This window comes from Cupriavidus sp. GW822-FHT06G04, from assembly GCF_058799075.1.
Genome location: NZ_JBXALD010000016.1, coordinates 56,459 through 101,530 on the forward strand (window position 1 = coordinate 56,459; position 45,072 = coordinate 101,530).

Sequence of the window (45,072 nt, forward strand, 5' to 3'; positions counted from 1 at the left end):
CGGTTGCGGTGTGACGACTGGCGTTGGTGCGGTCTTGTTTACCGCGAAGGTCGAGGCAGGGGCAAACGTTGTCGTCTTTGGCCTGGGGGGCATTGGACTGAACGTGATTCAGGCGGCCAAGATGGTTGGTGCCAACAAGATCATTGGCGTCGACCTGAACCCCGGCCGGGAGGCCATGGCGCGGAAGTTTGGTATGACCCACTTCGTTAATCCCCAAGATGTGGATAACGTGGTGGACCATATCATCCAGCTGACTGACGGTGGTGCCGATTACTCGTTCGAGTGCATCGGCAACACGAAGGTCATGCGCCAGGCTCTGGAGTGCTGCCACAAGGGTTGGGGCCAGTCCATCGTCATCGGTGTGGCGGAGGCAGGCGCGGAAATCTCGACGCGACCGTTCCAACTGGTGACGGGGCGCGAGTGGAAGGGCTCGGCCTTCGGTGGCGCCCGCGGCCGTACCGACGTACCGAAGATTGTCGACTGGTACATGGAAGGCAAGCTGAACATTGATGACTTGATCACGCACACGTTGCCGCTCGAGCGTATCAATGAGGGCTTCGATTTGATGAAGCGTGGCGAGTCGATTCGCTCGGTTGTCCTCTATTAATGTGGTACTTCGAAATGAATACCTTGGAAATCATTTCGGAGCACGGCTGCCTCGGAGGCGTGCAACGGTTCTACCAGCATGAGTCAGAGGTGGTTAGAACGCCGATGCGCTTCTCGGTCTTCTTGCCCACCAAAGCACTGAAAGGTGAGAAGTGCCCGGCAGTCTTTTACCTGGCTGGTCTGACGTGTACTGAGGAAACATTTGCTGCCAAGGCCGGTGCGCAACGTGTTGCCGCCGAGCTCGACGTAATCCTGGTTGCCCCCGACACAAGCCCGCGTGGGATTGAAATCGCGGGTGACCGGGAAAGTTGGGACTTCGGGGTCGGAGCCGGATTCTACGTCGATGCAACCGACGCGCCGTGGGCGGACAACTATCGGATGTACAGCTACGTTTCCGATGAACTCTACCGCCTAGTACTGGAGCAACTGCCAGTCGATAGTAGCAGGGTGGGAATCATGGGGCATTCGATGGGTGGACACGGCGCGCTGGTCCTGGCGCTGAGAAATCCAGATCGGTTCCGGTCGGTGTCCGCTTTCGCACCGATCGCGAATCCGATGCAATGTCCTTGGGGAATCAAGGCCTTCACGCGTTACCTCGGCACAGATCAAGCTGCCTGGGAAGCGTATGACGCGTCAGCGCTCATCCGTAAGGCTGGTCACGAAGTGTTTCCGGGTGGCATCTTGGTGGACCAAGGGTTGGACGACAAATTCCTGGAAGAGCAACTGCTCCCCGAGAATCTGGAAGCCGCGTGCTTGGCAGCCGGTCAGCGGTTGACGCTTCGTCGTCACGCTGGATTTGACCACGGCTACTACTTCATCGCGTCGTTTATCGAGAGTCATCTCAGGCACCACGCGGCGGAATTGTCCGCGTAGCGCCAATACCAAGTGTCTCAACCGCAGGTTTGGCGTTCCGTTTAGGAACGCCTTTTTTTGTCTGGAGTGTCCATGATCCGTTTGTATGACTTTGAGTTGTCGGGCAGTTGCTACAAGGTCCGTCTGCTGCTGAGTATGCTGAGCGTGCCTTACGAGAAGGTTCCGGTTGACTTCATCAACAAGGAACACAAGACCGACAAGTTCCTCAAGATCAATCCATTTGGCGAGATCCCGGTTCTGGAGGATGGCAGCATGACGTTGCGCGATGCGCAAGCAATCCTGTCCTACATCGCTCGCAAGTACGACAAGCTTGGCATCTGGTATCCAACTGACGCACAAGGAACGGGTCGGGTCAATCAGTGGCTATCTACCGGCGGCAATGAAATCATGAATGCCGCCGGCGCGCGGCTTGTGAAGATCCTCAACTATCCACTGAGTCTTGGCAAGCTGCATGAGGGTGCGCACCGGGCCTTTGCGATTATGGACAAGCATCTGTCGAATCGTGACTGGCTTGAGTTGGGGCATCCGACTATCGCTGACATCGCTTGCTTCCCCTACACCGCATTGGCGGGGGAGGGCGGCATCGATCTATCGAGATACCCAAATATCCTTGCGTGGATTGAGCGGTTCAAGGAGATTCCTGGCTTCATCCCAATGCCTGGGGTCGAAAAGACGGCCTAACGCCGCCTATTGCTGAAGGGGTCAGCCATCAGTGCTGTTTGTGGGTAGGGTGGACCGCTCACCAACGTAGGGGCTATAGGAATCGATGTCTTCGATACATTCTGACATCAGTCCAATGAACTCCTTCAGCTTCTTGCCTGCAAATCGCTGTTTCTGATAGGCGCAGAAGATCCTGCGCCGTTCTGGCTTCCACTGAGGAAGCACTGGCACGAGAATCCTACGTGAGACCTCGGGTTGCACGAAGAAATCCGGCAGCAACGCGATGCCGAACCCGTCGATACAAAACGTCTTCATGACCCAGTAGTCGTTTGTGGTGATGTCGGATCGGTGCAAGTAGGGTTGGCTACCGCTGGATGAATGGAGCATTGGGGCGGATTTGCCATGCCCGAGTGATTCCTTCAGAACGATAGACTCATGCTTGGACACATCCAACGGGGTGACCGGGTTGCCTCTTCGCTTCAGATAGATGGGGCTTGCATACAGGCCGTAGCTGATGCGCCCCAGGCCCTTACCGATGAGATTAGGAATGTCAGGAGGCGTTGCGCAAACATAGCAGTCGGGAGCTGCGCTATCGGCGGCATCGGGCCTGCCGGCGATATCAAGATTGAATTTGACGTTCGGAAATCGGCTGAGGAATAGCTTCGCCACATGACACACAAACGTTGTGCTGAACTCACTGTCGGACAGCACGGACAACGCCCCAGAAACTCCAGTGTCCAGTTCCTGAATCTGGACTTTGGCCATGTCGAGACGACTGGCAACGTCATTTAGTATTGATTCGCAGTGCGCAAAGAAGGCCCGTCCGGCCTCTGTCGGCGCCATGCCGCGCGCCTGGCGATTAAACAGCGTCGCCCCGAGCTGCTGTTCCAACGAGAGAAGCTGGCGACTAAGGGTCGCCTTGGATATACCCGTCATCGCTTCAGCGCGTGTAAGGCTACCGTTTCGCATAACAGCGGCAAACGCTTCTATGACCCTCAAATCGAACTGCACTTGCGCTTCTCCGAAGCTGTAGTAGTGCTACTTTAGCCCGAGATGACGAGCACCGGCGCGTCGCCGGTGCTTTTGGTGCGGGTTCTTTGGGTTAGAGCTTCCACTGAACGACGACCTGAGGGACCGTCTCGTTGACGCCGGCAGAGCCAAACTTGTTTCGCCAGTATTGCAGTTCAACACCGATGAAGAACTTGTCGCGGTATCCGAATAGATCTCCAACATCAAGTTTGAGCTGCGGCTCGGCGAGTATCTGTGACGAGCAAGTTCCGTGGGCCCCGATGAAATCTACGTAGCCGTCAAACATGAAGCGAGCTCTCCCAATGCTGAACGGCAGTTGCCAGTAGGGAGTAATTTGGTACCCAGTCGCGATCCTGCCGCATAAGAACCCACCACCGTATCCACCATAGTTGCCTGCATCGCGATAGGCCAGGACGTCAACATTTAGGAAATTGAAATAGGGGACGTTGAGGTCGACTGTACCGCCGTAAACCAGGACTCGTGAGTTTGAACGGAACGCGCTGTTTCGTGCACCATAGTTATAGCCACCCGTGATGCCGAGATCCTTGACAGGCCCCCATGACAGGTCATGCTTGAACATCTTCGACAAACTTAGCGTAACTTGGCCTTCGCTATATAGGTCCGCCGAGTTCCCATCTGCGTCGTTTGCCTTCGACATCAAGAGAAAGAAGTAGCTACGTCCCCATCCGAACCCAGTGCTGTTCTGGAACTCCACCAGGTTTTTTGCAATTCGCTGGCCGCCGCTGGCGCCGTTGTCATTGAAGTTGGAGCCATATCGATACTGAAAATCGCTATTGCTCCAATCAGCGGCTCTAGTTTCGGAGCCTGTGACAAGAGATGCCACTACCACCATCCAGAAAGAAAATAATCGAGAGAAAGATTTCATTTGAGATAATAAATGGAGAAGGCTTCCTAAGCGAAGCTTCGGATTGATATTGATAATCCTGTGAAATATTTCGTGGCAGCATTGTGACGATCGTTGCATGCGCCATTTTCTGGATGCCTTCTGCTGCCGGTGGAATTTCGCTCGGTGTGTCCGTCCATTCTTGTGTGGCCAGAAGATATTCGAAATGAGAGGCAGTTTTTTCATTCGTTTTCTTGGGGCAAAAGGGATCCCTTCCTGCATTGTTGAAAAATGCGCGGTCCGAATCCGTGTATGGAGAATGAGCCTTTTAGGCTTCGAGTCTTGTTGCTCAGAAATGCAATGGATGACCGCCTAGGTTCATCAGATTACGTTTCTGGCATACCAGAATAGCAGACTGAAGTTCCGGCGGTAGATGTGGAGAGTTAGGTGTTTACCCCACGGATAAATAGCGGAAAAAGTGCACGAGCTCCGTTTCCTTAAGTTGGTGCTGCGGCGCACCACAAAGGGGAGGGTAAATACGTATATTGGTGAAAATGTGGTTGTAATGGGCCTCAATCGACGCTGGGGCCGATGCGAGCCGTGATTAATTCGCCAATCGTTCCAGTTTTGAAACGTTGCTTTTTACGGCATGGCTTTCGCAGAGGTATTTGGCGGGGCTAGATTGGCGAAACGGAAGCGCCAGTGCTTCTGAAATATTGGAGCCATCTATGACACCGTACACCCCCCCTTCCGCCGCGAAGTACATCCCCGTTATTGATCTGACGAAGAGTTTCTCGGCACATATCGAAGAGCGCAAAAGCGTGGCGTGGGAAGTTCACAAGGCGTGCCGCGACATCGGTTTCTTCTATGTCTCTAACCATGGCGTATCACAGGCGCTGATGGATCGTCAGCTTCAGATTGCGAGGGAGTTCTTCGCATTGCCTATCGCAGAGAAGCTGGAGATTGATGCACGTAAGTCGCGATGCATGCGCGGCTACGAGGCGATGTCTAGTCAGACCTTGGATGACGGCTCGCAGCCTGACCTCAAAGAGGGCTTCATGGCCGGACGAGACTGCGACGGAGATCATCCGTACGTCCGGCAAGGGGTTCCCTACTACTACGACATGAATCAATGGCCGCAAGCAATGCCGACGGTTCAGGCCGCAACTGAACGCTACATTGGCGAAATGACTGGCCTCGGACGACATATCTTGAGGATCCTGGCGTTGTCACTCGAGCTTCCAGAGGACTACTTTACTCCCGGTCTCGCAGAACCGATGGTTACCACTCGGCTGCTGCACTATCCGCCTCAGGACCGAGTTGGATCGGGCAACCAGATTGGAGCTGGGGCCCATACCGACTGGGGAATCATTACGATGCTGCTTCAAGATGACGTAGGTGGCCTCGAGGTTCAGAACGCCGACGGAGACTGGATTCGCGCCCCGCACATTCCAGGTACGTTCATCATCAATCTGGGTGACATGGTGCCGCTGCTCACCAACGGGCTGTATCACTCGAATTCTCACCGCGTGCTAAACCTAGCGCCCGACCGACATCGTTACTCCGTACCGACGTTCTTCGACCCTGACTACTTCTACAAGATGCTGCCGGTTCATTACGGCCAAGGGGCAGTGGATGAAAGTACGGCTGTTTCAGTCGGGGAACATATTGCGGAGATGTATCGACGGTCCTACGGAATGGCAGAAGTCGCCGCGTGATTTCGATGTGCGATGTCTCGGCCTCCCCGCAGCGATGGATTGAGACGTCCGGGCGCCCGTCCGAGTAGGGATGCCCGTTACTATTTGGAGAGCGCCATGGGAGATCTGACCTCCGCGTGGGAAAAGATGGAACTGGCGGCCCTCGCCACGAGCGCGCGAAGCCAGCGGGAGCCTTGGTCCTTATGGCTGCGCTCGTGCCAAAGTTGGTAGTAGGTTAATGCGCGCGCCTGGACCGGAAACGGCTCAATTCGCAATGGAAGGATCTTCGAGTAGTGCGTGGCAAACGCTCGAGTCGTCGTAAAAACCAGATCGCTTCGCACAAGCACGTAAGGCGCCATACAAAAGTACGGGATATGCGTCGTCACTCTACGAGAAAAACCTGTGCGTGCCAGTTCGGCGTCGATGGTGTCAGGCCCCGCCACATTCCGAGGTGAGACTCCAAGATGGAGCGCCGACGAATACGCTTGAGCGGTCATCGTGCCCGGACGGATCGGATGACCATCGCGGAGTAGGCAGACTAGTTCGTCTTCGCACAACGGCTGCAGATGCAATTGGTACGGGGGAGTTCGCCAATTCCCGATGACTTGATCCAACTGGCCCATGGCAAGCTTCTGCTCGTAGCTCTCCTCGCTCATGAGGTGGCAAATTTCCAAAGTTGCATTTGGCGCTTCCGCATGAAACCGTTCGATTACCGATGGCACAAAGAAGACGTCTAGGTAGTCCGGCGACCCGATACGAAAGACCCGGTTGGACTGGGCTGGATCGAAGTTTGTGGCGGGCTCGAGAATCTTCCCGATCCCGAGTAACGCCTGCTCAGCAGCTGCAACCAGCGTTAGCCCATGTTCCGTCGGGACCATGCCGTTTCCGCTGCGCACCAGGAGAGGATCGCCGGTGAGCGCACGCAATCTCCGCAAAGCCACGCTTACGGCCGGTTGCGTTTGTCCGAGCTTCAATGCGGCACGGGAAACGCTTCGTTCGGTCAGTAATACGTGCAATACACGTATCAAGTTCGAGTCCACTGTAGCTCCAGCCAAAAATCTCGGGTCGAACCAGACTAAGGTGAAACCCGTTGTATACATTCTTACATATCGGGTTGAAAGTCAGCTATATTCGGACTGACATGACCTTCATGTGCTGACGTGCATACCTCGCTCGAGGTAAGGAAATCGCGCCAAGGCGCCCTCAGTTCGCGCGATGCATAGACTGCCCGAGCTGCCTGGTCGCAATGGAGGTATGCCATGAGCGTCGTCTCTTACATTGCGCATAGTCTGTGCCCACTGGCTATAGCGGAAGACACATAGAAGTTATGGTGGTATTTCGCTGCCTTGGGCTACTCGCTTGCTTGCCGATGCAGTCACCGTGCGCAAAAATGCCTCTGGTACGTATGCAGGGCACACCGCATCGAGTTACAGCTTGAACGGGAGTCCTTGCGCATAACCGGCTTCGTACTTCGTTGGATCGTCCGCATGTTCATTCGTCAGTTGAAGTACCTCGTTGCATTGGACCAGGAAAAGCACTTTGGACGGGCAGCTTCCAAATGCCACGTATCTCAACCAGGGCTCTCTGGTGCAATCCGCAGCATCGAGAACGAACTGGGCCTTGTTATCGTGCAGAGGGGACGAAGATTTCAAGGGTTCACCTCAGATGGGGAACGGGTCCTCGCGTGGGCGCGACGCGTGCTGGCAGACTGTGACTCCCTGAGACAAGAGGCCAGTGCAGCCAGTGGAGGACCGTCGGGAGTGCTTAGGATTGGCGTGATTCCAGCAGTTGTTCCACTGGTAACGCCTTTTCTTCAATATTGCCTGAAGCACTATCCGGGAATCACCCATCGACTACATACCCTGTCCGCCACCGAAATCCTGCGAAAGCTAGTCAACTTTGAGCTTGACGTCGGCATTACATACCTGGATGCCGAGAGCCTCGAGGCGTTCGAGAAGAGAAGTCTCTGTCGAGAGACCTATGTGTTGGTCTGTGGACCGCACGAATCAATGGAAGGTAAGCAGAGCGTCTCGTGGCGGCACGCGGCTGAACTTCCTCTGGTCCTCTTCACCGACAACATGCAATGCCGGACCGGTATCGATCGAGCGTTCGCGGCTGCAGGTGCTTCGCCGAAGCCAGTAGTTGAAGCAGATTCGATTACCGCAATCCTGGCTCTGGTTGCCAGCGCGGGTCTCTACAGTGTGCTGCCGAACAGCGTAGCGTCGATGGAGCACGCAATTGGTCAGTTTCGATTCTTGCCAATGCTGCCAGAGAACCACAGGGATATCGGTCTAGTCCTCGTGAAGCAGCGACATCAGTCGCCCCTGCTACAGGTGGCGTTGAACGCAATGTCCGAATCGATATCAGGATCGACACCACTTGAGCGGCGCCCTTGATATTCGAAGCGGGTGTTTCGGGGCAGTTCGCTACGTAAGAGCATTGCTCTATTTGTAGCGCGAATCATCTGTAGCCTCTGTCCCGTCCACACAGGTTTCGCCGACGCGCAGTACCACTCGCTCACATCCTTCCCGATTAGGGCTCCCCCAGCTATCGGGATGCTCCTCGAAAGTGCAAGATCGCAGGTCACCTTGCGCCAAGGACGTAGCCGCTAATACTTGATGGCGTTGTATCGGGCGGTGCAATGTTCCCTGGAGGCATTCCGGAAGCAACGAGTCCTCGCTCACGTGGGTTACCCGTACTGAAAGCAGGAGGCAGGTCGCGAAGGCGACGAAAAAGATGTGCTCGGTCAGATTAATCTTTCGATGTCTTCGCATGCCTTCTCATTGCGAGAGTTTGGTGACCGGAGGAGTGCTGCGCGGCGTCGGACCAGCGGTTGACCAGGTCTCCATCGTCGAAGTATTCGAACCGGATTGCCTCGTCCGAGATGCCGTGAAGCAGCGCCGCCCTCGCGACTGTAGCTATCATCGCACCAGGCCCGCACACATAGATGTCCGTCTCGTTGGGCGCCGTCGACGATATGATCTCCTTGAGTCTGTCCTTAGATTGCTTGATGTTGAGACCAAGGTGATGGCATAGGTAGGCATCGACTGTCCTCAGCCGCTTGGAGAAAGGGCTATGAGCTTGCGACCGGGCGAAATAATGCATTTCGAAGGCTGAGATAGCCTGTGAACTCAGGGCCTGAGCGATGGCGAGAATCGGCGCTGCGCCTATCCCGCCGGCGATAAGGACCGCTTTCCTCTCGGATCTAAGAGAAGGGAAGTTATTTGCTACGTCCGTGACGGACAATACGGTCCCCTCAACGGCAAGGTCGTGCATTGATGCCGAGCCACCTCGTGAGCGTGGTTCTCTTTTGACAGAGACCCAGAGCGAGTCGGTTTCCTGAGGAGAATTTAAGATCGAGTATGCGCGCTCAATGCCTGCTGGGGTCATCAAGCGGAGATGCGCGCCAGGGGAGAGCGCTGGCACGTCCACACCGATCGGAAGAAGCTGGAACGAAGTCACATCCTGAGTTTCGACGAGGCGAGCCTGTACAAGGCAAGACATTTCCAAGGGTTCCGTCATCTCTAGGTCACCTCTCCAAAGGGAGCATCCAACGGCGTCGTCATCGAGGGCCCGCCGGTTCCAAGGCACGCGAATCGACGGAGAGCCACGCGCTTGCGGCTCCCCCGGATGCTACGTCCTGACGTGTTGCGCGCTCATTGTGCCAAGAAGCGCAGTTTTCTCGGAGATCGCTCCTCCTAGAAGAGAGAAGTGTTTAAGTTGGCCATTGGTAAGGTCGGTGCACAGTGCCTTCAAACCTTTCCCATTTGGGGTGTCGATTGCCTCGATAGACCACCGACCACTCGCGTCAGCCGTTCCCGCGATAATGGTGGGAATGGCTGGCGTTTTAACAACCACCGGCATGACCGGGTACTCGACAGGTGTAGGGCGACCACACAGCGTTGCTGCCAAAGCGCGGGCTGAATGCATGAGTGGTAAAACGTAGGGTTGCACCTTGCCATGAATCTCTGCGCAATCACCCACAGCGAAGATGTCCGGCGCGCTGGTTCTGCAATAGGCGTCCGTGACAATTCCCTCGCGGGTGTCCAGCCCTGCTGCCTTGGCAAGACTAGCGCGCGGAGCTAGGCCAATCGCCGACACAATCAAGTCAGCGTACAGCGTAACTCCATCGTCAAGGGTCAGTGAATATCCTAGCTTCGAGTAATCTACGTGGCGCACCGAGCGACCAAGTTGCAAGTTGATTCCCTCCGCCGAGAGCGCATTCGCGAACTCGCTTCCAGCATCTGGATGCAAGAGACGTGACAACGGCACTGGGGCGGGGTCGACTAACGATACTTCGAACTTTGCCGCTACCAGGTCGTTCGCGAACTCCACGCCGATCAGACCTGCTCCCAGAATTACTACGGAGCGACAGGATTCAAGCTTCTGACGATAGCGCGCATAGTCATCAAGATCGTTGATGCATAGCAGTTCTCCGCCTGCCGGGCCATCGATTTTCGGTCGCTTCGGGTCGGCGCCGACGGCGAGTACAAGTTGGCTGTACGAAATCCTCTTTCCCTGAACCTCAAGTTCCTTCGAAGAAGTATGAATTCGGCCTACTACGCACTGCGACAAAATTGTCAGCTCGAGTTGAGCCGCCATCTCCTTTGCGTCGAAATTTGCGAGGGAGGCAGGACCCTTCCGCTGTGCTAGGGCATTCGAAAGCATAGGCTTCGAGTACGACTCACCTCCATCTTGGGTGATCATAAGGATGGGTCTTTCCTTGTCCTGTCGCCTTACTTCGCGAGCTACCGTGTAGCCAGCAAGCCCGGTGCCTACAATGACCAGGGGCAGTCTGTGATCTGAAGGGTCGCCCTTCACGGCTTCGTCTTTCGTCATGCGGCCACTCGCTGCATTTCAAAGTCCATTTTTCCTGTCCCGCAATCAGGGCAGATCCAGTCTTCGGGTACATCCTCCCAACGCGTTCCAGCTGGTATCCCAGCGTCCGGAATACCGACCGCCTCGTTGTAGCGCATGCCACAGATGACGCATTCCCAAACATGCATGATGGTCTCCCCGCTCAGCTTGAATAGGCCTGGCCGAGCCCGATCTCCGCAAGGGCGCGACGATATGCTCCTGAAGACCGGTCGGCAAGGATCGGAACTTCCGCAGTGCGGTCAATCGGAAGGTCCTCTGGGCATTGCTGTTCCACGATTGCCCGGTCCTCTTCAAAGATTTGCCGATTGAAGTCGTAGACATCCTGAACTGGAATGTGGTGATCAAAATTGCGCGCAATCGGGACGAAGAGACGGGTGAGACGAGAGGATACGGGGCTCGCCGCATTCAAGATCGAGAGACGCCCGCCCTCTGGAAATTGCACGGTTAAGCGGGCGAAGAACGGCACGTCAACTTCGAAGGTTCGCCGCCATAGGAATCCTTGCGGTGCCCTGTGTGAGAAGGCCTTTGGAAAGTTGTTGACGTTGCTCACGTACTCGGCACGAAGGCCAGTCCCTTGGCGCTCGACGGAGTACTGCGGTACCACCGCATTGCCCCGGTCAGCAAAGCTCTCATTGTGAATCCAAGCAAAATGGGCGACGTCGATGAACCCCTCCGTTTGACGCCCGGCCGATGCCTTGATGTCGATGGACGGGCAGACAATCTGCTGGAAGCCGGCAGCATCCCAAGCTTCAAAGCTGGGAAGTGGCTCATGGCCGCCACCCAACGACACCCAAATAAGACCGTAAGCCTCCTGTGCCGGATAAATGTTCAGCTTGAGTCGGTCCGGGATGGGGCCGTTGGGTTGCGAGGGAATATGCTGACACTGACCGCCAGCACTGTAGGACAGGCCGTGATAGGGGCACACTAGATTTCCGTTCTCAACCCAACCGCGACTCAATGGCGCCCCGCGATGGGGGCACACGTCACGCGCGGCCACAATTTGACCCTCGCTTCGAAAAATTACGAGCGATTCGTCCAGAAGCGTTGCGGAGAGAGGTGCGTTGCCCAACTCAGTTGCCGCTGCGACTGGATGCCAGTACTTACTGAGGATCTCCCAATCACGAGGGTCGAAGGTGCAGTTGCGCGGCAACTGGGGATTCTTTTGGAACGTGACGGCGCTAATTGCCGACAGTGAGGGAACGCTCATTGAAGCCTCCTGAATGTGGGGGGGACATGTCGAGAATCTGCATGTAGCCCACAGACTAGGTGGTTCGTTGGCGGCAACCAATGTTGTTATTCGCATTAGACGTATGCGCTTCTAACTATAACCGGCCTCTTGAGTTCCTTGATAAGAATTTGAAATCACGACATCAGATCAAACGATTGGCGTAAGGTGGCGACGCCCCTTGATCATTGGCGTCGGGTAGGCAACGTTACCCGCTCTGCAGGGCAGCCTCCCCGTGCCGCTGCTATCAATTTCGCCAATATCAAGGAGACATTCCAATGGCAAAGATCGTCTGCGTTCTCTACGATGATCCCGTAACCGGTTACCCCAAGAGCTACCCGCGGGACGACCTCCCGAAGCTCGATCGCTACCCCGACGGCCAGACGTTGCCGACACCGCGCGCAATCGACTTTCAACCTGGTTCGCTGCTGGGGAGCGTTTCGGGTGAGCTTGGTTTGCGCAAGTATCTCGAGTCGAATGGCCACGAGCTCGTCGTGACCTCGAGCAAAGATGGCGAAAACAGCGTCCTGGATCGGGAGCTGCACGATGCGGAAATCGTCATCTCCCAGCCGTTCTGGCCGGCGTATATGACGGCGGAGCGGATGGACAAGGCGCCTAAGCTCAAGATGATCGTTACCGCTGGAATTGGGTCCGACCACACAGACCTCCAGGCCGCGATGGAGCGAGGGATTACTGTCGCAGAAGTTACGTACTGCAATAGCAACAGCGTGGCAGAACATGTGGCAATGATGGTGCTTGGCCTGGTGCGCAACTACATTCCATCGTACAACTGGGTTCTCAAGGGCGGCTGGAATATCGCAGACTGTGTCACGCGCTCATATGACGTTGAGGGGATGAACGTTGGTACGGTCGCTGCCGGCCGCATTGGCTTGCGAGTGTTGCGTCTGCTGAAGCCGTTCGACGTCAAACTCCATTACCTCGATCGGCACCGCCTGCCTGAAGCCGTGGAGCGGGAGCTGAACCTGACCCATCACACGACCCTGGAAAGTCTCACGCGAGTCTGCGACGTCGTGACGTTGAACTGCCCGCTGCATCCCGAAACCGAACACATGATCAACGCTGAGAGCCTGAAGAAGTTCAAGCGTGGAGCGTATCTTGTAAATACCGCCCGTGGTAAGTTGTGCGACCGCGATGCAATCGTCGCGGCGCTCGAAAGCGGTCAACTGGCCGGCTATGCTGGGGACGTTTGGTTCCCTCAGCCCGCACCGAAGGATCATCCGTGGCGCAGCATGCCCCATCACGGGATGACACCTCATATCTCAGGGACGAGCCTGTCGGCTCAAACGCGCTATGCAGCCGGAACGCGTGAGATTCTCGAATGCTACTTCGAGAACCGTCCAATTCGCGACGAGTACTTGATCGTACAAGGCGGCAAGCTCGCTGGAGTTGGCGCGCACTCCTACAGCGCGGGTAATGCCACCAAGGGCTCGGAAGAAGCGGCGAAGTTCAAGAGCTGAGGAACATGACGACGCCATCCGCAATTCAGTCAAACGAAGAGCGTATCGCGCGTCGAACCCAGGTCGCCAGCACGTTGCTGGCCGGCCTGGGCGCGTTCGTTGCGTTGAGCTTGGTTGGCATTCTGGCCAGATACACATCCCAAACTTGGATCCTGGGTTCCTTCGGTGCGTCCTGCGTTCTTCTCTTTGGCTTCCCCGATGTTCGATTCTCGCGACTCAGGAACGTCATCGGTGGCCATCTGATTTCATCTGCAATCGGTCTGTGCTTCTTTCATTGGCTAGGCGGGGAATGGCCAGCTATGGCTGCAGCAGTGTCCGTTTCCTTGGTGACCATGATGGCGACCGATACGGTGCATCCTCCCGCTGGCAGCAACCCGATCATCATCTTTCTTGCTCATCCCGGTTGGAGTTTCCTTATTTTTCCAACACTGGCGGGAATTATCGTGTTGGTGCTCACGGAGCGACTCTACCGTAGGGCCACGCAGCTTGTTCGAGACCGCAGCCAATGAGTTAGTCCACAGCGAGTGACTTCGTGGTGGGGGTGCTGGTGTGTGACGCGACCTATTGCGCAGCGATCGCTCAGTTCCGCACTTCGGGCAAATACCAATCTCGCGGGCATGTTTTGGAATTTCAGATATGGTAAGCTGGTATACCAAATAGAGAAGCTAGAGTTCCGAAAATATTGCCGTCCCGGCTGGCGAGAGCCTTGGGCTACGTCTCTCCGGCATTTCGAAATCGAGCCGGACTGGAGGCGTCTCCTCTCCGGGGCAAACATCCTGATCCTCGCAGCGTGTGTCTCGCTGCTCCTTGCAGCGTTCCGGTGGGCTCCGTGGCTCCGGAACGCTTTTTTTTGGCTTGAGCGGGGAGCGAGGCATCAGTAGGCAGTAGGGGCACTGCCTTATGGTCGTGAGTTGGTTCGTGCCGACGAAGAGCGGGATAGGCGAATCCGAAAACGCTTTCAGTTGCTAGCCCGGCAGCTGAGGCCGAAAAGGATAGACGGAGGCGGTGTATGGCTGCGCATACCTAGTGACGTGATCAGGAACGGGGAGAGGGCGCCGGGGCATCGGCGCTGCTCCCGCCCACTAGGCAACCCGAACTCCATACTCGCCGACTAGCTCGGCCGCTTGGTCGCTGGAGAAGATTGCTCCCTTGAAACTCTGCTTCAGCTCCGCGAGTCGCAAACCACCAATGTCGGTACCGCGAAGATCGGCACCTTCAAATCGAGCGTTTCGAAGTACCGCATTCCGAATGCTTCCGCCCTCGAAGACGGCATCCCGAAAGTCGCAGCCTGACAGATCTGCTTCGGAGAAATTCAACGACTCAATTCTCTGTTTGTAGAACGACATACCGTTAAGGTCGGCGGCCACCAGTAACGATTCATGGAAGTCAATGCCGGGTGAATGCACGTCGGTGAACCGCGACGCAGTCAGCAAGGATTCGGCAAAGGTTGTCGAAGCCAATTTAGCGCCAGACCATTGGGTATTGCTGAAGTCGCTCCGGTAAACGCGCGCGTCAGTCAAATCAGCATACTGAAACCGTGCGCCGCTTGCTTTGCAGGCAAGCCAGCGCGTCTGCTCCAATCTGGCAAGGTCGAAGCTGGCCGATAGAAATGTGCAGTGGGAGAACTTGGCGCTTTGGAAATCGATGTTCTCGAGGTCTTCGCCATCGAACGCGCAGTTCTCAAACGTAATTTCACCACGATGTCCGCTCAGCAGGGACACTACGTCTTGCCGGGTCAGGGACACGTCACGGATAGTCATTGCCTGAGCCATGGAAGCCAGGCCAACCGTGGGGAAGGGCATGCTCAAAACCTCGCTAGGGGGAGGCACGCGAAGCTCTGGACGACGCCGCGCCCCCGAATAACTTAGGGACGCCGTGGAACTAAGAACCCGTATGGGTCGCAGGAGATACCAACCCGCAACTCTATTTTCGGCTACCGACAGTTTACCCTGCTAGCTGGGCGTCAGGCAACCCGAGTCGTTGCGCCCGTCTGCGTTGGTTTGGCAAGGCTTTTCTTGACAAACGACGGACCACATGCGCTCGCGATCGCTCGAAAAAGACTTGTGCATATCGGGACGTAGCCAATCGCCAACGCGACGAGTTGAGTGATGTCAGTGCTTCTTCTCAGGTGTCGAGTTGCGTTTTCCGGTTCCTGATACCACTACTTGATTTGATGATTGGAACATGTGACTTTTTGGCTACAAGACCATTTGAACTAACGACCAGCCCGTTGCTTGGCGAGGATGAAGGCCTTGAGACGCGAACGACTTCACTCTGGCTTCACCCTAGTTAGCGTTCCATCACAATCGTACGAACAGGTCGCGGATCAGTTCGCGCAGCCGGCTTCGGGTTGGCAGTGGCGAGCTGAAAGTGACCGTAGATTCTGCGCGCCGACACAACCCTAGCTGGGTCCCACCATTGGGGGATGCAACGGCGTCGGGTTAGCCCTTACTATCGCGCGAGAAAACAATAAATACGAAAGGGTCTCAAATGAAATCGATGCTAGGTCTTGCCCTTCTTTTCGTCATTGCCATCTGCATTCTGTCGGTGCTTAAGGCGAGAAGTGGGAGCGGAGGCTCTTCGAGGAACTTCCGTTTCGCCCGCAAAGACCCATTCTTACGCCAGGATGAGATCGCGCTCTACGAACGGCTGACGGTCGCTCTACGCGATGCGCACATCTTCCCGCAGGTCGCCATGTCCTCGTTCGTGCAACATAAGGGGAAGGCTCAGGCTGCCAGGAATTTGTTTGCGCAGAAGTATGTCGACTACCTTGTGTGCGAGAGGAAGACGATGCGACCGCTCTACGTTATCGAGCTTGATGGTGCTTCGCACAGCAGCGCTAAAGCACAGAAGCGAGATAAGCAGAAGAACGAAGTCCTAGCGTCAGCTGGCATCCCGATCATGCGCTACACGTCTAAGAACGTTGATTTGCAGACCATCGTCGGCGATTACAAGAGTGTTGTACCCGGCGAGCCTGCAACAGGAAGTGGTTCGTCGGGATCAACTGACGGGTCCGTGCCGCGGGCTGTGCGGGTACCAGTTGCATGATGCGTCGATATCTTGTCGTTGCGATGTTGGTCCTGACCACGAATGCTGCGGGCCAGAACATCTTTCAATGTCGGAGTGCGAGTGGGCATGTCACGTTGCAGGACGGCCCGTGCCAGAACGATTCAAAGACTGAGGTGGTAAGGAAGTCCATCGGGCAGAAGAACACCGAATATCGCGCAGAACCGTCCTCGTTCTTCGATCCCCAAGGGCAAGCGCGGCTCACGTCGAGTATCGTCTGTCCCTCGCTTCGTCAGTCTTACCAGGTTGCTGTGGCCAATTCGGAACGAGCGTTGCTTAGTCAGAGCTCCGCGCAGGTCCAGCAAGCATCGGAAGCTGTGCAGCGCGCCGGCGGTCAGATGTCGAAATACCGATGCGAGTAAGACTTCGTCGTGCAGCCAGGGAGTATCGGGGAGCGGCACGGAGGGTGGATGGTTGCATTGCGTATTCAGTCCGGCCTCGTACTCCATTGGGCAAGTGACAAATGATTGAAAGAGGCCTCATAAGGCACCTCGGGAAGCGAGCAGGGCTCCCACCTCATTCCTTTTGCGAGTACCAGGCCGCCGCCTCCTCAGGATGCTCTCGTTTCCATTGCTCAAGTGCTTTTCCCTTCAGCCAGAGGTCCGGTTCAGGGTAGACACGCGGCGGCACGCGATGTCCTCCAATTGTGCTGCTCCGGCTCCCTTCCCGTTGCGACGTCTGTGCGTCCCTTTCCGTCCGTATGGCAGTCCATTCGGAATGAATTCGGCTACGTTCCACCTCAATTTCTGGATGGTGAAGCCATCTTTTGCCGGCGAGTTCCTCGACGATTAACCGTGTGAACTCAGCCTCAGTGACTCTGCCACCAAGGCGTGATAGGTCGATTTCCAGAGTCGGCAGGTTCGTCTCAAGGATTCGCGCGCGACGCTCCTCGTTTATCCCGTTTGTCACCGTGATTTCGATGAGGAGCGTCTCGACTTGGCATCCAGGCGCCGGGGCCGTTGTGGCGGTGACGTCCGGAATTATCCGACCTGTGCGCTGTTCGAGAACCACGGACTCCAGTTCAAGCATCTGCGCTTCACGGAGCTTGCGGGCGATGGGCTCCAGCGGCCATTCCGGAGAGGGCTCCGTGACCGCCATCTGAGGGACCATGATTCGCTTCTCGCGCTCGAGGAGCTCCTTGGCTTTCCTGTGCAGCAGAGTTTCGCGCATGTCCTGGGGCGTTGTGCTGCCAAGCAGGTCTGCATCTTCGTCTTCGTCCAGGAGGTCGAGGCCATCGGCTGCCAGTTCGCGCGCTTGCTCCATCGCGGACTCGATGAGGGCATCGTCTTGCCAGTGTTCGCACCAATGAGCGTTGCATATGAGTAGACGCGCGCGATCTCGCAACTCCTCCGAGCTCATGGCGGCCAGCGCAGGGTCATCGACTAGCACTTCAATAACGGCATGCGAGGCCCCTTCAGCGTTGCTCACCTGGCTGCCGATGAAAACGACGCGCAGTTCCCGGCCATCGTCGAGAGTGACAACCGCCGATGCGATATCCGAAAATGAGCAGGATGCGATGCGTACGCGTTCGGCAGGGGCTTCGGCCCAGGCATCATAAAAAGCGCCAGAGAGGCCCATGATTTGCGCCGTCCGTCGACGGCTAGGCAAATCCAAGTAGCCTGTACTCTCCAGCGTAGCCAGAACGGCTAGACGTGCTGCCTGGACCACACAAGAATGCTTATCGGTGCCCGTGGCATGTCGGAAATGAGGTCGGCGTACGAAGGTTTTCCGAGCCGCGTTGACCGCGATCAGCTCGGCACCGCAACTGACGCAATTACAGTCGCAGTCGGCACCGCGGTGATGCTCGTCAAGTTCGAGGATGTATCGCGGCACGCCAGTCTTGCGATCGCGTGCCCATGCCATTAAGAGGGCTGTTTCCGCAAGGCGCCTTTCAACCGGATTAGGTTGCAGGCCAATTGACCATGTCGCGCTCTTCTTGTCCTGGCTGTCATCGAACGACATCTCGCACTCCCGAAATGGTGCCGAATTTACTCTAACATCTAATCTGCTAAACGCGACGCAGTCGGTTGCTGCGGTGGTCGGCACCCAGTCCGCAGCGTACGGCGGCTGGGCCCAGAGCTCGACGCGGAGTAGCCGAAGCTCGAGGTGAGCGACTGCCAGCCGTGATGCCATCGGTTCAATGTGGCTGCCTGATTGGAGGCGAAACAATGTTCAAGAAACTATTCTCGCTGGTCACCCAAGACACCTTCCGCAAACGAGCAGTCATAAGCGGTGAGATCGAACTATGCGATGAGTCGGAAGAGGGCGCTCGGCTCATAGCAGTAGCGTCGCTCTTTGGCAAGACGACGGTACTTGTATCTGCTAAAAAAACCCCGGGGGAGCATTTCAAGAAAGCCACGGAAGTTGCCTATAGCTACGGACCTGGCGGCAACGAGCGAAAGGGAAATCATGTCGGGATCAGTTTCGACACCGCAGAGCGTTTGGAGGAGCGAATTAAAGACGACGAATACTACGATCGCAGGCGGACTACGTTGAAACGGCGTGACATGATGCGTTGGTGCGAGACTCGCTATCTATGGGCGAAGGTGACGAGTCGGAAAAGCTGGTTCGAATTTGAAGGCGTGTATAAGGACTAGCGATATTCCCCCGTCTGTACGTTGCGGAAGTCGTATTCCCGAATGGGAAGGCGGTCCTGGGCGCACTGCGATACTCGGGTGGCTGGGCTAACAAAGCTCTATGCCGTCGCCTCTGTCAGTAGAATTGTTGGCAGCACTAACACGACAAGAAAGCGTCATGCAGAGAATACTAAGAACCTTGCTTATCGTGGCAGCTATGGGTGGGACCGCGGTGGCTCATGCACGGCCGTATGATTTCGAAGGCGTGAACATTGACGTGCCTAGCCCGCCGGGCTTCCTTTCTACGTCGCGATACCCGAACCTGTATCGGACCGCCGAAGAACTAACGCCTCAGCGAGTCTTGTTGCTTGACCACTTCTTGCCTCTAAAGGACGCGCCGAAGGACGTTAACGCAACCCACTGGGATCCAACGAGTTGGATGCAAGTTCAGACCCCACGGGGAGCGCGCGCCGTGGAACTCACTCAAGAGCGATTTGAAAGGCTCAAGGCGGTAACAAAGAGCATGGACATCCAGCAGCAGGTCGAGAGCCAGCATCCGGGCGTTCTTAAGAGCGTCGGCATCGACGAGGTCAAGTTGATGGGCGTGAACGAGGATACGCCTGAATGGTTTATGTATTCAACGGCCTTGAAGACGGGGCGCGGCAGCGTACCTGTCATCCATGTCGCCAGCTATTGCAGGATCAAGGGGAGGCTCGTGATACTGAATTCATACCGCGTCTTGCGGAGCGCGGGGGACGTCAAGCTGATTCATCAAGAAGCGCGGATTTGGGCGACGGCGGTTTTGAACGCGAACAGGGAATAGCAACTGGTTTGACGCCCCGCACGCGAAAATGGTCATGGACGCATTCGAATGCTGCAACTTCAGTATTGTTGGGGCGTCTCGGTTCGTAAAGACTTTTGGGCCCATCCCCATTGCGCGTCAGCTCTTACCTTCGCTATGCTTTGCGGATTCCGGCAATCGTGCCGGTAGTTTGCGACAGGAGCCACATGGCAACGAAGAAGACGGCCGCCCCGAAAGCTGCGGCAAAGAAAGCGGCAGCGCCGGCAAAGAAGGCTGCACCCGTAGCGAAGAAGGTAGCACCGGCAGCCAAGAAGGTTGCAGCGGCGCCAGTTGCGAAGCCGCTGAAGGATACGTTCAACAAGTCGAGCCTGCTGGCTCACCTGGTTGCTCAGACTGAACTGGATAAGAAGACGGTGCAAACGGTGCTGTCGCACCTCGAGAACACCATCGTGAGCTCGATCCACAAGAAGGGCGCTGGCGAATTCACGTTGCCAGGCCTGTTCAAGGTGTCGGCTATCCAGGTTCCGGCGACGAAGAAGCGCTTCGGCAAGAACCCGTTCACCGGCCAGGACCAGTGGTTTGCTGCTAAGCCGGCATCCGTGAAGGTCAAGGTTCGTCCGTTGAAGAAGCTGAAGGACGCTGCTATCTAAGGCCGATAGCTGGTGAGAAGTGAAGGAGGGGAGCGATTGCTCCCCTTTCGTCTTTGGGAGAGCTCGAGCTAGACCTCCCTGCACATCATAAAAGCTCAGTGCGTCAAGGGTGCGATGTCTTTGCGCTAGAAGGGCAGGTCGTCAATTTCAATATCCATGAATTCGCTGTAGGTGAAAGAGCCTTCAGAGGTGACGAGTAACAAGCCGAGGGCGCCCTTCAGTCGGTATTCGGTTTCAAGCTCGTCACCTTCAGCCCCGTCCGCCATAACACGTGTAGCGTCTAGAGAGAGCCGCGCCCAGCCACCTTTTTGAAGCCGCTTCACGGGGAACTCAACGAAATGCTGCATTGTCCGGCCATCCTCGGCACGGGCAGACGGGCATACTTTTCCGTTTTGGCTCACTTCCCAGCGGTCTGAGCAAAGGAAATAGGCATGGTCGATCTCGGGAGATGGCCGGTCGGAGTTGTTGCGCAGTTCAATCACGAAATTGAGTTCGGCATCCACATGGTAACGTCCCACCTTGGTAACGCCGGTGGGTGTCTTGAAGTCCACGGAGATACGGCTGTCTCTAGCTTTCTTGATCTCGTCCTTCGCCCAAAGTAGTTCCGTCTTCAGCAACTCAGAGAGTGTCGACGCCTCGCCGTTGTGGACAATGTGGCGTTTATGTTTAAGGTCGAACGGAATATCCTCCGCCTGCGAGGTCAGCAAGATACACAGCTTACCCTTGGCATGGGCATACCCAACTTCGTAGAAAACGTTCGGATTCTTGTCGCTCATGTCAGCGATGACAATGTCCGCAACGTCGATCTGCCTGTAGATGCGTTCAAGCATCCCCTCTTGGTAGATCTGCTCGTCAAGCCGTTCCGCACGAAGGTTCAGGGACTCCGCAGTACCTTTGATGCCATAGAGGTAAAGGTCCTTAAACTTCTTGTCGAAGGGCATGACAACGAAAGCAAAAAGCTCTTCTTCCTTCTTTTTCTTGACCATTGCGGGAAAGGCATGCTGGCGGGAAAGCGCAATTGTATCGCGGGACGCCAGCCGTGCGGTCGCGTGCCTATGCCATTTTCTCGGGTTGCATCTGCTAAGCGCCCGTGGGGAATGGCGAACATGTCATTCGCCATTGTCGAACCAAAACCACAGAGGCCGACCGGGAGGACAACCAGGTACATGACTCTGGATCGCGCCGATACACCATCCACCATCATCCTGTCGTTTGACGGCGCGGGTGATAGGCCACCGCATTCTGTTGCGGCCGGACGGTGGGCTGAGCTTGCCCCCGCAAAACGAATCCCTTGCTGAGGTTAAACTGAAGCAAGGAGAGATGTGATGACAAGCAAGACAAAGCGGGCGCAGTACACGCTGGAATTCAAGCTGGAAGCGGTACGGCTGGTGAAGAGCGGGCAGAGCATGGCAGTGGTTAGCGCGACCCTGGGCATCAGAGCGCAGACGCTGCATAACTGGGTCAAGGCGGAGCGGGAAGGCAAGCTGACTGGTGCGGGTATGAAGCCGGTCAGCCCGGAGCAGATGGAGCTGGCCCGGCTTCGGGCGGAGGTGGCGCGCTTGAAGATGGAGCGCGATATTTTAAAAAAAGCCGCAGCATACTTTGCGAAGGAGTCGGTGTGAGGTATGCGTTCATCGAGCGAAACCGACGTTTACTGGCCGGTCTCGGTCCTGTGTGAGCTGTTAGGGGTCAGCCCCAGCGGCTATCACCAGCGCAAGCAACGCACAGTAAGCACCGACAGGCCAGATAGAGGCCGACTCAGTGACGATGCCTTGTTGGCCCACATCAAGGCGATTCACGCCGGGGTCAAGGGGGAGTACGGCTGGCCGCGCATGTGGAAGGAACTGCTGGCGCGTGGGGTGCGGGTGGGCAAGGAGCGTGTTCGCAAGCTGATGGCGCTGCACGGCATCCGTGCCCGCCACAAGCGCAAGTACATCGCGACAACCAACTCGAACCACGATTTGCCGGTGGCCCCCAATCTGCTGCAACGCGACTTTAGCCCAGCAGCACCCAATCAAGTCTGGACGAGCGACATAACCTATGTGGCGACCGCCGAAGGCTGGCTCTACCTGGTGGTCATCATCGACCTGTTCAGCCGGCAGGTGGTTGGCTGGTCGATGCAACCACACATGAAGGCCGAATTGGTCACGGACGCGCTGCGCATGGCCTGGTTCCGGCGCCGCCCGGAAGCCGGTGTGATTGTGCACACCGACCGGGGAAGCCAGTATTGCAGCCATCTGTTTCAAGACGCCCTGAAGGCGTATGGCATGCGCTCGTCAATGAGCCGCAGGGGCGATTGCTGGGACAACGCGCCGACTGAGAGTCTGTGGGGGTCGTTGAAGGTCGCTCGCCTGCACGGTCGCCAGTTCGCTACCCGCCGCGCCGCAATGGACGAGGTAATTGACTGGCTTGGCTTTTATAATGCCAGCCGACTCCACTCGACGCTGGGCTACGTCAGCCCCATGACGTTCGAGAAAAACTGGTCCGCAGCTCAGCAACACCGGGCTGCCTAATTCCCTCGGTTATGGGATTCGTGGAACAGGGGCAAGGTCAGGCAGAGCAGAACAATCCCGAAGTTGTGGGCTAGCTCTCGTCCTTCCAATGCTCTTCGACAGCCCAAAGTGGTTGCCAGCCTTGCCGGGCCTTGATAGCAGCGATGTATGCGTCATAGGCAGCCTTGTCGAAGGCAGTCCATGATGTACCTCTGGCACGAGCTTTTTTCCAGAGCGCCTTGAATGAGCATTGGTCTTGGGAGGCGTCGGCCTTTCGTGCCAAGCGGTTTAGTTCTTTTAATAGCTCGCTATCAAGAGGCGGATGGAGCTTTGCTAGTCGCGGGTCGTCGTGGTCTGCACTCGCACATATCAGCTTAGATTTGAGATAGATGTTGACCAGTTTCTGTGCGCGTCCATACGTACAAATAAATGGGAGCTCAGCACTCTTCTTAACCCCGTCATCACCTTTTTTCGACGTGATGTAGGTAGGCGGCGCGGCTGCCATCACTTTTTGGATGAGAACATCGATAAATAGGTCGATTTTCTCAACGGCAGGTAAATCTTTAACGCTGCAGATGTTTCGCATGCCGGCTGCTTCCAGCATCGTCCTCGCCACCTGAACGGTATAACCTCCACCGCTTCCTCCTCGGGAGTATGCTCGTCCGGCAGCCCACACCGCGAAACGGTGACGATGCTCATCCAACGTGTAATGGCGAGTGTCAATACTTCCACCCAAGGTCACGTCAATAGAAAGCTTAGAAGTTAGGGGCATATCAGCACAGTACTCTTGATTGTTTGGATCAGCGAGGCCAACTAGTCGAGTAATTCCGGGCACTAATACGGCGAGCGCCGGCATGCCGTACCTATGACGAAGATATAATGGATGCTCCGCCGCCAAGGATAAAGGATCATGTCGCTGAACGTGTTTTACGAAGGCTTGGACGATTTCTGCAGAAAATTCTTGGTGATCGGCTCGCCAACTGAGTCTACCGATCCGGCGCAGTTTTTGCGACAACGGGGGGAGGTCGCTGGGACTCTTTTCGAGAGCTTCCTACTGTTTGACGCAGTCTCCCTGAAGGTCCACGGCGAAAATCTGCCGTTGGCAGTCCTTCTATCCCTAATGGGGGACAAAGCGATACTCGACCTAGCAGAGAGTGGTTCGCTCAGATTTGTGCTGTGGACGCCCATGGTCGCGCACCTGGTCGATGACATTCCGGGCATCGATCCGCTAACTTTTGGCAATCTCACTTCCCCTGCGCACACTGACCCTGAGGAATCTCTTGCATTGGGACTGTCGCGCTACACAAAAGAGCTACATACCTCCAACCGGCGCGCGCTCGTTCGAAAGCTCCGAGACACATACACCATTCCTGACAAGAAATTGGCTGGCGAGGTGGTGAAAATTTCCAAGTCCGCGTATGAAAGTAGTCGGCTTAAATGTTATGGCCTTGACCCAAATGAAAGTACGTATCGCGATGTACCTTTGAAGAAGCGAGAGATATTGTCGAAGTGTGCTGGAAGTTTGCTTGAATACAAGTTCGCGTTGTCAAACAACATGACATCGTATTCAAATCGCGACTTCTATGAGTTTTTGAGTCAATCTTGCGGGCGGCTCGCATCCGTCGAAGGTCGACTTTCAGGATTCTCTACGTTAGCACGTCTTGAGAACATCCCCGACTTGAAATCCGTCTACGCACAAATTGATGAGCCGTTTGTCAAGATGATCGCTCTGCGGAAGAGGCGATCCTCTCGCAAGTTTCGAGGATGGCTGGCGCACGCGCCCTACGACGCTGTTGCGCCCGAAGATCTCTCCAAGCACTACTTGGACGCACTTATGAAGCCGCTTGGCCCCTTTCAGTCAAAAGGGGGGAAACTCGCAAAATCAATTGCCATGACAGCCATTGGAGCAGGCATAGGCCTGGCGGCCGAATCGCCCACCGCCGCTGCTCTTTTGGGCGGACTTGCGGGAGTCGCCGCCGTTGGATCCGATTTTGGCTTGGATATTGTTGATCAGTTCTTGCTTGAGGGAATCACAAAGGGCTGGACTCCCCGGGTGTTCTTCGATGACGTGCGCGCTTTGGAACACCGCGAGCAAAAGTGAAGCACCGAGCGGTCGCTGAGGCCGAAAAAGGTCACTCGCCGGTCTTTGGGGCGCTAGTACCTACTCACGGCGTAAAGACGAATATGCCTTCGGCAACCGTTCGTCTGCTGTGCGCCAGGGCCGCGACACTTCGTCGCACTTCGACCTCGTGACACTCAGCGCCGCAATACAGTTCACGCGTTTCCGCAGTCAGGTGATTTGAGATGACGACAGGGATGCCTCGTGCCGCCGTCGCGCGAGCCAAATCGGCCAATTCCTGTTGGCGTTCTCGGGGGAAGCCTTCCGAGGTGTACTTCGTAAAGGACGGGGAATCCTCGAGGTCGACATACGGAGGGTCACAGTAGATGACATCGCCAGGCACCGCGAGCTTAAATGCGTCCGTGAAGTCGCCTTGCACAATGACCGCATTGCTTCGCGCCCGCTCGCTGAACGCTCGGATGCTCTCTTCTGGCAGCGCCGGGGCTTGGGCAGCCCGATTCCACGGCACGTTGAAGTTGCCCTTCGCCGAGTACCGCGACAGCCCGTTGAAGCCAAACTTATTCAGGTAGAGGAAGTAGGCGGCGCGGACATCGGGAGGCGTGGCTTGATTGAATGCTTCGCGGATATAGAGGTAGATTTTCTCGTTTGCCGCATACTGCGAAAACAACGGTCGTGCCAGTTCGATGATGCGCTCGGGACGTTGGACCATCTGCTTGTACATCCCGATGAGGTCCACGTGCGCGTCAAGTAGCAGGTAGCTTGGAAAATCGGTGCCCAGGAAGACGCTGGCGCCGCCGAGGAACGGTTCTACGAGACGATTTCCCGCAGGCAACAACTCACGCAGCGTTGGCAGGAGCCGGGTCTTGCCACCTGGCCATTTCAAAATCGGCCCAGCCGAAGCGGGAATATTGAAGAGAGAAGGATTGCCGGCTTGTTCGGCTTGGAGCTGAGGATGTTTTTGCATCCTCAGTATAGGTGTGCCGAGTCTGGATGAATGGGTGCGTAATCAGTGCTCTGGCATCAGGTAGGGCAGCCAGGTAGGCAGCGGCTCGGAATCAGCGAAACACCGACATCCAGTCGTGAGACGCGGACTAACATTGAGATCGGCGCGCTTACTCAGGAGCGTGTCTTTCTTCAATTCCGTAGGTTGAGCAAAGCCCGTCATCGCCATGTGATGGGCTTCTTTTTTGGCAGGGAAAGAGGCGAGCAGCAGACTGACGCTGCTCGCCTATAGAAAACGCTGTAGCGGGGTTCGCCTAGCGTAAGTCCTTACTATCGGCATACCTGGCAGCGGCTTTATCTGCAAGTAGGTGTATGCAAAACTGACTTTGCGTATCGTTGATTGGGGTCAAGTTTCCCGAATACTCGCTTTCGAGTGCGCCAGGCTCAAATCGGATCGTCGCTGCGTATCGGCTCCGCACGGTACACCGCCCAGAAGTAATGTGAGTGCCGATGGTGCTTGACCTGCTTCTTCTCTGCAAAAAAGCGCACTCGTCCATCCGGACCGGCGTCGAGGTCTACCTCCATGCGTGCGTCGGTAGCTGTGGCCGCCGGCGGAAGCAGATTCGTCGCAGCCTGTGGGTGGCGGACGTAAATTGCACAGAACTGGCGGACGAAATTTGCACGCTCGGGCAAGGTGGCAGCTCCGAAAGAGCCTTTGGAGCCGCCTATGTACGGGAGGGAACAACGCGTGTTGCTACGTCACTATCTGGAGCAAGGCCTGTCCAAAACGGAGATCGCGCAGCAATTGGGCGTGAGCCTGCGCACCCTCTACTACTGGATTGACACAGGGCAACTTGATCGCTCACGGGATAACGAGTCACTGCGGTACCGGTGCCGCCCACCGGTGCCGCACAAGATTGATAAGTTCCGCGGCATCATCACGGCACGCTTGGCGGAATACCCGAGGCTGACCGCGATGCGGCTGTTCGAGGAGATCTGCGCCGCCGGCTACGAGGGCGGTTATTCGCAGGTCAAGGAGTTCGTGCGACAAATTCGCCCAGGTGCGGTCCCAGAGCCAGTCGTGCGTTTCGAGACGCCGCCCGGACGGCAGGCGCAAGTTGATTTCGCCGAGTTTCGGCTGCCGTGGGGCAAACGGTACGCCTTGTTCGTGGTGCTGAGCTATTCGCGGCGCATGTGGCTTCAGTTTTACCCGCGCCAAAGCATGGAGGTGCTCATGCAAGGCCTGGAAGAGGCCTTTGCCTTCCATGGTGGCGTTCCCTTGGAGCTACTGTTCGACCAAATGAAGGCCATTGTGGTCGACGATCAGCGTGGCGCCGGCGGCAGGGTGCTAGAGAATGTCGAGTTCTCGCGCTTTGCTCGTCATTGGGGCTTTCGCATCCGCGCTTGTCGCCCGTATCGGGCCAGGACCAAAGGCAAGGTGGAGCGGCCCATCAGATATGTCCGACAGAGCTTCTTCTACGGTCGGGAATTCCTCAATGATTCAGATCTGAATACCCAGGCGTTGTCGTGGGTAATGCGCAAAGCCAACCAGCGGAAACATCGGACCACTGGAGAGGCGCCCGATGCCCGCTTTCTACGCGACGAGTTGGCCTTACTTCAGCCGTCGGCACGAGCACCTTATAGAGGCGTGGCAACCCTGTCAGACCGCCCGACTTGCCGGATACCGGCCGCGGCATTGCCTAGGGTGGAGAGGCGTTCCCTGAGCGAATACGGCAGACTGGCGGGAGATCAACGATGAGCGCCGCCAGGTCACCGCGCGAAGCCATCCGCGATATGCTGGCGGATCTGAAGATGCCAGGCTCGCTCGAGGCGATCGACCAGATCCTCAGCGCGGTCGACAGCGGCCAACTAACGGCGTCTGAAGCAATTCAGCGCCTCCTGGGAGCGCAGATAAAGCTGCGTAACAACCGCCGTCTGATGGCGGCAATGCACTCTTCCCGGCTCCCTGCTATCAAGACCCTGGAGGATTTCGATTTCGCCTTTCAGCCATCGATCAAGCGCGAACAAATCGAGAGCTTGCACGAGCTCGGCTTTGTCGAGCGCAAGGAGAACGTCGTCCTGCTTGGCCCTCCTGGCGTTGGCAAAAGCCACCTCGCGATCAGCCTGGCCGTCGCCGCAGCCAAGCGGGGCCGTCGCGTCTACTACGGGACCTTGATCGACTTGATCTCGTCACTTGAGGAAGCGCAGGCGACGGGACAACTGCTTCGTCGTCTCACGGTGCTAACCCATCCGGCGTTGCTGGTGGTCGACGAGATTGGCTACCTGCCGATCACGCACGGCGGCGCTGTGCTGTTCTTCCAGCTCATCAGCCGACGCTATGAACATGCTTCCACCGTACTGACTTCCAACAAGGGATTCGAAGAATGGGGAGCTGTTTTCGGGGATGAAGTGATGGCTGCCGCGCTCATTGACCGGGTGCTCCACCACTGCCATCTCGTGAACATTAAGGGGAACAGCTATCGCATGCGTGAGCACGCAGAGCTCTCGCGGGAGCTTAACCGTGAGTCACGCGCCCGACGCACACGCACGGAGGTAACGGGCGCCGCATAGTCCAGAATTCGCTCGAACTACTGCTATCCCCCTCCAATCGGCGGTTCCCGACCCCTATGCGCCGTTCGAATCTTCCTCAACACGATGACGGCTATTCGAGTCCAACGGTCATCCTCCCTAATGCTGCTTCGGCAGACGGTCGCCATTTCAGTCATTCGGCAATCAGCGCGTCAACGGCAGAAAAGGATCGGCGCAACTGTCACAGGTTGCCATGCTTACGGCCGCTTACCACCGCGGATTCAGCCGACCATCATCCGAAATTACCCTGTTCTCATACTTGTCCGGCGCCATCTCCCGGCCACTGGCCCCATTTCCGCCCTGCGCCCCTCCGTAAGGCCGCCCAATACATGACCCGAAGTTCCGAAGACAACTCTGCCTCTTCGATCCTGCATCCAGGTGGGAAGCCGCTCAAGTCAATGCCAATTTCCACCGCCGCAGCTAGACAGATCACCATGCGCCTCGGGCACGCTGAACGCATCTCCGCGCGATAGAGGAAGAGCAGGGCGGCCTGGTAGCCGATACCGTGACGCCTGGACAGATGCCGTGCCTGCCGTGCGGTAGCACCGCGCCAGTCACGCATCTCGCGCAAGATGTCGCCAAGGCGGTCGATCAACCGGTCTTCGCTGCCGATGCGATACCGGACACGAGTCTTCTGCTCAGCCACGAACGGGCGCTCACGGATATCCCGAATGTGGAGAGCAGGCTCGGCGGGCCACCGAAAGACATTCACGGGGGAACTCACGCCGGTACGTGGCCGGGCCAGGGAGCGCCGGAGCTTGCTCGTTGCCTGAGGAGGAACTTCTGGATCTTGCCGGTCGACGTCCTGGGAAGGTGGCCGATGACCACCTTCTTCGGCGCCTTGAAGTGCGCCAAGTGGGCGCGGCAATGTTCGATCAGTTCGCGCTCGCCGACCCTGGCGCCATCAACGACTTCGACAAAGGCGCATGGCGTCTCCCCCCAACGCTCGTCCGGCTGGGCGACGACGGCTGCCACGCGCACCGCGGGGTGCCGGTAGAGCACCTCCTCCACCTCCAGCGAGTTGATATTCTCTCCGCCGGAAATGATGACGTCCTTGGAACGGTCCCGGATCTGTACATAGCCATCCGGGCAGACGACTGCGAGGTCACCCGAGTGGAACCAGCCGCCGGCAAAAGCTTCCGCCGTGGCCTCGGGGTTCTTCAGGTAGCCCTTCATCGTCATGTTGCCGCGGAACATGACTTCGCCGATGGTCTTCCCGTCCCACGGCACCGGCACAAGGGTTTCGGGATGCAGCACGGCCATGCCTTCCTGCGCGGTGTAGCGGACGCCCTGCCGTCCTTTCCGTTCCGCCAGCGCATCGATGCCGAGGTCGTTCCATTCGGGCTGCTCCACGCAGACCGCCGCGGGGCCGTAGACCTCGGTCAGCCCGTAGATCTGGGTGATCCTGATCCCCATGCGCAACAGGCCCTCGATCACCGGCATCGGCGGCGGCGCGCCGCCGATGAGTCCGTGGACCGGATGGTCGATGCCCGCCTTCCACGCTTCAGGTGCGTGGGCAAGCATCGCATGCACGATCGGCGCTCCGCAGTAATGCGTGACCTGGTGCTCGCGAATCGCATCGAGCACGGCGGCAGCATCCACCCGCCGCAGGCAGACGCTGGTACCGGCGTTGGCCGCCAGCGTCCAGGCGAAGCACCAGCCATTGCAGTGGAACAGCGGCAGCGTCCACAGGAAGACGGCGTGCCGGGGCATGCCCCAGTCGAGCATGTTCGACAGCGCAGCCAGATAGGCGCCGCGATGGTGGTAGACCACGCCCTTTGGGTTGCCCGTGGTGCCGGACGTATAGTTGAGGGCGATGGCCTGCCATTCGTCGACGGGCTCGCCGCCCTCCCAGTGCGGATCGCCCCCGGCCAGGAAGCCCTCGTATTCGATCTCCGCCAGCCTGCGGCCTCCTTCGACGGCGGGATCGATGATGTCAATCACCAGCGGCTTGTCGTCGAGCAGTGCCAGTGCGGCTTGGACTACGTCAGCGTACTCCGTGTCGGTGACCAGCACCTTCGCATCCGCGTGCCTGAGCATGAAGGCGATGGCGGCCGCGTCCAGACGCACGTTCAGCGTGTTCAGCATAGCGCCGCTCATGGGCACGCCAAAATGCATCTCCAGCATCTCCGGCGTGTTGGTGGCCATCACGGCCACCGTATCGCCAGTCCTGACGCCGGCGGCCACCAGCGCCGACGCGAGGCGGCGGCTTCGGTCCAGCATTGCCCGCCAGCTCGTGCGGCGCTCGCCGTAGACGATGGCGGTACGCTCAGGGTAGACCTCGGCCGTCCTGCGCAGGAAGGAGATCGGCGTCAGGGGCACGAAGTTGACCGGGCTGCGCTCCAGCCCATCCGCGCTGTGTTCAACGTATTCCATGGATTGCCTCACTGGCTGCAGCCGTGCGTCAGCGCATTACGTCGCGGGAGATGATCATCCGCTGGATCTCGGAGGTCCCCTCAACGATCTCGAGCACCTTGGCATCCCCGAACGCGCGCGATACCGCGTACTCCGTCATGATCCCGTTGCCGCCGTGGATCTGCACGGCCTGGTGGGCCGCCTCCATGGCCTTCTCGGTTGCGAAGAGCTTTGCCATCGAGGCCTGCCGATCGTAGGGCCGGCCCTCGTCCTTGGCCACCGCGGCGTCGTAGAGCATCAGGCGGGCAGCGTGTGCGTGGGTCGCCATGTCGGCCAGCTTGAACTGCAGCGACTGGAACTGGTTGAGCGTCTTGCCAAACGCTGTGCGCTCGCTCATGTAGCGGACGGAGCGTTCCAGCGAGCCCTGCAGGATGCCCAGGCCCAGCGTTCCGATCAGGATGCGGCCGGTGCTCACCTGTGACAGGGTCTGTCTGAGGCCGGCCCCGAGCTCGCCGAGCAGGTGCTCGGCAGGAATGGTGCAGTCCTCGAAGAACAGCTCGAATGTGGTCGATCCGCGCCAGCCGATCTTGTGAAGCTTCTTGCCATGGCTGAAGCCGGGCGTGCCGTTCGGCACGATGAAGTTCGAAATCTCCTTGCGGCCGTCGGGTCGGGTTCCCGTCACCGCCGCAATGACGATCGGGCCGGTGATCTCGGAACCCGAGTTGCTGATGAAGGTCTTGGCGCCATTGATGACCCAGCAGCCATCCTTCAGCACGGCGCGGGTCTGGATATTGGCGGCGTCGGAGCCGGCGTTCGGCTCTGTCAGGCCGATGCAGCCGACCTGCGTGCCCGTCAGGATCGGCCGCAGGAAGCGCGCCTTCTGGCCGTCGGTACCGTAGTTGTTGAGCAGGCTGGCCGCCGTCGAGTTGGCCATGATGGCCACGGCCACGGCGCAATCGACGCGGGCGATCTCTTCCAGCGCAATGGCGAAGCCAAGCCAGTCGCCGCCGCTACCTCCCCAGGCTTCGGGGTACGGCAGCCCGATATAACCCAGTTCGCCGGCCCGGCGCCAGATCTCGTAGGGAAAACTCTCCTCTTCCCACAACCGGTGGGCGACCGGTGCGATCTCTTCCTCGGCGAAGCGGCGCACCGCCTCGCGGATCATCTCGTGGTGTTCTGCGACGTATGACATCGTCTTCCTCCTCAATACGATTCCTGCAGCATCGCCAAGTAATCGTCGACCGTGGCAATGCGGGGATTGGTGGCGTGGCAGTGGTCCTTCGTGGCGGCGACCGCGATGTCTTCCAGCACGTCACGCGGCACGCCCATGGCGCCGAGACCGGCCGGCAAGCCGAGACGGGCGTTGAGGTCGCTGATGGCCTGAACCGGGTCCCCGCCGGCGGGCAGGCCCATGGCCTGTACCAGTGCGGCCTGCTTGGCTTGGGTCGCCGGCTTGTTGAAGCGCAGCACGGCGGGCAGCAGCACGGCGTTAAGCGTGCCGTGGTGCAACGAGACGCCGGGCACCGCGCCCAGCGGGTGCGACAGGGCATGCACCGCGCCCAGCCCCTTCTGGAAGGCCAGCGCGCCTTCCATGGCGGCCATCATCATGTTCCAGCGCGCGTCGCGGTCGCAGCCGTCGGCGGTGGCCTTGCCGATATTGGCCACGCCGCGGCGCAAGCCGTCCAGAGCGATCGCCTCGGCGGGCGGGTTGATTGCCGGCGCCAGGAAGGTCTCGATGCAGTGGGCGATGGCGTCCATGCCGGTCGCGGCGGTCAGGGCCGGAGGCAAGCCCAGCGTCAGCTCGGGGTCGCAGATGGCGAGCTTCGGCAGCAGGAACGGACTAAGCAGGCCGAGCTTGCGACCGGACTCCATGACGATGACAGCGCCCCGGCCCACCTCGCTGCCGGTACCCGCAGTCGTCGGGATGGCCACCAGCGGGGCGACCCGGCTGGTGATCCGGCTCGCGCCGCCCTCCACCGCCGCGTAGGTCTGCAGCGGTGCCGGGTGGGTCGCCAGCAGCGCGGTGGCCTTGCCCAGGTCGATGGGCGAGCCGCCGCCCACGGCCACGATGCCGTCGCAGCCATTGCCGAGGTAAAGGCCGGTCGCGGCCGACACGGCGGCTTCCGTCGGGTTGGATGGGGTGTCCTCGAAGACGGTGGGCGTGCAATCCGGGCCCAGGGCGTCGAGCACCTTGTCGGCGATACCGGCGGCGCGGATGCCGCGGTCGGTGACGATCAGCGGTCGCTGGATGCCCAGGCGCTGCAGCTCGGCCCCCAGCATCCGGATGGCGCCGAAGTCGATGTGAACGGTAGTCAGGTAGTTGATGACAGCCATGTTTTCCTCGTAGATATGTCGATGCGTCAGGCGCGGAATAGCGTTGGGTCCATGCGCGGAAGCGGCTCCGCCACGCGCACCGGCGGGAAGGCCATCAGGTCTAGCACCTGCGACCTGATGTCAATACCAGGCGCAACCTCCTCCAGCACCAGTCCGTCTGGCGCCACCGAGAAGACTGCGCGCTCGGTGATGACCTTGGCCTCCTGGCCGCGCTCGGCCACGTTGCGCCCGAGCGGATAGGTGATCTCGTCCACGCGCTCGACGAACTTGCGCACGCTCCCCTCACGCCCGACCGACAGGAAACCGTCGGTGGTGTCGGCGGCGAGGCCGCCGGTGGTGAAGGTGCCGGTGAACAGCAGCTTGCGCGCGTTGTAGGCGATGTCGATGAAGCCGCCCGGCCCCGGATTGGCCGCGCCGAAGCGGCTGACGTTGATGTTCCCGGCCCGGTCGAACTGGGCAAAGGCCAGCGCCGCCATCGGGCAGTTGCCGCCGTCGATGAAGTCGAACTGCGAGGGGCCGTCGATCAAGGCCTCCGGATACTTGTTGGCGGAGAATTGCCAACCGCTCATCACGACGCCGCCGAAGGGGCCGTGCTCGGTGGTAAAGCTGTAGCGATGCAGGCCGCCGTCGGCGAACAGGCCGTCTTCCATCATCACCGTGGGCACGTCGGATGAAGCGCCGAAGCCGAAGATGCTGACCTCGCCGGGCCTGATTTCCCGGGCCGCCCGCCGAGCGATCACCTTGTCGGCGCCGGGCGTCAGGCGGTCCGAGGCGCGACCGTCGAAAAGCTGGCCGCCGAGATAGGCATCGTCGTACCGGATGTCGGTGGTCATCATGGCGTCGGGTTCCACCACGACGCGATCCACCAGCACGCCGGGAATCCGCACCGCATGCGCCGGCCGGGCGTGGCGCGGCACCAGCTTGCGCACCTGTGCGATCACGGTGCCGCCTGACGCCTTCACCGCCAGCGCCATGGCCAGCGCGCACGACGTGATCGGCTCGTCCTCGAAGCTCAGGTTGCCGTGCTCGTCGGCGCTGGTGGCACGCAGGAACGCCACGTCGAGCGGCCAGCTCGGATAGAACAGGTATTCCTTGCCGTCCAGCTCCTGCATCCGCACCAGGTCGTCGGTGGCGCGCGCCGTGTACTTGCCACCCTGCTGGCGCGGATCGATGTAGGAGCCGAGGCCGATGCGGGTCAGGTAGCCTGGGCTGCGCCGGGCGACTTCGCGCAGCCAGTGCATGGTGGCGCCGATCGGCCAGCAGTAGGCTTCCACCCGATTCTCGCGGATCAGGCGCATGAACTCGGGGCGCTCGCCGGTGGCCGGATTCACCGCATTGGTAAAGTTGCCCGACACGATCCGCTTCATCAGCCCTTCGACTGCCACGTGATCCATGCCGCGGATGCCCATGCCGTCGCCGACACTGACCGGGAAGAAGAAGGTCAGGTCACGAGGCGATCCAGTTTCATGGAAGCGTTGCGCCAGCGCCTGGAACAACGCGTCCGGCGTCAGCCAGCCGATCACGCCGACGCTGCCCACGCTCTGGCCGGGGCGTATATCCGAAACGGCCTGCGCCGCAGTACAGATCTTGCTCATGCGATCTCTCACCTTTCTCGCCGCTCGCCGCCCGGGCTCAGGCCTGGAAATGGATGATGTGGGTACCGACGCAGACCGTCTCGCCCCGCTGGTTGAGTAGCGTTGCCTCAGCCCACAGGCGCTTCTTCTCGTCGTCGGCGCGGGCAATGCGGTAGTTCACGGTGAGGGTGTCTCCGATGCGAACGGGCTTGGTGAAGCGCACGTTGTCGTAGCCGTAGGAGACCGCCGGGCGTTTGATCATGTCGAGATACTTGGTCACGGCACCGGCGATGAAACCGACCATCATGGCGCCCTGCGCGATGCGGCCGCCGAAGCCCATGCGCTTGCAGTATTCTTCGTCCATGTGATTGGGGTGGTTGTCACCGCTGATGCCGGCGAAGGCATAGATGTCGTACTCGCCGAGGGTGCGCGTGTAGCTGGTGTGCGTGCCAATAAGGGTGGATACGTTGCCTTCGTGCGGGATCTTGATGTCGGACACTTGGTTTCTCCGGGAGTGGGTTGGGTTCAGACCTGGGTGGCGTCAATCCTGCCCGCGAGGATGAGCAGAGATTCGAAGAGAAAGTAGTCGCCCCAGACCAGTTCGTTATCCATGGCGACGCCATTGCGCTTGTTGAAGCAGCCGCCGGTGAGGATGCCCGCCTGCCGTACATCGCCTGGGCTGACCGGGGTCAGGAAGCGGATCACGAGTTGCTCGGTGCTCTCGACGGCGGCCTGGCGGTAGACTTCCGCCCGCTCCGGGATGAGCGCAGCCAGTTTGAACAGGCTGGCGGCGGCGATGGCGGTGGCCGAGGTGTCGCGGTTAGTGTGCGGGATGGTGGGATCGTCGAAATCCCAGAAGGCCACGCAGTCGGCGGGCAGGTGCGCGACCCACCAATCGGCCACGCGGATCGCGTCGGATTTGAACGCCTGCTCGCCGCACGACAGTGCCTGTGCGAGGCCGAGCATGCCCCACGCCTGGGCGCGGGCCCAGGTGCTGCTGTCATGAATGCCCTTGTGCGTGTAGCGCTTCACGAGCGAACCATCGGCAGCATTGAATGTGGCGGATTGGCAAACCGAGCCATCCTCCCGCACGCATAAGGCAATGTGCTGGCGCAGGTGCTGGCGGCCGATCTCGCCCGTGCCGAGCGCGGCGTCGTGCCGCAGCAGCAGCGCCACGGTGCCCGGAATCGCATCGATGTTGGCCTCGCACGCCCCCACGCTGGAAGCCTCCTCAGCCTCGGTGCCGAGCGGGATCAGGCGGGCCGCTTCGCTGTACATCTCCGCCAGGCCACGCGAGCCGTCGAGCGCGAGCCCTGCGGCCTGCGGATCGGCCAGCAGGGAGCCACCGAGTTGCGCGCCGTACCAGAAGAGGAACCCTTTGAACACCGACTTCGACACCACCCGCGGCGCCAGCCGTGCGGACCACATGCGAGCGCTGTCGCGGTACTTCTGCTCGCCAGTGCGCAAGGCAGCCAGCCACAGCATCCCGACCCAGAACCCGCCGGTCCAGTCGCCGGCCGGGGTGCGTGTCCAGGTGCCGTCGGCCGGATTGCCATAGTGCGGAAAACCCGCCTCGTCCTGCGAGATCGTCGCATCGATGCGTTGCAGGATGCGATCGAGCGCATCATCGATCAGTCTGGAATCCATATGTTTGTCTCCATGCGTACATTGGCTTGTCCGGTCTCCGGTGCCAGCCTTGTGGACCGGCTGGGGTGGCGTGCGGAGCGGGGTATGCATGGAATCCTAGGGATTGCGCAAACTAGTGTCCAATATATAATTAATGGATCTTTGATACTCAATGGATATAGTGATGGACCTTCGCCACCTGCGGTACTTCATCGCCATCGCTGAGGAACTTAATTTCACGAGAGCGGCCGAGCGACTGCACATCGCCCAGCCTCCGCTGAGCATGCAGATCCGCCAACTCGAGGAGGAGATGGATGTCACACTGCTAAATCGCTCGCGTCGGCACGTGGAGTTGACGGAAGCGGGTCGCATTTTCCTTGAGCAAGCGCGGCAGATCCTGCGAGCTACCGAGAGGGCAGTCGTGCAGGCGCAACGCGCGCATCGCGGCGAGACGGGTCGGCTGACGGTCGGCTTCTTCGAACACACGTCCTACACGCTGCTGCCGCCCATCCTGCGCGCCTACCGAGAACGTTTTCCTTCCGTCGAAATCCTGCTGCGCTGGTTTCCGGTCGTCAAACAGGCGGAAGCGCTGCGCCGGGGTGACGCGGATATTTCCTTCATGCGGCCGGTGCCAGACCTTGAGGAAGTGACATGGGAGACCATCCTGGAAGAGCCGTTCGTGCTGGCCGTGCCGGCAAGACACCCGTTGGCGAACGCTGAGTCGATTTCTCTGAAGAAATGCGCGCAGGAGCCCTTCGTGATGTACATACCGGAGATGGCGCCGGACTTCCACGCCATGAACATGCGCATGTGCGCGTCGGCGGGTTTTGTACCGAAGGTCATCTCGGAAGTGGGGCAGGTCTATACGCTACTCGGCCTGGTCAGCTCCGGTGCGGGCATCGGCTTCGTGCCAGCGTCAGTCCGGAAGGTAAAGTTCGACCACGTGGTTTACAAGCCCATCGAAGGCCGGCAGCCGACAATCGAGATCATGCTCGGCTATAGCCAGCGCACCCCAACGCCGCTCATGACGGCGTTCATCGAGACGGCCAAAAGCATGCTGTGAGGGTTCCTCCGACCTCGCCCGGTGCAATATGGGCAAGGCGGAGGATGGCGCGGGTGTTCAGTCGCGCCGGGAGGTCGGCGACAGGCTACCGTCGACGTGGCGGTCGAGCGCCAGTGGGTTGAAGTCGGCCAGCGCGGCCGGCCACAGGCTGGATGGGAAGTTCTGATAGCACACGGGGCGCAGGAACCGCTCGATGGCGGCACTGCCGACCGACGTGCTGCGCCCATCGGACGTGGCCGGGAACGGTCCGCCGTGGACCATGGCGTGGCTCACTTCCACGCCGGTCGGGAAGCCGTTTACCAGGATTCGGCCCGCCCGGTCTTCCAGCCGCGGCAGCAGTTCGGCCGCGAGAGCTTCGTCCGCCGGCGCCATCTGCAGCGTGGCGGTCAGTTGCCCTTCCAGCCCATCGAGCACCGCCGCCACATCCGCCGCCGAGCGGCATCTGACGATGAGCGAGCAGGGACCGAATATCTCCTCACCCAGTTCGGGAAAAGCCAGAAAGCTGGCCGCGTCGGTGGCGAACAGATGGACCGTCGCCGCGCAGGCGCCGCTGCTGCTCTCGCCGGTGGCCACGCTTCTGACTGCCTCATGCGCCCGCAGGCGCGCCACCCCGGCGGCGTAGGCGCGGCCGATGCCGGGCGTCAGCATCGTACCCGCCGGCTTACCTTGTACGACCCGCCCGGCTTCGGCCTCGAAGCGATCACAGTCGTCCCCTTCCAGCGCGATCACCAAACCGGGGTTGGTGCAAAACTGGCCGACGCCCATCACGAGCGAATCGACGAATTCCCGCGCGATGCCCTCGGCACGATCTGCCAGCGCATGTGGCAGCAGAAGCACCGGGTTGACGCTGCTCATTTCGGCGTAGACCGGAATCGGCACCGGCCTGGCCATCGCCTGCCGCAAGAGCGCTAGGCCACCGGCCCGGGAGCCGGTGAAGCCGACTGCCCGGATGGCGGGATGCCCGACGAGCGCCTGTCCTACGTCATTGCCAACGCCAAAGAGCAGGGAGAAGGTCGCCTCCGGCAGCCCGTATTCGGCCACCGCCGCCTGGATGACCCGGCCGACCAGTTCGGAAGTGCCGGGATGCGCTGGGTGGGCCTTGACGACCACCGGGCAGCCCGCCGCGAGGGCCGACGCCGTGTCGCCGCCGGCCACCGAGAACGCCAGCGGGAAATTGCTGGCGCCGAAGACGGCCACCGGGCCCAGCGGGACGTTGCGTCGGCGCAGGTCGGGGCGCGGCAGCGGCGTGCGATAGGGCAAGGGCGTATCCAACGTCGCCCCATGCCAGTGCCCGGCCCGTACAACCCCTGCGAACAGCCGCAACTGGCCCGCCGTGCGCGCCTGCTCGCCCTGCAGACGCGCTCGCGGCAGAGCCGTCTCGGCCATGGCGCGCTCGATGAGGGCGTCGCCGAGGCCTTCGATGCCGGTGGCGATGGCTTCCAGGAAGCTGGCGCGGGTCTCGGGCGTCGTTTCGCGATACCTCGCAAAGCTGCTCGCAGCGAGGCGGCAGGCCTGGTCGACGTCGGCGGGGCCGGCGCCGCCGAATGCGGGCTCGATGTCGGCGGCAAGCGCCGGAGAAAACGCCTTGAACGCGCCGGCGGTGCCGCTGACGCTGCTCTGCCCGATCAGCATATGTCCGGTGATGCTCATGACGCCTTCTTCCCAATGAGCGGGCAGCCACCTTCTTCCATCGGCCGGAACGCCTCGTTGGCGGGAATGGTGGCGATGAGCTTGTAGAAGTCGCCCGCGTACTTCGATTCCGACGGCTTCTTCACCTCGAAAAGATAGAGCGGGTGGATCTTCCGGCCGTCTTCGCGGATGCTGCCCTTGCCGAACAGCTTGTCGTCGGTGGGCATCGCCTTCATCTTCGCGACCACGGCAGCGCCGTCGCCATCCGCCTTCATTGCCGCCACTGCCTTCAGGTAGTGGGTCACCGCCGAGTACGTGCCCGCCTGCGCCATGGTTGGAAACTTGCCGTTGTTGGCGGCGGCGAATTCCTTGCCGAACTTGCGGTTCTCGTCGGTCATGTCCCAGTACCAGGTCTCGCTCAGCAAAAGGCCTTGGGCGGCTTTGAGGCCGAGCGCCTGGACATCGCTGCTGAAGACGAGCAGGCCTGCCAGCTTCTGACCGCCGGCGGTCACGCCGAACTCGGCGGCCTGCTTGACCGCGCCGATGGTGTCCCCCCCGGCGTTGGCCAGGCCCACTACCTGCGCCTTGGAGGCCTGAGCCTGAAGCAGGTAGGAGGAGAAATCGTTGCCCGGGAAAGGATGCCGGACCTTGCCGAGGACCTTGCCACCGTTCTTGACGACAACGGCCTCGGTGTCGCGTTCGAGCGAGTGGCCGAAGGCGTAGTCAGCAGTCACGAAGAACCAACTCTTGCCCCCCGACTTGACAACCGCCTTACCAGTCCCATTCGCCAGTGCCCACGTGTCGTAGGCCCAGTGGATCGCATTGGGCGTGCAGGCTTTGCCGGTGAGGTCGGAGGTGCCGCCGCCGGTGACAATCATCACCTTGTTCTTCTCCTTGGCCACCTGGTTGACCGCCAGGACGACCGACGAGGTCGGCACGTCGACGATAGCGTCCACCTTGTCCACGTCGAACCAGCGGCGGGCGATGCTCGCTCCGACGTCCGGCTTATTCTGGTGGTCGGCGGCCACGATCTCCACCTTCAGACCATGCTTCTCGGGCGCAAAGTCCTGGACTGCCTTCTTCGCGGCCCAGACCGAACCGGGACCAGCCAGCCCGGCATAAACGCCGGTCTGATCGTTGAGCACGCCGATCCGGACCACGCCGTCCGTGATCTCGGCCTGCGCCGTCGAGGCCGTCAGCAGCGCGGCGAGCGAAAGCAGCTTGATGCGATTGTTCATCATGTGTCTCCTCTTCTGTGGGGATAGATATGGGGTGTTCCGTTCAGCGCCAGATTTCATGCCTTTCCTTCCACGCGCCGGCCAGGCACGCCTGCTCCGGCGGGTGTTTCGTCATGACTTGGTGCCGGCCCGGCAGCGTGGCACGGTGCGGGCCGGCCGCGGCGGTTGCCTACAATGTTCTGGCACAACGCGTTCAACTCGCCGACGATGCCGCGGCGGAACGCCAGCACGCACACGACGAAGATGCTCCCCATGATCACGGTGATCATGGAGCCGACCTTGTCGGCCAAGGCGTTCTGGATGGCGACCACGATGCCCGCGCCCACCACCGGGCCGAAGGCCGTGCCAAGGCCGCCCAACAGCGTCATCAGCACGACTTCGCCGGAGGTGTGCCAGTGCGCGTCGGTCAGCGTGGCAAACTGGAAGACCAGGGTCTTGGTGGCCCCGGCAAGGCCGGCCAGGCCCGCCGAGAGGACGAAGGCCAGCAGCTTGTAGCGCGCGACGTCGTAGCCCAGCGAGGTGGTGCGCGCCTCGTTCTCGCGGATCGCCTTCAGGATCTGGCCGAAAGGCGAATGGATGATGCGGTGGATCAGCCAGAAGGCGAACAGGAAGATCGCCAGCACGAAGTAGTACATGCGCAGGTCCGACGCCAGGTCGATCAGGCCGAACAGCCTGCCTCGCGGAATGGCCTGCATGCCGTCCTCGCCGCCGGTGAACGGCGCCTGCAGGAACAGGAAGTAGAACATCTGTGCCAACGCAAGCGTGATCATCGCGAAGTAGATGCCCTGCCGGCGAATAGCGAGCGCCCCGACGACAAAGCCCGCAGCAGCCGAGACGGCCGTGCCGAGCAGCAGGCCGAGTTCCGGGGTCAGCCCCCAGGTCTTCATGCCGTAGCCCGATATATAGGCCGCCGTGCCGAGGAACGCCGCATGGCCGAACGAGAGCAGGCCGGTATAGCCGAGCAGCAGGTTGAAGGCGCAGGCGAACAAGGCGAAGCACAGCACCTTCATCAGCATCACCGGATAGAGCACGGCCGGGGCCGCCAGCGCGCCCAGCAGCAGGACACCGTAGCCAAGATTTCTCATTTTCATACTCGACCTCACTTTTCCTTGCCAAACAGGCCCGCCGGCCGAACCATCAGCACGATGACCATGATCACGAAGACCACCGTGGCCGACGCCTCCGGATAAAACACCTTCGTCAGTCCTTCGACCACGCCCAGCCCCAGCCCGGCGACGATCGCGCCAAGGATGGAACCCATGCCACCAATCACCACCACCGCGAACACGACGATGATCAGGTTCGACCCCATCAGCGGACTTAGTTGCCCCGTCGGTGCTGCCAGCACGCCGGCCAGCCCGGCCAGGCCCACGCCGAAGGCATAGGTCAGCATCACCATCACCGGCACGTTGATGCCGAAGGCTTGGGTAATGCTTGGGTTCTCGGTGGCGGCGCGCAGGTAGGCGCCGAGGCGGGTCTTCTCGATCGTGAACCAGGTCACCAGGCACACTGTGAGCGAGGCGCCGATGACCCACGCGCGGTATTTCGGCAGGCTCATGAAGCCGAGGTTGAAGGCGCCGGCCACCTCGTCGGGAATCGAATAGGGCTGCCCCGAGACGCCGAACTGGAAGCGGAACAGGCCTTCGATAATCAGCGCCAGCCCGAAGGTGAGCAGCAGCCCGTACAGGTGGTCGAGCTTGTACAGCCACCGCAGCAGGCCGCGTTCGATGGCGATACCCGCTAGCCCGACCAGCGCCGGCGCCGCCAGCAGCGACCACCAGTAGCTGATGCCGAGATACTCCAGGCCCGCCCAGGCGACGAATGCGCCCACCATAAACAGCGCGCCGTGGGCAAAGTTGATGATGTTGAGCATGCCGAAGATCACGGCAAGCCCGAGGCTGAGAATCGCGTAGAACGAGCCGTTCACCAGCCCGAGCACGAGTTGCCCCAACAGCCCCTGTAGCGGGACTCCCAGAATCGTTGTCATGTTGTCTCCTCCGCAGCGGTCTCAGACACCCAGGAGTTCCTGGAGCAGGTGCTGCTTCTCGTGAATCTCGTGCTGGTGGATCTCCGCGGCGATTTGGCCGTGCTCCACCACGTACATGCGGTCGGCCAGCGGCGCGGCGAACCGGAAGTTCTGCTCCACCAGCACGATCGTGTAGCCCTTCGCCTTGAGGTCGCGGATGACCTGGGCGAGCTTCTGCACGATCACCGGCGCCAGTCCCTCGGAGATTTCATCCAGCAGCAGCAGCCGCGCCCCGGTGCGCAGGATGCGCGCCATCGCCAGCATTTGTTGCTCACCGCCCGAGAGCCGCGTGCCCTGGCTATGCCGCCGCTCGTGGAGGTTGGGAAACATCGCGTAGATCTCGTCGAGGCTCATCCCGCCGCCACCGACCTGCGGCGGCAGCAGGAGGTTCTCCTCGCACGAGAGGCTGGAATAAATCGCCCGCTCTTCCGGGCAAAAGCCGACGCCGAGACGCGCGATGCGATGGGCCGGCATGCCGATTGCCTCGCGGCCGTCGATCATGACCGAGCCGGCGCGCCGCCCCGTCAGGCCCATGATCGCGCGCAGGGTGGTGGTACGGCCTGCCCCGTTGCGGCCGAGCAGGGTCACGCACTCTCCCTCGTTCACCAGCAAGTCGATGCCGTGCAGGATGTGCGATTCGCCGTAGAAGGCATGGAGGTCGGTGACCCGCAGGTATTCCGTCGCCATGATCAATGTCCCCCCGGCGCAGCGAGCGCGGCATCAGCGCTGCCCATATAGGCCTCGATGACCTGCGGGTTGGCGGAGACTTCCGCGTAGGTGCCCTCGGCCAGTACGCTGCCGCGCGCCAGCACCGTGATGGCGTCGCAGATGCCGGACACCACTTTCATGTTGTGCTCCACCATCAGGATGCTGCGATTGGCCGAGACCTTCTTGATGAGCTGCATGACGCGGTCAACGTCTTCGTGGCCCATGCCCTGCGTGGGCTCGTCGAGCAGCATCAGCTCGGGGTCGAGGGCCAGCGTGGTGGCGATTTCCAGCGCGCGCTTGCGGCCGTACGGCATCTCGGCAGTCGTCATGTCGGCGAAGTCCTCCAGTCCGACGTCGGCGAGCAATGCCATGGCCCTGTCATCGAGCGATGCGAGGACTTTCGGCGAGCGCCAGAACTGGAAGGAAATCCCGAGCCTGCGCTGCAACGGGATACGTACGTTCTCGAGCACGGTCAGGTGCGGAAACACCGCCGAGATCTGGAAGGAGCGCACCACGCCCCTGCGTGCGACCTGCGCCGGCTTCTCGCCGGTGATCTCGGCACCGTTGAACCGTATGGTGCCGCGCGTGGGATCCAGGAACTTGGTAAGGAGGTTGAAGCAGGTGGTCTTGCCTGCACCGTTCGGACCAATCAGCGCGTGGATGTGCCCTCGCCTGACCTTGAGACTGACGTCGTTTACGGCGACAAATCCCTTGAATTCTTTCCTCAGTCCGACGGTTTCAAGAATGAGATTGCTTGCCATGGTCATTTCCGCGCCCGTTGTTGGGTCTGCTGGAGAATATGGCCGCAGCTAGATCACGTCCAATATATTATTGGTTATTCATTGACACTTTATGTGTATATGTCGGACGCGCCAGCCAGTCGGGCGCTACTCGCGAACTGTCGCGGACGTCACAGGACACGAAGGCGTGTCGAAGCGCCACAAGGCGACAGAAGCGATTGGAATCCGCACCCGACTTACGCGGTAACGCCAGCGCGAACCGCTGGGGCGTGCTTGACGCCTACATGTGGGCGCGCGAGCCCAAGGGGTCCGGATGGCGTGCGCCCCGGCATCAAGGAGAGTACCCGCTGGACCGAAGGGTATGAGCGGGTCGCCGAACAAGCGGCCGCACTGCCTGCCACGCGACTCGTCTATGTAGCTGACCGGGAGCCGGACATCATGGCGCTGATGGTCAAGGCAAAGGAGTTGGGCCACCCGGCGGGTTGGCTACTGCGCTCGCAGCACAATCGCACCTTGCCTGGCGGCGGCAAGCTGTGGGACCGATCGCGTACTCTGCGCTGCTGAAACGCTGCGCTTCCAATTTCAGAAAGAGTCGGTGACTGTAGTTGGGCCCCTTTGGCGCTGATTCTGGTAACTGATGGCAGCTATCAGGCTGCAAGCTGACGGTCGAGTGACCCGGCAAGCGGGTCATCCAACGACGCTTCATGGCCGGTCTCTGCCGTCCGCCCACGCCAGGACCGCGGCTGTCTCTGATCGGCGGACTCGGGCGATGGCGCTAGGTCAGCTAGGTCTGACCGTTGCGGAGTTTGCCGGGCTAGCTCTGATTCCAACTCTGCCACTTCAGGCCAGCACCACCGCCGTACAGGCCACCATCAACGCTGCACCGCAAAAAAACACGCCTGGCAAACATGTAACCTAGATTCGGTTCGTGCAATTTTCGGCCGCCCCAATTGTGCAAGTTTCGATTGGCGTTGACACAGCCGCCACGTATTGGCCTTGGATGCGGCCAAGAATGCCATTTGCACCAGCGAGAACTGGTTTGCCAGTGGCTTGCCCGGGTAGTTGGCAGTTCGCTGCCAGGCGGCTGTTTCCCATAGACTCATTCCTTTCCCTGCGCGCGTCGGGTGGCGTGGGCTCCCGAATTTCAAAGGCCGCCAAGTTCGACACGCGTGCCTTGCTAGTTCGTACAGTTGCGGGTCGCGAGCGGCTCACTGACAGATACTGTATATTCATACAGTGTGCGCCGGCTAACCGGCAAGGAGTAGAGGGTGAAAGTCCCTGACAGCAGAAGA

Annotated in this window: 41 protein-coding genes and 2 pseudogenes (1 of these 43 running past the window's edge); 18 read left to right on the top strand and 25 right to left on the bottom strand. The window is 59.7% G+C overall.

The annotated features are described in order from the left end of the window. The 3 genes from AC1RKI_RS27185 to AC1RKI_RS27195 all read left to right on the top strand — a co-directional run. A protein-coding gene (locus AC1RKI_RS27185; RefSeq protein WP_492798085.1) for an S-(hydroxymethyl)glutathione dehydrogenase/class III alcohol dehydrogenase crosses the window boundary here: on the top strand, positions 1 to 607 show its 3' portion. The gene continues 500 nt to the left of window position 1, outside the view; 607 of the gene's 1,107 nt are visible here — the last part of the coding sequence; its start codon lies beyond the left edge, outside the window; it ends in the stop codon at positions 605 to 607. Between the two features lie 14 nt (positions 608 to 621). Further along, positions 622 to 1,479: an S-formylglutathione hydrolase gene (gene fghA, locus AC1RKI_RS27190; RefSeq protein WP_492798083.1), complete on the top strand. Its 858-nt coding sequence runs from the start codon at positions 622 to 624 to the stop codon at positions 1,477 to 1,479. A gap of 72 nt (positions 1,480 to 1,551) precedes the next feature. Then, the gene (locus AC1RKI_RS27195; protein WP_492798081.1) at positions 1,552 to 2,160 is read left to right on the top strand and encodes a glutathione S-transferase family protein; all 609 of its coding nucleotides are present in this window, start codon (positions 1,552 to 1,554) and stop codon (positions 2,158 to 2,160) included. Positions 2,161 to 2,181: 21 nt separating this feature from the next. On the opposite strand, the gene AC1RKI_RS27200 is transcribed toward AC1RKI_RS27195, so the two are convergent. Then, entirely contained in the window at positions 2,182 to 3,150 is a 969-nt protein-coding gene (locus AC1RKI_RS27200) for a LysR family transcriptional regulator (protein ID WP_492798079.1), read from the bottom strand. Between the two features lie 91 nt (positions 3,151 to 3,241). Next, entirely contained in the window at positions 3,242 to 4,258 is a 1,017-nt protein-coding gene (locus AC1RKI_RS27205) for a hypothetical protein (RefSeq protein WP_492798077.1), read from the bottom strand. A gap of 482 nt (positions 4,259 to 4,740) precedes the next feature. Between AC1RKI_RS27205 and AC1RKI_RS27210 the strand changes: the two genes are divergently transcribed. After that, positions 4,741 to 5,730: an isopenicillin N synthase family dioxygenase gene (locus tag AC1RKI_RS27210; protein ID WP_492798076.1), complete on the top strand. Its 990-nt coding sequence runs from the start codon at positions 4,741 to 4,743 to the stop codon at positions 5,728 to 5,730. Positions 5,731 to 5,810: 80 nt separating this feature from the next. On the opposite strand, the gene AC1RKI_RS27215 is transcribed toward AC1RKI_RS27210, so the two are convergent. After that, positions 5,811 to 6,809, bottom strand: a complete 999-nt coding sequence (locus AC1RKI_RS27215; RefSeq protein WP_492798074.1) for a LysR family transcriptional regulator — start codon at positions 6,807 to 6,809, stop codon at positions 5,811 to 5,813. Between the two features lie 387 nt (positions 6,810 to 7,196). Here AC1RKI_RS27215 and AC1RKI_RS27220 point away from each other — a divergent pair, with 387 nt between their 5' ends. Beyond that, the gene (locus tag AC1RKI_RS27220) at positions 7,197 to 8,105 is read left to right on the top strand and encodes a LysR family transcriptional regulator (RefSeq protein ID WP_492798072.1); all 909 of its coding nucleotides are present in this window, start codon (positions 7,197 to 7,199) and stop codon (positions 8,103 to 8,105) included. Between the two features lie 355 nt (positions 8,106 to 8,460). On the opposite strand, the gene AC1RKI_RS27225 is transcribed toward AC1RKI_RS27220, so the two are convergent. The 4 genes from AC1RKI_RS27225 to AC1RKI_RS27240 all read right to left on the bottom strand — a co-directional run bounded on the left by AC1RKI_RS27225 (position 8,461) and on the right by AC1RKI_RS27240 (position 11,794). Beyond that, positions 8,461 to 9,231, bottom strand: coding sequence for a ferredoxin reductase (locus AC1RKI_RS27225; RefSeq protein WP_066739133.1), 771 nt, complete (start codon positions 9,229 to 9,231; stop codon positions 8,461 to 8,463). A 111-nt stretch (positions 9,232 to 9,342) separates the two neighbouring features. Continuing rightward, positions 9,343 to 10,548, bottom strand: coding sequence for an NAD(P)/FAD-dependent oxidoreductase (locus AC1RKI_RS27230; protein WP_066739132.1), 1,206 nt, complete (start codon positions 10,546 to 10,548; stop codon positions 9,343 to 9,345). Next, a complete protein-coding gene (locus tag AC1RKI_RS27235) occupies positions 10,545 to 10,715 on the bottom strand; it encodes a rubredoxin (RefSeq protein ID WP_082926542.1) in 171 nt (56 codons plus the stop codon). Before AC1RKI_RS27235 ends, AC1RKI_RS27230 begins: the two co-directional genes overlap by 4 nt. Before the next feature lie 14 nt (positions 10,716 to 10,729). Continuing rightward, entirely contained in the window at positions 10,730 to 11,794 is a 1,065-nt protein-coding gene (locus AC1RKI_RS27240; RefSeq protein ID WP_066739131.1) for a Rieske 2Fe-2S domain-containing protein, read from the bottom strand. 296 nt (positions 11,795 to 12,090) lie between these two features. On the opposite strand from AC1RKI_RS27240, the gene AC1RKI_RS27245 reads away from it, so the two are divergent. Both AC1RKI_RS27245 and AC1RKI_RS27250 read left to right on the top strand, forming a co-directional pair. Continuing rightward, complete coding sequence (locus tag AC1RKI_RS27245) at positions 12,091 to 13,290, top strand: NAD-dependent formate dehydrogenase (protein ID WP_066739130.1); 1,200 nt, start codon at positions 12,091 to 12,093, stop codon at positions 13,288 to 13,290. 5 nt (positions 13,291 to 13,295) lie between these two features. Next, on the top strand, positions 13,296 to 13,799 hold the full coding sequence (locus tag AC1RKI_RS27250; protein WP_066739129.1) for an HPP family protein: 504 nt from the start codon (positions 13,296 to 13,298) through the stop codon (positions 13,797 to 13,799). A 573-nt stretch (positions 13,800 to 14,372) separates the two neighbouring features. Here the strand turns inward: AC1RKI_RS27250 and AC1RKI_RS27255 are convergent. Further along, positions 14,373 to 15,092, bottom strand: a complete 720-nt coding sequence (locus tag AC1RKI_RS27255; protein ID WP_066739128.1) for a pentapeptide repeat-containing protein — start codon at positions 15,090 to 15,092, stop codon at positions 14,373 to 14,375. Positions 15,093 to 15,780: 688 nt separating this feature from the next. On the opposite strand from AC1RKI_RS27255, the gene AC1RKI_RS27260 reads away from it, so the two are divergent. Together AC1RKI_RS27260 and AC1RKI_RS27265 are read left to right on the top strand one after the other, a co-directional pair. After that, positions 15,781 to 16,338: a DUF2726 domain-containing protein gene (locus AC1RKI_RS27260; RefSeq protein WP_231906999.1), complete on the top strand. Its 558-nt coding sequence runs from the start codon at positions 15,781 to 15,783 to the stop codon at positions 16,336 to 16,338. 23 nt (positions 16,339 to 16,361) lie between these two features. Then, a complete protein-coding gene (locus AC1RKI_RS27265) occupies positions 16,362 to 16,718 on the top strand; it encodes a DUF4124 domain-containing protein (RefSeq protein ID WP_066739127.1) in 357 nt (118 codons plus the stop codon). Positions 16,719 to 16,872: 154 nt separating this feature from the next. Here the strand turns inward: AC1RKI_RS27265 and AC1RKI_RS27270 are convergent, their stop codons facing one another. Next, positions 16,873 to 18,318, bottom strand: a complete 1,446-nt coding sequence (locus AC1RKI_RS27270; protein ID WP_156546064.1) for a hypothetical protein — start codon at positions 18,316 to 18,318, stop codon at positions 16,873 to 16,875. Positions 18,319 to 18,524: 206 nt separating this feature from the next. Here AC1RKI_RS27270 and AC1RKI_RS27275 point away from each other — a divergent pair, with 206 nt between their 5' ends. The 3 genes from AC1RKI_RS27275 (at position 18,525) to AC1RKI_RS27285 (ending at position 20,384) form a co-directional block, all read left to right on the top strand. Next, on the top strand, positions 18,525 to 18,953 hold the full coding sequence (locus AC1RKI_RS27275; protein ID WP_066739125.1) for a hypothetical protein: 429 nt from the start codon (positions 18,525 to 18,527) through the stop codon (positions 18,951 to 18,953). A 451-nt stretch (positions 18,954 to 19,404) separates the two neighbouring features. Beyond that, positions 19,405 to 19,755, top strand: coding sequence for a hypothetical protein (locus AC1RKI_RS27280; RefSeq protein ID WP_156546062.1), 351 nt, complete (start codon positions 19,405 to 19,407; stop codon positions 19,753 to 19,755). Between the two features lie 185 nt (positions 19,756 to 19,940). Further along, complete coding sequence (locus AC1RKI_RS27285; RefSeq protein ID WP_066739123.1) at positions 19,941 to 20,384, top strand: HU family DNA-binding protein; 444 nt, start codon at positions 19,941 to 19,943, stop codon at positions 20,382 to 20,384. Between the two features lie 125 nt (positions 20,385 to 20,509). Here AC1RKI_RS27285 and AC1RKI_RS27290 read toward each other — a convergent pair whose 3' ends face one another. Next, the gene (locus AC1RKI_RS27290) at positions 20,510 to 21,370 is read right to left on the bottom strand and encodes a TIR domain-containing protein (protein WP_197497541.1); all 861 of its coding nucleotides are present in this window, start codon (positions 21,368 to 21,370) and stop codon (positions 20,510 to 20,512) included. A gap of 339 nt (positions 21,371 to 21,709) precedes the next feature. On the opposite strand from AC1RKI_RS27290, the pseudogene AC1RKI_RS27295 reads away from it, so the two are divergent. Next, positions 21,710 to 22,897: pseudogene (locus AC1RKI_RS27295) on the top strand (IS3-like element ISRme13 family transposase). Positions 22,898 to 22,967: 70 nt separating this feature from the next. Here the strand turns inward: AC1RKI_RS27295 and AC1RKI_RS27300 are convergent. Next, a complete protein-coding gene (locus AC1RKI_RS27300; RefSeq protein ID WP_156546060.1) occupies positions 22,968 to 23,480 on the bottom strand; it encodes a hypothetical protein in 513 nt (170 codons plus the stop codon). A 306-nt stretch (positions 23,481 to 23,786) separates the two neighbouring features. On the opposite strand from AC1RKI_RS27300, the gene AC1RKI_RS27305 reads away from it, so the two are divergent. After that, positions 23,787 to 24,977, top strand: coding sequence for a hypothetical protein (locus AC1RKI_RS27305; RefSeq protein WP_492798065.1), 1,191 nt, complete (start codon positions 23,787 to 23,789; stop codon positions 24,975 to 24,977). A 64-nt stretch (positions 24,978 to 25,041) separates the two neighbouring features. Here AC1RKI_RS27305 and AC1RKI_RS27310 read toward each other — a convergent pair whose 3' ends face one another. Both AC1RKI_RS27310 and AC1RKI_RS27315 read right to left on the bottom strand, forming a co-directional pair. Further along, positions 25,042 to 25,920, bottom strand: coding sequence for a DNA adenine methylase (locus AC1RKI_RS27310; protein WP_231906998.1), 879 nt, complete (start codon positions 25,918 to 25,920; stop codon positions 25,042 to 25,044). Between the two features lie 422 nt (positions 25,921 to 26,342). Continuing rightward, entirely contained in the window at positions 26,343 to 26,591 is a 249-nt protein-coding gene (locus AC1RKI_RS27315; protein WP_492798063.1) for a hypothetical protein, read from the bottom strand. Positions 26,592 to 26,646: 55 nt separating this feature from the next. Between AC1RKI_RS27315 and istA the strand changes: the two genes are divergently transcribed. Beyond that, positions 26,647 to 27,657, top strand: a complete 1,011-nt coding sequence (gene istA / locus AC1RKI_RS27320; RefSeq protein ID WP_492798061.1) for an IS21 family transposase — start codon at positions 26,647 to 26,649, stop codon at positions 27,655 to 27,657. Beyond that, positions 27,654 to 28,469: an IS21-like element helper ATPase IstB gene (istB, locus tag AC1RKI_RS27325; RefSeq protein ID WP_492798059.1), complete on the top strand. Its 816-nt coding sequence runs from the start codon at positions 27,654 to 27,656 to the stop codon at positions 28,467 to 28,469. The genes istA and istB overlap by 4 nt, the downstream gene beginning before the upstream one ends. A gap of 738 nt (positions 28,470 to 29,207) precedes the next feature. On the opposite strand, the gene AC1RKI_RS27330 is transcribed toward istB, so the two are convergent. The 6 genes from AC1RKI_RS27330 to AC1RKI_RS27355 are packed head-to-tail and all read right to left on the bottom strand — an operon-like array spanning position 29,208 to position 36,397. After that, positions 29,208 to 30,863 carry an acyl-CoA synthetase gene (locus AC1RKI_RS27330; protein WP_492798057.1) on the bottom strand — a complete coding sequence of 552 codons (1,656 nt, stop codon included), beginning with the start codon at positions 30,861 to 30,863 and terminating at the stop codon, positions 29,208 to 29,210. A gap of 28 nt (positions 30,864 to 30,891) precedes the next feature. Beyond that, positions 30,892 to 32,034, bottom strand: coding sequence for an acyl-CoA dehydrogenase family protein (locus AC1RKI_RS27335; protein ID WP_029043243.1), 1,143 nt, complete (start codon positions 32,032 to 32,034; stop codon positions 30,892 to 30,894). An 11-nt stretch (positions 32,035 to 32,045) separates the two neighbouring features. Then, entirely contained in the window at positions 32,046 to 33,176 is a 1,131-nt protein-coding gene (gbd, locus tag AC1RKI_RS27340) for a 4-hydroxybutyrate dehydrogenase (protein WP_492798055.1), read from the bottom strand. A 26-nt stretch (positions 33,177 to 33,202) separates the two neighbouring features. Then, positions 33,203 to 34,771, bottom strand: coding sequence for an acyl CoA:acetate/3-ketoacid CoA transferase (locus AC1RKI_RS27345; protein ID WP_209761303.1), 1,569 nt, complete (start codon positions 34,769 to 34,771; stop codon positions 33,203 to 33,205). 37 nt (positions 34,772 to 34,808) lie between these two features. Next, positions 34,809 to 35,249: a MaoC family dehydratase gene (locus AC1RKI_RS27350; protein WP_011296169.1), complete on the bottom strand. Its 441-nt coding sequence runs from the start codon at positions 35,247 to 35,249 to the stop codon at positions 34,809 to 34,811. Positions 35,250 to 35,275: 26 nt separating this feature from the next. Continuing rightward, positions 35,276 to 36,397, bottom strand: a complete 1,122-nt coding sequence (locus AC1RKI_RS27355; RefSeq protein WP_492798053.1) for a glycosyl hydrolase — start codon at positions 36,395 to 36,397, stop codon at positions 35,276 to 35,278. 163 nt (positions 36,398 to 36,560) lie between these two features. On the opposite strand from AC1RKI_RS27355, the gene AC1RKI_RS27360 reads away from it, so the two are divergent. Then, positions 36,561 to 37,439 carry a LysR substrate-binding domain-containing protein gene (locus tag AC1RKI_RS27360; protein ID WP_492798051.1) on the top strand — a complete coding sequence of 293 codons (879 nt, stop codon included), beginning with the start codon at positions 36,561 to 36,563 and terminating at the stop codon, positions 37,437 to 37,439. 57 nt (positions 37,440 to 37,496) lie between these two features. On the opposite strand, the gene AC1RKI_RS27365 is transcribed toward AC1RKI_RS27360, so the two are convergent. The 6 genes from AC1RKI_RS27365 to AC1RKI_RS27390 are packed head-to-tail and all read right to left on the bottom strand — an operon-like array spanning position 37,497 to position 43,801. Next, on the bottom strand, positions 37,497 to 39,089 hold the full coding sequence (locus tag AC1RKI_RS27365; RefSeq protein ID WP_492798050.1) for an aldehyde dehydrogenase (NADP(+)): 1,593 nt from the start codon (positions 39,087 to 39,089) through the stop codon (positions 37,497 to 37,499). Continuing rightward, positions 39,086 to 40,306 (bottom strand): ABC transporter substrate-binding protein, encoded by a 1,221-nt coding sequence (locus tag AC1RKI_RS27370; RefSeq protein ID WP_020423669.1) that lies wholly within the window; start codon positions 40,304 to 40,306, stop codon positions 39,086 to 39,088. The genes AC1RKI_RS27365 and AC1RKI_RS27370 overlap by 4 nt, the downstream gene beginning before the upstream one ends. A gap of 56 nt (positions 40,307 to 40,362) precedes the next feature. Continuing rightward, on the bottom strand, positions 40,363 to 41,391 hold the full coding sequence (locus tag AC1RKI_RS27375; protein WP_492798113.1) for a branched-chain amino acid ABC transporter permease: 1,029 nt from the start codon (positions 41,389 to 41,391) through the stop codon (positions 40,363 to 40,365). Between the two features lie 14 nt (positions 41,392 to 41,405). Continuing rightward, positions 41,406 to 42,293, bottom strand: a complete 888-nt coding sequence (locus AC1RKI_RS27380) for a branched-chain amino acid ABC transporter permease (protein ID WP_211957915.1) — start codon at positions 42,291 to 42,293, stop codon at positions 41,406 to 41,408. Positions 42,294 to 42,314: 21 nt separating this feature from the next. Next, positions 42,315 to 43,019 carry an ABC transporter ATP-binding protein gene (locus tag AC1RKI_RS27385; RefSeq protein ID WP_029043246.1) on the bottom strand — a complete coding sequence of 235 codons (705 nt, stop codon included), beginning with the start codon at positions 43,017 to 43,019 and terminating at the stop codon, positions 42,315 to 42,317. Positions 43,020 to 43,021: 2 nt separating this feature from the next. After that, the gene (locus AC1RKI_RS27390) at positions 43,022 to 43,801 is read right to left on the bottom strand and encodes an ABC transporter ATP-binding protein (protein ID WP_018009097.1); all 780 of its coding nucleotides are present in this window, start codon (positions 43,799 to 43,801) and stop codon (positions 43,022 to 43,024) included. A gap of 207 nt (positions 43,802 to 44,008) precedes the next feature. Between AC1RKI_RS27390 and AC1RKI_RS27395 the strand changes: the two are divergent. Further along, positions 44,009 to 44,326 (top strand): annotated as a pseudogene (locus tag AC1RKI_RS27395) (IS4 family transposase); the annotation flags it as partial. Positions 44,327 to 45,072 lie beyond the last annotated feature (746 nt).

Excerpts from the sequence above, each read along its gene's own strand:
- fghA (WP_492798083.1), top strand. The coding sequence starts at position 622 with ATGAATACCTTGGAAATCATTTCGGAGCACGGCTGCCTCGGAGGCGTG.
- AC1RKI_RS27195 (WP_492798081.1), top strand. The coding sequence starts at position 1,552 with ATGATCCGTTTGTATGACTTTGAGTTGTCGGGCAGTTGCTACAAGGTC.
- AC1RKI_RS27205 (WP_492798077.1), bottom strand. The coding sequence starts at position 4,258 with ATGAAAAAACTGCCTCTCATTTCGAATATCTTCTGGCCACACAAGAAT.
- AC1RKI_RS27210 (WP_492798076.1), top strand. The coding sequence starts at position 4,741 with ATGACACCGTACACCCCCCCTTCCGCCGCGAAGTACATCCCCGTTATT.
- AC1RKI_RS27215 (WP_492798074.1), bottom strand. The coding sequence starts at position 6,809 with ATGTATACAACGGGTTTCACCTTAGTCTGGTTCGACCCGAGATTTTTG.
- AC1RKI_RS27220 (WP_492798072.1), top strand. The coding sequence starts at position 7,197 with ATGTTCATTCGTCAGTTGAAGTACCTCGTTGCATTGGACCAGGAAAAG.
- AC1RKI_RS27225 (WP_066739133.1), bottom strand. The coding sequence starts at position 9,231 with ATGACGGAACCCTTGGAAATGTCTTGCCTTGTACAGGCTCGCCTCGTC.
- AC1RKI_RS27230 (WP_066739132.1), bottom strand. The coding sequence starts at position 10,548 with ATGACGAAAGACGAAGCCGTGAAGGGCGACCCTTCAGATCACAGACTG.
- AC1RKI_RS27235 (WP_082926542.1), bottom strand. The coding sequence starts at position 10,715 with ATGCATGTTTGGGAATGCGTCATCTGTGGCATGCGCTACAACGAGGCG.
- AC1RKI_RS27240 (WP_066739131.1), bottom strand. The coding sequence starts at position 11,794 with ATGAGCGTTCCCTCACTGTCGGCAATTAGCGCCGTCACGTTCCAAAAG.
- AC1RKI_RS27245 (WP_066739130.1), top strand. The coding sequence starts at position 12,091 with ATGGCAAAGATCGTCTGCGTTCTCTACGATGATCCCGTAACCGGTTAC.
- AC1RKI_RS27250 (WP_066739129.1), top strand. The coding sequence starts at position 13,296 with ATGACGACGCCATCCGCAATTCAGTCAAACGAAGAGCGTATCGCGCGT.
- AC1RKI_RS27255 (WP_066739128.1), bottom strand. The coding sequence starts at position 15,092 with ATGCCCTTCCCCACGGTTGGCCTGGCTTCCATGGCTCAGGCAATGACT.
- AC1RKI_RS27260 (WP_231906999.1), top strand. The coding sequence starts at position 15,781 with ATGAAATCGATGCTAGGTCTTGCCCTTCTTTTCGTCATTGCCATCTGC.
- AC1RKI_RS27265 (WP_066739127.1), top strand. The coding sequence starts at position 16,362 with ATGTTGGTCCTGACCACGAATGCTGCGGGCCAGAACATCTTTCAATGT.
- AC1RKI_RS27270 (WP_156546064.1), bottom strand. The coding sequence starts at position 18,318 with ATGTCGTTCGATGACAGCCAGGACAAGAAGAGCGCGACATGGTCAATT.
- AC1RKI_RS27275 (WP_066739125.1), top strand. The coding sequence starts at position 18,525 with ATGTTCAAGAAACTATTCTCGCTGGTCACCCAAGACACCTTCCGCAAA.
- AC1RKI_RS27285 (WP_066739123.1), top strand. The coding sequence starts at position 19,941 with ATGGCAACGAAGAAGACGGCCGCCCCGAAAGCTGCGGCAAAGAAAGCG.
- AC1RKI_RS27290 (WP_197497541.1), bottom strand. The coding sequence starts at position 21,370 with ATGGTCAAGAAAAAGAAGGAAGAAGAGCTTTTTGCTTTCGTTGTCATG.
- AC1RKI_RS27300 (WP_156546060.1), bottom strand. The coding sequence starts at position 23,480 with ATGCTGGAAGCAGCCGGCATGCGAAACATCTGCAGCGTTAAAGATTTA.
- AC1RKI_RS27305 (WP_492798065.1), top strand. The coding sequence starts at position 23,787 with ATGTCGCTGAACGTGTTTTACGAAGGCTTGGACGATTTCTGCAGAAAA.
- AC1RKI_RS27310 (WP_231906998.1), bottom strand. The coding sequence starts at position 25,920 with ATGCAAAAACATCCTCAGCTCCAAGCCGAACAAGCCGGCAATCCTTCT.
- istB (WP_492798059.1), top strand. The coding sequence starts at position 27,654 with ATGAGCGCCGCCAGGTCACCGCGCGAAGCCATCCGCGATATGCTGGCG.
- AC1RKI_RS27330 (WP_492798057.1), bottom strand. The coding sequence starts at position 30,863 with ATGGAATACGTTGAACACAGCGCGGATGGGCTGGAGCGCAGCCCGGTC.
- AC1RKI_RS27335 (WP_029043243.1), bottom strand. The coding sequence starts at position 32,034 with ATGTCATACGTCGCAGAACACCACGAGATGATCCGCGAGGCGGTGCGC.
- gbd (WP_492798055.1), bottom strand. The coding sequence starts at position 33,176 with ATGGCTGTCATCAACTACCTGACTACCGTTCACATCGACTTCGGCGCC.
- AC1RKI_RS27345 (WP_209761303.1), bottom strand. The coding sequence starts at position 34,771 with ATGAGCAAGATCTGTACTGCGGCGCAGGCCGTTTCGGATATACGCCCC.
- AC1RKI_RS27355 (WP_492798053.1), bottom strand. The coding sequence starts at position 36,397 with ATGGATTCCAGACTGATCGATGATGCGCTCGATCGCATCCTGCAACGC.
- AC1RKI_RS27360 (WP_492798051.1), top strand. The coding sequence starts at position 36,561 with ATGGACCTTCGCCACCTGCGGTACTTCATCGCCATCGCTGAGGAACTT.
- AC1RKI_RS27365 (WP_492798050.1), bottom strand. The coding sequence starts at position 39,089 with ATGAGCATCACCGGACATATGCTGATCGGGCAGAGCAGCGTCAGCGGC.
- AC1RKI_RS27370 (WP_020423669.1), bottom strand. The coding sequence starts at position 40,306 with ATGAACAATCGCATCAAGCTGCTTTCGCTCGCCGCGCTGCTGACGGCC.
- AC1RKI_RS27375 (WP_492798113.1), bottom strand. The coding sequence starts at position 41,391 with ATGAGAAATCTTGGCTACGGTGTCCTGCTGCTGGGCGCGCTGGCGGCC.
- AC1RKI_RS27380 (WP_211957915.1), bottom strand. The coding sequence starts at position 42,293 with ATGACAACGATTCTGGGAGTCCCGCTACAGGGGCTGTTGGGGCAACTC.
- AC1RKI_RS27385 (WP_029043246.1), bottom strand. The coding sequence starts at position 43,019 with ATGGCGACGGAATACCTGCGGGTCACCGACCTCCATGCCTTCTACGGC.
- AC1RKI_RS27390 (WP_018009097.1), bottom strand. The coding sequence starts at position 43,801 with ATGGCAAGCAATCTCATTCTTGAAACCGTCGGACTGAGGAAAGAATTC.